Genomic DNA, 57,143 nt, shown 5'->3' with positions numbered 1-57,143 from the left:
CCGTCACCATACGGAGGTTCGCTCGATGCCGAGTCCGTCCGCGCAGCCCGCCGCCTCACCCGGCACACTCCGCTTCACCGTCCTCGGCCCGCTCACGGTCACCCGGGGCGAACAGGCTCTGCATCTGGGCCCGTTGAAACAGCGCATGGTGCTGGCGACGCTCCTGGCATCCGTCAACTCCCCGGTATCGGTCGACGCGTTGACCGAGGCGGTGTGGCCTGAGGAACCCCCTCGCACCGCCCGCAAGAACATCCAGGTGTACGTGAGCGCCCTCCGCGCGCTGTTCGGGCCGGACGACCAGGAGCCCCGGGACCGGCCACGGCTCACCCACACCGGAGGCGGATACGTACTGCGCGCGGCGGAGGAGGAACTCGACCTCCTGGGGTTCCGCACCCTGGTGCGGGCCGCCGAGGGACAGCCGCCCCGGGCGGCCGCCCGGCTCCTGAGGCAGGCCCTCGACCTGTGGCAGGGACCGCCGCTGGGCGACGACCTCCGTCAGTCGCCCACGCTGGCCGAGGAGGCCGAGCGGCTGCGGCTGCGGCATGTGACGGCGTACGAGAGCTGGGCGGAGGCGGAGCTCGAGCTGGGCGGCGCGCCGGCCGTGGTCGAGGGGCTGCGCGACCTGGTGGAGCGGCACCCGCTGCGGGAGCGGCTCCGCTCCGCCTGGATGTGCGCGCTGAGCGCCTCGGGCCGGCAGCCGGAGGCGCTCGCGGTGTACGACGACTACCGACAGCTGCTGGCACGGGAGTTGGGCCTCGAACCGAGCGGCGCCATGGCCGCCCGATATCGGGCGATCCTCGCCGGGGACACCCGGGCGGCCGGGGCGGGCACGGCCGGGGCGGGCACGCCCGGGGCGGGCACGCCCGGCGGGACGCCGGCGAGGAGACTCGCCGCCCCGTCGAAGGCGACCGTGCTGTTGCCGCCCGACCTGGTCGACTTCACCGGACACGGCGAGGAACTCCACGACGTCCTCGACCTGTTGGAGGGCGGCGGGGCCGGTGCAGCCGGCGCGGGCGAGGCGGGAGAAGCGGGCGACGTCGTGCTGCTGTCCGGCCCCGCGGGATCGGGGAAGACCACGCTGGCGGTGAGAGCCGCCCACCTCCTCGCCGGCAGATTCCCCGAGGGGCGCCTCTGTATCTCCCTGCGGGACGCGGACGGCCGCCCCCGACCCGTCTCCGCCGTGCTCGCGGAACTCGGCGAACGGACGGGCCGGACCGGACTGTCGACTCCCGAGGCGTGGCGGGACTGGCTGGCGCGCCACCCGGTGCTGGTGATCCTGGACGACGTACCCGAGGAACGCGCCGTACGAGCGCTGCTCCCGTGCGGCGGACAGGGCAGGGTGCTGCTCACCGCGCGCGGTCAGCTGGGCGGTCTCGCACCGGTGCACCGGATCACCGTCCCGCCGCTCGAAGCGGCCGAGGCCGTACAGCTCCTCGCCGGGCTCGTCGGCCCGCGGCGGGTGCGCGCCGACCGGGAGGCCGCGCTGCGGATCGTACGGGCCTGCGGCGGGTCCCCGCTCGCGGTCCGGGTGAGCGGGATGCGGCTCGCGGTGCTCCGCCACGTACCGCTGCGGGAGTTCGCCGACCGGCTGACGGACCCCAGCGGCGCCCTGGACGAACTGACCGCCGGGGACGTGTCCGTACGGCAGCGGCTGGCCCACGGCTGGGAGACGCTCCCGGAGGAGCGGGGCAGGGACGCGGGCCGGCTCGCCGCGGGCACGGGGGACGGCCCGTTCGGCCTGACGGAGGCGGCGGAGGCGCTCGGTTGCGACGAGCGGCACGCGGTGAGGGTGGTGGAGGCGCTCATCGACGCCGGAATGGTCACGTCACCGGGCGGCGAGGTCACCGCGCACGCGGCGCAGTACGACATGCCGCACCTGATACGGCTGTACGCGCGGGGCGCGGGGTACGGGACTCCGGTGCCGACGTAGCCGACGGAGGGGCGGCGGGCGGGACGGCGCCCGTCGGGGGCGCGCACCGGGTGAGTGCGGCGCCGACGCGTCGAGGCCGTGACGCGTCGGCGCCTGACGTCACCGAGGCGGCGCACCTGCGGTGGAGCCCGGGGCCGGGAGTCCCACGTGGGACGCCAGGAAGGCCAGGCACTCCGCCTGGAGTGCCGCCGCGCGGGACGCGGCCCGGTCCCCGTGGCCGACGCCGTGTTCGAGACGCAGCAGGATCGGGCCGGCCCCCGACGTGGCGTGCTGGAGCGCGGCGCACATCTTGCGGGCGTGCAGGGGGTCGGTGCGCGTGTCGCCGTCCGCGGCGGTGAGCAGCACCGCCGGGTACGCGGTCCCGGGCGTGACCCGGTGGTAGGGCGAGTAGCCGAAGAGCACCGGCAGCCGTGCCGGGTCCTGCGCGCTGCCGTACTCCGGCGTCCAACTGGGGCCGAGACCGGACAGTTCGTAGCGGACCATGTCCAGGAGCGGGGACGAGCACACCACGGCGGCGTACTTGCCCGGCTCCTGGGTGAGGGCGGCACCGACGAGCAGACCGCCGTTGGAGCCGCCCATGATCGCGATCCGGCCGGGCTCGGTCCAGCCCGCCTCGATCAGCCGGTCGGCCGCCGCGGCGAAGTCGTCGAAGGTGTTCTGCTTGTGCTCACCGCTCCCGGCCCGGTGCCACGCCTCGCCCTCCTCGCCGCCGCCGCGCAGCCCCGCCCAGGCGAACACCCCACCCGCCCTGACCCAGGCCAGGACCTGAGCACGGTAGCGGGGCGACATCGTGCGGCCGAAGCCGCCGTACCCCGTGAGCAGTGCGGGGCGCGGCCGGTCCGGCTGCCCGCCGGGGGAGATCACGAACATCCGTACCGTCGTCCCGTCGCGCGACGGGAACGCGACCTGACGGGTCACGGCGCCGCCCGCCGCCGGCCGCCCGACCGCCGGACCGTCCGCCGCCGGACCCCCCGCCGGCCGCCCGACCGCCGGACCGCTCGTCGTCGGACCGTCGGCCGCCGCGGCGGCCGCGTCCCGTTCCCAGCGCGTCAGGCGGCGCGTACGCGCGTCGAAGTGGAGTACGCGTACCGGCGTGACGAAGTCCGTGTACGCGAACCACGCCTCGTGACCACCCGACGCCGCCGCCGAGAAGTCGCCGACGGCGCCGGTGCCCGGCAGCGGCACCGTGGCCACCCGCCGGCCCTCGACCAGGTCGTGCAAGGTGACCTCGGCGACGGTGTCGCGGGTCCAGGCGGCCAGACCGAGCGGGTTCTTCAGCTCGGGACCGGAGAGCACGACCAGGTGGGTCAGCACCGCGTCCGGCCGCTCGGGGACGACCTCGTGCCAGGCGTCGGGGCCCAGGTGGAGCTCGTCCGGCCGACACGCGACGATACGACCGCGCGCCGCGTGGCGGTCGGTGCGGAGCCACACCGGGTCCGCCGGGCCCGTGCCGGGCACGGCGTGCAGCCGGGTGGCGGCCTCCCTGCCCTCCTGGACCGGCCGCAGCACCGGACGGTCGAGCGGAGCGGCCGTCAGATCGGCCAGGTACAGGTCCGTCCCGCGGCCGGTGCCGAGCGTGGCCGTGATGCCGAGCCAGCGGCCGTCCCCGGTCACCGAGACGCTGTAGAACTGGGTCCTGTCCCGCCCCTCGCCGAAGACCACGGCGTCCGCGTCCGGTGACGTGCCGACCCGGTGCAGACAGACCCTGCGGTGGTAGCGCTCCTCGCCCGGGTTCAGCCGGGGGTCCAGCCGCCGCACGTAGTAGAACGCCCCGCCACCGGGAAGCCACCCGACCGACGACTTCCGCACCCGGTCCAACGGCCCGTCCACGACCTCGCCGGTGGCCACGTCGATCACCCGGAGCAGCGAGTCCTCCGTGCCGTCCCGGGAGACCTGGTAGGCCAGCAGATCACCCTCCGCGGAGGGCTCCCAGGCGTCGAGGACGGTACGACCGGACGGGTCGAGGGCGCTGGGATCGAGCAGGACGCGCTCCGAGGACGAGGACAAGGTCGAGCCCGAGGTCGAGCCCGAGGTCGAGCCCGAGGTCGAGGCCGAAGCCGAGGTCGAAGCCGTCGTCCCCGTTCCGGCGTCCGCCACCACGAGGACCGGATGCTCCTGGCCGGCCTCCTGCCGCAGCCAGAACACCCTGCCGCCGCGGACCTTGGGCGACCGGACACGGGTGCCGGCGCCGAGCGCCGCCACCGCCGCCTCCCACTGCTCACGGCCGGGCAGGGCCGCCCGCTCGGCCGCGTACAGGGCCTCCTGCTCGGCGCTCCAGCGGCGCGTCTCGGCGGTCTCGGCGTTCTCGAGCCAGCGGTACGGGTCCGCGACGCGCACCCCGTGGAGCTCCTGGACGACGTCCTGCCGCTCGGCGTGCGGGTACGGGCGCCGTGTCCGTCGGGCGTCGGTGGTCACTCCGGTCTCCCTCGTTCGTGATCGGGCGGACGGTGGCCGCGGGACCCGGCGGCCGAGGACGTGACGTCGACGGTGAGCGCGGAAACAATCTCCACGGGCTTCTCCACGGGCTTCTCCGCGGCCGTCTCGGAGATCTCGGAGACCTTCTCGGACCCCGATCGGGCATGTGACCCGGCATCCGTCCTGGCCCCGGCCCCCGACCCGCCATCCGTCCCGGTACCCGGGCCGGTACCCGTCCCCGCGGTCTCTCCGGCGCGGTCCCCCTCGGGCTCGCTCGCGCTCTCCAAAGCCGCCTCCCCGGGGCCCACGGCGACGTCCTTCCCCTTCCCCCTCACCTTCCGCGCGTCCTCCGTGCCCGGCAGCGCCAGCCACGCGAAGACGCCCGACAGGACGACGATCAACCCGGACACCGCGAAGATCGTGTCGATGGGTCCGAACCGGACACCCCCGACCGAGCCCGCGACGTCCGTCAGGACCGAGCCGGCGAGCCAGCCGGACAGAACCGCGGCGAGCATCGACGCCAGCTTCGTCACCGGATAGAACACGGCCATCACCCGCCCCCGGAGGTCCGGGGGCGCCGCCGCGAGCAGCAGCGGCGCCATCGCGGTGTTGAGGACGGTCAGCGGAACCGTGAAGACGAAGAGCAGCGCGATGCCGCCGAGGAAGGTGGTCTGCCGGGAGTAGGCGATCAGCAGGACACCGCTCACCAGGAGGCTGATCCAGGTGCTCCGGCGTGCACCGAGCCACTGCACGACCCGGCCCCCGCTCAACGCCCCCGTGATGCCGCCGACTCCCATCGCCATGCCGATGTACCCGTAGAGGTGGGCGTCGGCGCTGAGGTTGTCGGTGGTGAAGAAGACGTTGAGGGTGCTGAGCGCGCCGATCCCGAACTGTCCGATCACGGCGAGCAGAAGCAGCACGACCAGGAACCTGCTGCGGGCGAAGAACCGCACACCGTCCGCGAACTCCCGCCCGAGGCTGGGCTTCCGCCCCGCCGGTCCCGAGCCCTTCGGAAGGGGCCGGGGAGCGGGCTTCCCGCTGTCCGCCGCCACCGCCGACGCGGGTACGTCGATGGACCGGATCGCCACGTACGACACCGCGTAGGACAACGCGTTGAAGAGGAGGGCCCATTGGATGCCGGCGGCGAACAGCAGCGGCGCCGCGAGCGGAGGGCCGATGATCCAGGCGGTCTCGCCGGTCGCCTGACCGATGCCGGCGGCGCGGGCGCGGTTGGCGTCCCCCTTCACGAGGTCCGCCAGGATCGCGAAGCGCGCCGGCGAGAAGAACTGGCCGGCCGCGTGGAGCAGGAGCACGGTCACGTAGACCAGGGCCAGCCAGACGCCTGCCGGGAGCGCGTCGGTCGGCAGGAAGGAGACGACGGTCAGGACCACCACGAGCGCCCCGCGCACCACCTCGGTGCGGAGCAGGGTGGCGAGCTTGTCCCAGCGGTCGACGAACACGCCCGCGAGGGGGCCGATCACCAGGACGGCGACGCTGGACGCCATCAGGACGCCGCTGACCGCCATCGGCGCCCATGACTCGTCCTTGGCCAGTACGGTCGCCACCCAGAGCACCAGCGTCGTGCTGAAGACGGCGTCCCCGACGGAGGAGACGGCCTGGCCGAACCAGAGGCGGGTGTAGTCGCGGTTGATCAGCGTGAGGCGTGGTGTCATGAGGCCCACCTCGGTGAGGAGACGATCGACGCCATGAGGGCCGTCACGAGCGTCGTGTGGTACGCCTTCCGGAAGAACTCGCCGGCGGTGACCCGCGGCGCGGCCTTCAGCTCCGCCGACCTTCCGGGGATCGCCCCGTCGGGCCGCTGGGCCCGCGCCAGGCACTCCACGGCCGCGGCTCCCGAGGGCGTACGGAGGGGATCCTCGCCCAGGACGAACTGGGTGAGGACGAGTTCCGCCGCCAGGTCCCAGAGATCGCGGGTGACGCAGTGGAGCAGCATCCGGTGGGTGAGGTCCCGTGCGTGGGCCAGGTCGGCTCCGGTGATGCGGGGGTCGGTGCGGCCGAAGTCGCCGAGGTAGAAGGCGGTGTGGGTCAGCGCGTACGCCTGCGGGACGGTGAGCGGCTCCACCGTGCTCCGCGCGTTCCCGGCAGCGAGCCCGGGGCCGGCGGCGCGGAGGGCGACGAGCGGGCTCTGCGGGAGGAGTTCGGCGTACGGCTCGACGCCGTGGCGGACACCCGCCTTGTCCGCGTAGTAGCGGATCTCGATGCGCAGGTACGGCGACTTCCCGTCCGGTGACAGGAAGCCGGGGTCCAGCCGCGCGAGCGCCTCCCGGCGCGGTGTGTCGTCGATTCCGTCGGGGGCGAGCGCGGCGTAGACCAGCCGGTACGTGGAGGCGTACGCGGGACTGTCGTCGAAGAGCCGAGGGAAGTCCGGATCCTGCCAGAGCCTCCGTACGAGTGCGGTCGCCCCGCTCAAGGGGTCCGGGGCGGCGCCGGCCGGCCGGGCCGCGCGGTGACAGAGCAGCCCCAACTCCAGTGCGGCCTTGGCCTTTCCGCGGGGCGCCGGTCGGTCCGACGACGGGGGTGCCGACCCGGTCGCCGTCGTGGCCCCGGTGGTCGCGGAGAACGGGTCGAAGTGGTCGAGGTTCCCGCCCAGCCAGTCCAGCGCGCCGGCGGAGAGCTGTTCCAGGAGTGAGGGGGGCATGGTCAGAGCCGCCCGGTCTCGTGCAGGTGGTCGAGCAGGGCCGTGTCGACGGTGTCGCGGAACCTGGCGAGCGTACGGGCGTCCTCGTCGTAGCTGTAGAGGTCCTGGCAGGCGATCCACCGGTCACCGGTCTCCGCGCTGGGCAGGTAGCCGTCGCCGACCGTGCCGACCTCCCAGTCGGGTTTGCCCGCGGTCTCCCAGCAGCTGGCCAGGGTCCCGTCCGCGCTCACGACCGCGCCGTACCGGCCGTCGGTGTGACCGCAGGTGACGCAGGTCTTCCGGCCGCCGGGGCGGTTCACGGTGAAGCCGAGGTCGAGGGCCCTGCGCTGCCACCGTGTGAAGGCGGAGGAGAGCTCACCGGTGTGCAGGAGGCTGTTGGCGTATCCGACGCCGACATCGCCGATCCGGGCGAAGTACAGCGTGCAGCGGGCGGGGTCGAGCGCGGCCGCCAGCCGGTCGATCAGCGTGTCGACGCCGTGGAACGTCTCCTGGGAGACGTTGACCCGCAGCGTCCACCGCAGCGGCGTGGCCTCGGATGCCTTGACGATGTTGCGGACGATCTTGTCGAAGGTGCCGCTGCCGTCCGCCCTGCCGACCCGGATCCGGTCGTGGTCGTCGCGGTCGCCGTCGAAGGTGACCTGGACGGAGGTCAGACCGCGGTCGTGGAGCCGACGGGCGAGGGACGGCGTGAGCAGGGTGGCGTTGGAGATCATCCAGGCCGAGGTGGGAGCCATGTCCGCGGCCCGCTCCAGGAGTTCGAGACATCCGCGCGGGTTGAGGAGGGGCTCGCCCCCGAACAGGAGGATCCTGAGCTTCTCCAGGCCCACGGCGGCCATCCGTCGCTCGGTGAATCCGAGGATCGAGGTGATCGTCTCCGAGGTGAGCCTGGTCCGGGCGATCCGCGGCGGCCGGCTCCCGCCCGCCAGGTCCTGCGCGGTGTTCTGGAAGCAGTAGCCGCAGCCCAGGTTGCAGTGGGTGCTGGTGAGGACGGTCAGGGCGTAGGAACGGACCGTGGCGGGCGTGAACAGGCCGCTCTCGCGCAGCCGTTGCTCGGCCTCGGGGCGCAGGCCCCCGTCAGGGGTGACATGGCGGTCGGCGAGTCGTGCGACGCCGCCAGGGCCGAGGAACCACCAGGTGCTGTCGCCCCGGAGGAGTCGGGCGCCGGAGTCGGCGAGGCCGGTGCCGGCCGGTGGGGCGGAGTGCGCCGGCTGCCGGTCGACACCCATCGCCTGGTCGATGCTCACCGTGTGGCCTCCTGTACGGCCGTTGTTCCTGCGGTTCCTGCGGTTCCTGTGGCTCCTGCTCCTGCGGCCCCTGCGGTGGAGCGACCGGGGGGCGCGCCGACCGCGACCGGGCGGCCGCGGCCGATGACCAGCGTCGTGAGCGCGGTGACGAGGGTCGCCTGGTACGACTTCCGGAAGTACTGGACGGGGGTGGCGTCCGCCGGGGCGCGCCTGACGACGGACTTCCCGGGGATCGCTCCGTCCGGCGCCTGGACCTCGGCGAGCATCCGGATGCCGGCCGCCCCGGAGGGCGTACCGAGGGGATCCGCACCGAGGCAGTACTGCGCGAGCACGAGCTTGCCGACGAGGTCCCATTCGCCGAGCCCCAGGCAGTGGTGGGTGAGTCGCTCCACCACCTGGAGGGCCTGCTCGCGGGCCTCGTCGGTCAGGCCGGGGTCACGGAGGCCGAAGTCGCTGAGGTAGAAGACGGTGTGGGTGACCACACAGGCGTCCAGGTCGGCCACGGGCAGGGTGCCGGCCCGGGCGGGCAGGCTGGCCGCGTACAGCTCGTCGTACGAGGCGAACGCGTGGTCGGCTCCCGCGAGATCGGCGTAGAACCTCGCCTCCAGGTGGAGGTACGGGGCCTTGGAACGCGGCGCGAGGTATCCGTCGTCCTTCAGCCGGGCGAGGACGGCGCGCGGGGCGTCGGTGACGCTCCCGGCGGATGCCAGGGCGGCGTACATCAGCTCGAACTGCCGGGCGTACCGGCCGTCGAGGGTGAGGAGATGCGGGAAGTCGGGCCGCTGCCAGGCCTGTTCCACGATCGAGGTGGCCTCGCGCAGGGCGGTCTCCGCCGGCGCGGACGCTCCCCAGTAGCGGCAGAGCAGCGCGAGCTGCAGAAGGGCCTTGACGCGGGGTGTCACCGGCAGTTCGGCGTGTCCGGCGGGGGAGTCGAGGTACCCCGCCCGTCGCGCGATCCAGTGCCGCGTACCCATGGACAGACTCGCCACGGCCTCATCGAGGCCGACTGATCGCGTACTCATGGTTCTCCTTCGGGGTTGCGGATGCCTGAGCCACCCGCTCGACGATGTCGGCCGCGCGGGCCGCGCCGTCCACCGCGGCCAGCCTGTCGCCGAGCGCGCGGGCTCGGGTCCGCAGTCCTTCGTCGCGCGCCACCGACTCCAGCAGCGCCGACAGGTCCACGGACGGGGTCTTCGGGTCACGCACGGCCACGCCGGCCCGTACGCAGGCACCGGTGAGCAGCGGCTGTTCGGACCCGTTGGGCGAGAGCACCAGGGGGCGGCCGCGCAGGAGGGCCGACAGGACCGGGGCCGAGGTGCCGTTCGCAAGCACCAGGTCGGCCGCGTCGACGAGCGGTCCCATCCAGGGCTTCCGTACGAGCAGGACGTCGGCCTCCGGAGCGGGCGCGGGGTCGGTGGACCTGCCCTGCTCGACCACCGCCCGGAACGGCCCGCCGGTGAAGGCCTCGTTGAGCCGCGGCCAGAGGGTCCGGCCGCCGAAGAAGCGGCCGAGGTGGACGTAGACGAGGGGCTTCCCCCGGCCCGTCCGCTCCAGGACCTCCTCGACCGCCTCCAACTCGCGCTGCTCGGGAGCTGGTTCCCAGGCCAGCGGTCCCACGTACCGCACCCGCTCGGGGAGTTCCGCGCCCGGGTACTCGAGCGCCGGATCCCCGCGGAGCAGCAGCGCGTCACCGAGCAGCGGATCGTCCTCCCAACGGGAGGCGCGCCCGGCCAGGCCGACCTCCTCCCGCGTTGCGGCATGGAGGTCGAGGCTGTCGCGGGTCCGGCTCTCCCGGGTCCTGCCCAGGTGCGGCTCCCCGCCGCCGCCGCTCCGGTAGTCCCAGAGGTGTACCGAGAGCCCGACCACCGCCACCGGAACGTCCAGGGCCTCGCCGGCGAGCAGGGCGCCGTTGCACAGCACCGAGGTGACGAGAAGATCGGCCCGTGCCGCCCGCGCGGCGCGCAGTATCGCCCGGTACTGCGCTGCGCCGGTCTTCCCCCACCACGTGGCGGAGAACGCCCGGTGACCGCCGAAGTCCTCGGCCACCGCGCACGGCAGCCCGGCCTCGGCGACGACGGGCCCGGCGGAGGACCTGGCGAGGACGCTGACGTGATGCCCGCGGCGACGCAGCTCGCGGCCGGCCGCGAGCACCGGGTAGAGGTAGCCGCCGTCGCTGAGCGGGCAGAGCAGGATCTTCACGACGTGCGCGCTCCCTCGGGGTCGGGCGGGTGGTGGAAGGCAAGACGAGAGGGGAAAGGCGAAGGCAAGGGATGAGAGGGGAAGGGCGAGAGGGGAAGGGCGAGAGGCGAAGGGCTGAACGGTGGGATGGCGAAGGGTGCCGGGGCGGAAGGCCGAGGACGGCGGTGATCGTGCCGAGAGTGGCCGCGGGCCCCCCGGTTCCTGGCGTGATGCGCCGAGAACCGGGTGGCCCGCGAGGTACTCAGGACGAGACGAGTCGCGTCAGGAGATGTCGCTGGAGTTGTTGATGATGCAGCCGGCCTCGTCCTCCTCGGCCTCCCCGTGCGCCACGACCTCGATGTCCTCGTCCTCGACCGGCTTCGGGTTCGTGTTCTCGGGCATGTTCGTCCTCCTCGTTTGGACGGCGTCGCTGCGCCGGCTGAGAAGAACGTACGAACGGCGGGTATGGGAACGCCTGGTCGTCGGTTCGACGCCGGTATGCGTCGAGGGCGCGGACGCGGTACGACCCCGTGACGTGGGCCGATGCCCCCGCGGGCCACCGCCGTCCGGCCGTCCGCAGGACGTCCGCACTCTCCTCCGGACCCTTCCGGGGCCTTCCGCACCCCGCCGGACCTGCGACTTAACCGTTCACCAGGCGTTCGTGAACCGGAAGCCTGCCGCCCGGGGGCACGATCCAGGAACGCTCCGCGCGCGGTACGAGTGCGGCCGACGGCGTCCTGACAGCGCGCCGGCAGCGATCTCCGGGAGAACTCTCCGGGGGCCGGGCGCGGAGCGAACTCGACGAGGAGGAGACGGACATGGAGCTGGCAGAGCTCGTCGGCCTGCGGCCGGTGCCCTGCGGTGGTCTCCTCGTGGCGCTCACCCGCCGCTGCCCCATGAGCTGCGCGCACTGCTCCACGGCCTCGTCCATGGCGGCGTCGGAGGAGCCGGACCTGCGACAACTCCTGGACTTCATCGGCTCGTTCGGTGCCGAGGACCGCCCCGAGGTGGTCATGCTGACCGGCGGCGAACCGCTGCTGCTCCCCGAGTCGGCCGCGCGCGTGGCCCGCCTGGCACAGGCCGCGGGATCCCGGGTGGCGCTGCTCAGCGGGATGTTCTTCGCCCGTGGGGGACGCGTCCCCGACCGGATCATGCGGACGATCACCGCCCTGGACCACTTCTCGGCGAGCCTGGACGTCCATCACGAGCGCGAGGTCCCGCGCGCGGACGTCCTGCGCGCCCTCCGCGCCGTACTCGACGCCGGGGTCCCCGCCAGCATCCACCTCACGGGCACCGGCACCGCCACTGGTCCCGGCACCGGCACCGGTACGGATCCCGGCACCGGCGCGGACGTCGGCGACCCGTACCTGGCGGAGGTCGTCGCGGACGTGCGCCGTGTCTTCGGTGCCAGCATGCCCATGCTGGTCAACGAGGTGCGGCCGCTGGGCCGCGCCGCCGGCCTCGTCCGGCCGACACCGCCGGGACCGGACGACGGCCTGGCGGCGCCCTGCACCCTCGCGGCCTGGCCGGTGGTCGCCTTCGACGGGACCGTGGCGGCCTGCTGCAACCAGTGGACCGTCGACCGGCGTCCCGTTCCCCCGCACCTGCGGCTCGGACACATCGCCGAGGACGACTGGCCGACCGTCCGCGAGCGTTCCCTCGGCTCGCCGGTGCTGCGGATGCTGCGCGCGGTCGGCCCGCGTCGGCTGCACGCCCGTTACGAGACCGGGCCCGCCCCGGCCGGCTACTGCCGCAGCTGTCACGCGCTCGCCGACCGCCCGAGCGTCCTGGAGGGCGCGGCCCGGGACGCCGGCGGTCGCGTCGGCGAACTCCTCGACCGGCTCACCGCGGCGCAGCAGCGCGCGGCGGGACCCGCCGCCCTGGTGCGGCGCATGGGCTGCGCGCGCTACGCGCACCTGGTCGACCCGCGGTCCGGAGAGGAAGGCGTGGTCACGAACGAGCCCCGACCCACCCAGGCGTCGCCAACCGCGCAGGCGAGGAGCAGCCGATGAACGCCACAGCCACAGCCACAGCCACAGCCACGGCCACAGCCACGGCCACAGCCACGGCCACAGCCACGACGACCGCAGCCGCAGCCACAACGACCGCAGCCGTAGCCGCGGACACGACGGCCGCAGCCACGGCCCCCGTGACAAGCACCCCCGCCGCCGAACCCACCGACGCGGTCACCGCGTCCCTGGCGCTCCGCACCAAGCTCATGCCCACCGCCCCCGTCCTGAGGGCCGCGACCGCCGCGCTCTGGCGACCGGACGGCCTGCGGGAGCGGTACGTGCGCTACCTGGCCGCCATGCATCCGCTCGTACGGGCCTCGGTGCCGCTTCTCGTACGGGCGGCCGAGCGGTGCGCGGCCGAGCCCGGCGACCCCGCCGCGCGGCGCCTCGCCGCGTACTACCTCCGCCATGCCGAGGAGGAGCGCGACCATGACGCCTGGCTGCTCGACGACCTGGCCGCCGCCGGTGCGGGTCCGGCGGCCGCGCCGCACCCGATCGTCGTGGAACTGGCCGGGGCGCAGTACTACCGGATCGAGCACGAGCACCCCGTGGCCCTGCTCGGCTACATCGCGGTCCTGGAGGGCAACGCCCCCGGGCCCCGGCTCGCGGGCCGCCTCGCCGAGGTCACCGGGCTGCCGGGCGGCGCGTTCCGCACGCTCAGGGAGCACGCGGAGCTCGACGGCGGGCATCTCGACGACCTGTACCGGGTGTTCGACGCGCTCGCGCCGACCCCGGCCCGGCAGACGGCCGTCTCCGTCAGCGCGCTGCACACGGCGAACCTGCTCACCCGCCTGTTCCTTTCCCTCGCCGAGGACAACGGAGGACACCCATGACCGCCGACGACGCCACCCCCCACGGCACGGAGCCCACCCTGGAGGCACTTGCGGCCGCCGGCTTCGACGTGGACGCGTTGAGTGAGGAACAGCAGGACGTCGTCAGGGCATTGACGCCGGACGAGCTGGCCCTGCTGGTCGACATCAGGGGTCGTCTCGACGCGGCGGCGCCCGAGGTCCAGGCCCACGCGGACGTGGCGGGCGGCGCGCTGTTCTGACGCGGGGGCGCACCGCCGCCCCTGGCGGTCGAGCGACCCCGTCGAACCCCTGTCCCACCGTCCCCCCGTTCACCGGAGGAATCCATGCCCTGCGCCTCGTGCGGGAGCGCCCTGCCGCCCGGAGCCCGGTTCTGCCCGTCCTGCGGCAGCCCGTGCGCTCCCGGGCCGGCCACGGCCAGGCCGACGGGCCGCAAGGTGGTGACCGTCCTCTTCTGCGACCTGGTGGGTTCCACGGCGCTCTCCGGGGCCCTGGACGCCGAGACGCTGCGGTCGGTGACGCTCCGCTGGTTCGACCTGATGCGGCTGAGGATCGAGGAGCAGGGCGGCACGGTGGAGAAGTTCATCGGGGACGCGGTGATGGCGGTGTTCGGCGTGCCCACGGTCCGGGAGGACGACGCACGGAGGGCGGCCTCCGCGGCGCTGGCGATGAGGGAGGCGCTCGCCGGGTTCAACGCGCGCCTCGAGGAGGCCGTGGGGGTACGGCTCCAGATGAGGATCGGCATCAACACCGGCCAGGCGGTGACGGGTTCGGCCACGCAGCGGCAGGCGATGGTCTCGGGCGAGGTGGTGAACGTGGCCGCCCGCCTGGAACAGAACGCGGCGGCCGGGGAGATCCTCCTTGGTCCCGACACCCTGGCGGCCGCCGGGCCGGGCATCCGGACGACGGAGACGGGCCCGCTGCTCCTCAAGGGCAAGAGCGACCGGGTGGCGGCGCACCGCCTGATGGCCCTGGACGAGGAGGACGGTCCGGAGGCCCTGCGCCGCTTCGACGTCGGCTTCGTCGGCCGTGCGCACGAACTGACAATGATGGACAAGGTGTTGACCCGGGTGACGCGAAGGGGAAGTGTCGACCGCCTGGTGGTGGTCGGAGAGGCGGGCCAGGGGAAGACCCGTCTGGTACGGGAGTGGGTCCGCCGCGCGACAGTCGCGGGCCGGATCGACGGACGGACGCCGGTGCTCCCCACGCCCCACGCGCCGGCGACGGGCCCGGCCCGCGCCTCAGACCCCGAGGCGCCCGCCACGCCGGCCCCGCTCCAGGCTCCCGCCCGGCTCCAGGCTCCGCCCGCCGCTCCCGCCCCCCTCCAGGCTCCGTCCGCCGCTTCCGCCCCGCTCCAGGCTCCGCCCGCCGCTTCCGCCCCGCTCCAGGCTCCGCCCGCCGCTCCCGCCCCGCTCCAGGCGCCCGCCCCCCGCTACGGCGTCGGGCGCTGCCGGGCTCGGGGCGAGCAGCCCAGTCTCGGGGCGCTCGCGGAAGCCGTCGCCGGGCTGCTGAAGAGCGTCGACGCGGTCGTGCCGTCGCCCGAACTGGACCTGCTCCATCAGGGCCTGCTCCTCGACGGGACTCCCAACCCGTCCCCTGCGGACACCTGCGCGGCCCTCGCCAGGGTTCTCGCCGAGCTGTCCCGGACCCGGCCCGTCGTGCTGGTGATCGACGACTGCCACTGGGCCGCGCAGCCGCTCTTCGACGCCCTCGACCGGCTCCTGCGCGCGCTCACCGACGCGGCCGTCCTGATCGTCCTGCTCACCCGGCCCCAGCTGTTCGACGTGCGGCCCGAACTCGCCCCGGGCGCCGTCCTGCTCGGCGGTCTGTCCGACACCGAAGCGCAGCTCCTCGCCGCCGAACTGACGGGGGAGGCGGCCGACGGCGCGCCGCTCGCCCCGCGGGTCCTGGCGCGGGTCGGCGGGAACCCGCTGCACCTGGAGCAACTGCTCGTCGCGGGGAACCCCGTCGGCCCGGACAGCGTCCCGCTGCCCCTCCAGGCCCTCATCGGCGCCCGGATCGACGCGCTCGAACCGCCCGAACAGCGGGCCCTCGGCCTGGCGTCCGTCCTCGGCGGAGACTTCACCGCGGACGAACTCACGGCGCTCGCCGGTCATCCCGCCGAGACGTGGACCGCGTCCGAGCTGCGCACCACCCTGCACCGGCTCGTCCGTCACCGTCTCATCAGGCCGGACGGCGGGGCCTTCCGCTTCGCCGGAGGGCTGATCCAGGAGGTCGTCCACACCAGCCAGTCCAAGCAGGACCGCGCCGACCGGCACGAACGCGCGGCACGCCTCGACTCGGTCCGCCGGCGCGGCAGCGCCGCGGTCGGGGCCCATCTGGAACAGGCGTACCGCTACCGCGTCGAGCTCGGCGCCCAGGACGCGCACACCGACGGGCTTCGGCGCCGCGCCGCCGACGCCCTCGCGGAGGGCGGTCGTCTCGCACTGGCCCACGCCGACCCCGTATGGGCCGCCGACCTGCTGGGCCGGGCCGCGGACCGGTACGCGGCGGGCGAGCCGGGGCGTGCGGCCACGCGCCGGCGCCTCGGCCAGACGCTGCTCGACCTCGGCCGCGTCACGGAAGGCCGGGCACTGCTCGAGGAAGTCCTGGCCGAGGTTCCGGCCGAGGGCGGCGACACCCATGTCGTGGCGGGCGGCGACACCCACGCCGTGGAGGGCGGCGCCCCCGATGCGGTGGAGGCCGCGCACGCCCGGCTGAGCCTCGCGTCTGTGGGCAGGTCGGTGGGCAGGGCGGCGGGCGGCGGGTCGGCAGACGGCCGGTCGGAGAGCCGCCGGGCCGGGACGGTGAGCCGCACGGAGGAGGAGCGCGGCGCCGGGGGCGCCCCCGCCACGCTCCGTATCGCCCCCGGCGGTGACTCACCGGCCGAGGCCGCCGCCGTCACCCTGCCCGTCTTCGCCGCCGCCGGTGACGAGTTCGGTCAGGCCCGGGCCTGTCTGCGGCTCGCCCAGCACGCTCAGGAGCAGGGGCGGCACCGGGAGGCCGAGCGGCTGCTCGACCGGGCCCTCGGCCATGCCGTACGGGCCGATGCCGAGCCCGAGCGGGCCGCCGCCCTCGGGGCCATGGGGGTGTCCCTCTGGCGCGGGCCGCTGCCCGTCGTGGACGCCGTGACCCGCTGCCGCGCCCTGCTCGCCGAGCAGGGGGCCGGCCGCCGGGCCGTGCGGCTGACGCTCAACTGCCCGCTGGCCGTCGTCCTCGCCCTCCACGACGACCGTGACGGCGCGCTCGCCTGCCTCGCGGAGGCCGAGCAACTCGCCCAGCGGCTCGGCTACGCCGAGACCGACGCCTTCCTGCCCCTCTTCACCGCCACCGTCGACGACCTGGCCGGCCGCCGCGAGGAGGCCCTCCTCGGCCTGGAGCGGGCCGCGGCCGCCGCGCGGGCGCTGGGCGCCACCGGGCTCCTGCGCAGCGCCCTCCTCGACGCCACCCGCATCCGGCTCGACCTCGGCGACTGGCGTACCGCGCACGACACCCTCGTCGCGCTCGAACCGCCGGGAGGACGGTCCGAAGCGGTCCGGCCGCGCGCCGAGTCGGCCGACCTCGACGGACTGCGTGCCCGGATCGCCGCGGTACGAGGGGAGGCCGCGACCGCCACCCGCCTGGCGGAGCGGGCGCTCGCCACGGCCGTCCGTACCGACTCGCCCATCGTCCAGGGTCTCGCCGCGCTCGACGCGGCCCGTACCGCCCTGGAGTTGGGACACACGAAGGACGCGGCCGAGGCGGCGGTGCGCGCCCGGTGGAGCTTCGCCGCCAAGGGCCACCTCCCCGCGGCGCGCGAGGCCGAGGCCGTCGCCCTGCGCTGCCAGGGCCGCCGGACCGACGGGACCGAATCCGTCGGCGCGGCGGCCGACGGAACCGGAAAGGACACCCAGCGATGACCCTTGGCCGGCGACCGGCCTCGGCCCCCGCCCCCGGACTCACCTGGGGCCTCCGAGGCCGCGGCCCCGACGACGTACCCGTGGAGGCCGACCATCCGCCGGAGCCGCCCGAGGGCGGTCTGCTCGGCGGGACCGGGCGCGGCGTGCGCGTCTGCGTGGTCGACTCCGGGGTCGAACGCGACCACCCCATGGTCGGCCCCGTCGCCCGCTCCTGGCGCGTGTTCAAGGACGACGACGGCGTCCACGTCGAGGAGACCGACGAGGGCGACGCCTGCGGTCACGGCACCGCCTGCGCGGGGATCATCCGCCGCACCGCCCCGGACTGCGAGCTGTCCAGCGTCCGGGTGCTCGGCGAGCGGTTCTCCGGCAGCGGCGACATCCTCCTCGAAGGGATCCGGTGGGCCGTCCGCCAGCGCTTCGACGTCGTGAACCTCAGCCTCTCCACCAGCCGCGACCGCTTCGTGGAGGAACTGCGGAAGCTGGCCGACGAGGCGTACTTCCAGCGGATCGTGATCGTCGCCTCCGCGCACAACACCCATGTGGAGAGCTTCCCCTGGCGCTTCTCCTCGGTGATCTCGGTCGGCAGCCACCAGGAGGACGACCCGGACCTCCACCTGTACAACCCCGAGCCTCCGGTGGAGTTCTTCGCCCCCGGCCAGCGGGTGCAGGTGGCCTGGCTCGGCGGTACGTCGATCCGTACCTCCGGCAACAGCTTCGCCACCCCGTTCGTCGCCGGGCTCTGCGCGCGGATCCTGTCGAGCCGGCCCCGGCTGACGCCGTTCCAGCTGAAGAACGCCCTGTACCTGTCCGCCGCCAACGTCCGTGTCCACGGCAGCCGGTAACGACCGGCGCCGGAAGGGAACCCCCATGGCTCAGACGATCGCCCCCGCCGTCCCCTCCGCACCCCGGCCCGATCCGGCCATGGCGGAACTTCTGCAGTCGGTCGTGGACACCGCGCGCGCCATCTTCGGCGCCGAGGCGAGTTCCATCCTGCTCCTGGAGGCGGCGGCGGACGAGCTCGTCTTCGAGGCCGTCTCCGGGCAGGGACAGGAGTTCCTGGTGGGCCGGCGCTTCCCGGCGGGCCGGGGGATCGCCGGCTGGGTCGCCGCCTCGGGCGAACCGATGGTCGTCGACGACCTGCACGACAGCACGTCCTTCGACCGGGACGTCGCCCGGTCCACCGGCTTCGTGCCGAACGCCCTGATGGCCGCGCCGCTCGTGCACGGAGACCGTGTCCTCGGCGTACTCGAGGTCCTCGACCCGTCTCCGCAGGCCCGGTCCAGCCTGTCCGAGCTCGACCTGCTGAGCCTCTTCGCCCGGCAGGCCGCCGTCGCCCTGCACGTCCTCACCACCCACGCACCCCGCGAGGCGGAGCCCGCCGCCCCCGAGGACCCCGCGCGGGCCGAACTCCTGCGCCTTCTCGGGGAGGCCCGTCGTCTCCTGGAGGAGTGAGGGGCCCAGGGGCGCAGGAGGCCCGCCCAGGCCTGCCCCGGCCGGTTGTCGGGCGGTCGGGGCAGGCCCGGGTACGGGTCAGGAGAGGTCGAACCGGTCCAGGTTCATCACCTTGTTCCACGCCGCCACGAAGTCGCGGACGAACTTCTCGCCCGCGTCCCGGGACCCGTAGACCTCCGACAGGGCACGGAGCTGGGAGTTCGAGCCGAAGACGAGATCGGCGGCGGTGGCCGTCCACCTGACCTCGCCGGTGCCGCGGTCCCGCCCCTCGTAGACGTTCTCGGTGGCCGCCGACGGCTTCCACTCCGTGCCCATGTCGAGCAGGTTCACGAAGAAGTCGTTGGTCAGGGACTCCGGCCGGTCGGTGAACACCCCGTGCCGGGACGTGCGGAAGCCGGTGTTCAGCGCCCGCATGCCGCCGACGAGGACCGTCATCTCGGGCGCCGTCAGCGTCAACAGGTTCGCGCGGTCGAGGAGGAGGGTCTCCGGCGACAGCTTCTCGCCCGCCCGGAGGTAGTTGCGGAACCCGTCGGCCCGCGGTTCGAGCACGGCGAACGACTCCACGTCGGTCTGCTCCTGCGAGGCGTCCGTGCGCCCGGGCGAGAACGGGACGGTGATGTCGTGCCCCGCGTTCTGCGCGGCCTGTTCGACGGCCGCGCAGCCGCCCAGGACGATCATGTCGGCGAGCGAGATCCGTACCCCGCCGGACTGGGCGCCGTTGAACTCCTGCCCGATCCGGTCGAGGGCCGCCACCGTCTCGGTCACCTCGGGAAGGGCGTTGGACTCCCAGTCCTTCTGCGGTGCGAGCCGGATCCGTGCGCCGTTGGCGCCGCCCCGCTTGTCCGTGCCGCGGAAGCTCGCCGCCGACGCCCACGCGGTGGTGGCCAGCTGGGAGACGGAGAGCCCCGAGTCGAGGATCCGGCGCTTCAGGCCGGCGACGTCCGCGTCCGTGACAAGGGCGTGCTCGACCGCGGGGACGGGGTCCTGCCACAACTGCTGCTCGGGGATCCACGGGCCGAGGTACCGCGAGACGGGCCCCATGTCGCGGTGCAGGAGCTTGTACCAGGCGCGGGCGAAGGCGTCCGCGAGCTGCTCCGGGTTCTCGTGGAAGCGCTTCGCGATCGGTCCGTAGACCGGGTCGAGCTTCAGCGAGAGGTCCGTGGTCAGCATGATCGGAGCGTGCCGCTTCGACGGATCGTGGGCGTCGGGCACGGTGCCCTGGGCCGCGGGGTCCGTGGGCGTCCACTGCCGGGCGCCCGCCGGGCTCGTCGTCAGCTCCCAGTCGTACCGGAACAGGTTGTCCAGGAAGCCGTTGTCCCACCTCGTCGGCGCGGTGGTCCAGGCCCCCTCCAGGCCGCTGGTGAGCGCGTCTGCGCCCTTGCCGCTGCCGCACGTGTTGCGCCAGCCGATGGCCTGCTGCTCGATGGGGGCGGCCTCCGGCTCCGGACCGATGCACGTGGGATCGACCGCGCCGTGACACTTGCCGAAGGTGTGACCGCCGATGATCAGCGCGGCCGTCTCCTCGTCGTTCATCGCCATCCGGCCGAACGTCTCGCGAATGTCGCGGGCCGCGGCGATCGGATCCGGATTTCCGTTGGGGCCTTCCGGATTGACGTAGATCAGGCCCATCTGCACGGCACCGAAAGGACCGCTGAGTTCACGGTCTCCGCTGTAGCGCTCATCGCCGAGCCAGGTGTCCTCGGAGCCCCAGAAGACCTCCTCGGGCTCCCAGATGTCCTCACGGCCGAAGCCGAATCCGAACGTCTTGAATCCCATGGAGTCCATGGCGCAGTTACCGGCGAAGACCAGAAGATCGGCCCAGGAGATCTTCCGGCCGTACTTCTGCTTGACCGGCCAGAGCAGCCGGCGTGCCTTGTCGAGGCTCGCGTTGTCCGGCCAGCTGTTCAGCGGCGCGAAACGCTGCGCGCCGGAACCGCCGCCGCCCCTGCCGTCCTCGATGCGGTACGTCCCCGCCGCGTGCCAGCTCATCCGGATGAAGAGCGGCCCGTAGTGGCCGTAGTCGGCCGGCCACCAGTCCTGCGAGGCCGTCATCACATCGAAGACGTCCTGCTTCAGCGCGTCGACGTCCAGGGTCGCGAACTCCGCCGCGTAGTCGAAGCCCTCGTCCATCGGGCTGGCCTGGGGCGAGTGCTGGTGGAGGACCGTGAGGTCCAGCTGGTTCGGCCACCAGTCCCGGTTCGTCCTGGGACGCGTCTCCTTCGGGGCCGGGGAGGGGATTGCCGGGTTCTCGCTTTCGCTGCCGGACACGTACGTCCTTCTTCCTGTCGCGATGTTTCCGTCTGCCGGCCGCATGCTCGTGACGTCGTCTGCTTTTCAGGTGTCGAGCACGGCGACTCGGCGTCCGTATGGTCGCGCACCGGGGACCGCACTGCTAAGAGAACACGCAGGGCGCCGCCGCGTAACAAGCGGGCGGAATCCGAAAAGGCGCCGGCGGACCTGTTCGGCGGCCGGCGACATTCCCGGACCCGGAATTCATACGAGAAAGGTGAAATCCTATGAGCGACCTGCTGGAGCGGCTGCGGGGGCGCGGCTGGAGGATGACCTCCCAGCGGCGTGTCGTCGCCGAGGTCCTCGACGGCGAGCACGTCCATCTCACGGCCGACGAGGTGCACGCCCGCGCGGCGGAGCGGCTGCCGGAGATCTCCCGGGCGACCGTCTACAACATCCTGGGTGAACTGGGCCGGCTCGGCGAGGTCGTGGAGGTCTCCGTCCACGGCCGTGCGAAGCGGTACGACCCGAACGCGCACCGCCCGCACCAGCACCTGGTGTGCTCCGGCTGCGGCACCGTCCGGGACGTCCACCCGACCGGCGACCCGGTGGCCGCGCTGGCCGCCCTCCCGGCCGAGGACCGGTTCGGCTTCACGGTGGCCGAGGCGGAGGTCACCTACTGGGGGCTGTGCCCGGAGTGCGCTCCGGGGAGGGCGGCGGGCGCACCGAACCCGCCACGGTGACCTCGGCCTCCGGCCCTCCGCCCTCGCCCTCGGCCTCCGGTCCTCCGCCCTCGCCCTCGGCCTCCGGTCCTCCGCCCTCGCCCTCGGCCTTCGGCGTGCTCCGCCCGCCCTCCGCCGTCGGCCCCCGGGTCAGAGCCCGGCGACCTTGGAACTCGCCGACAGTTCGTACACCAGCGTGACCGTGCGCCGGCCGCCCGGCGGCAGGGTGACGTCCCAGCGGGCGATGCCCTCGGCGTCGACCGCGTCGGGCGCCGGGGAGCAGGCCTCCTTGCGGAGCCGTACCTCCACCGCCGAGACCTCGGAGACCGGGATCCGCTCCCGGAGCGCGACCACCCGGTCGTCCGACTCCCCGGGCGCCGAGAACCGGGAGACGTGCAGCCGGACCGTGCGGGTGACCACCGTCCGCTGGGTGAGCCCGGTGGTGTCCCGGGTCTCCTCCGTCTCCCGGACCACCCGGTGGTCGTCGCGGCTGCCGAAGGCGAGTTCGACCGGGGCGCCGGGGGCGGCGAACTCGAGAGTGCCCCGGCCGGCGAAGCCACTGCCGCGGATCAGATCGACGGGTCCGGCGAGGAGCACGTACCCGGACGTGTTGTCGAACCGCACCACCTGGGTGACCAGCGGAGACACCTCGGGCGAGCAGGCGTACTCGCTGCCGGCCGGGGTGCTGAAGGCCGAGAGCGGCACCCGGTGCGCGCGGCCGTCCGAGGGCACGGAGACCGGCGCGGGGGAGTGCAGCACCCGCGTCTCGCCGCCGTCGTCCACACCGGGCAGCCCGAGGACCGGGACGGGCCCCAGGTCGCTGATGTCCTCCTCGCGCAGCTCGACGTCGACCGTGCGCCGCTCCGCCGCCGTACGGTCCTTGAGCGTCAGCCGGTCCTCGCCCAGCGACGGCGGTTCGGTGGCCAGCGCCGACCTTGCGGTCGACAGCGTCAGCCGGACACCGGTCCAGTCCTCGCCCGTGCGCTGCCAGACCATCGCGTCGGTCTCGAGGGTCACGGAGCCGCCGTCGAGCACGGCCCGGTAGGCGGGCCGCCACAGCGCGCACGGGACGAGGTGGCTCAGGCGCAGCCCGACCGGCCCGGCGGCCGTTGCGTCGACGGTCAGCTCGACATGGGCGACCAGCTCGGCGGGTTCCTCCTCGGTGGCGTCCACGGCCCGCCGCACCTCGCCGAGTTCGGCGGACAGCGCGGACAACCGGGCGTCAGCGGTACGGAGTCGCTCCGCGTACCTCTCGCGCTCGGCGTCGACCCGGTCCAGTTCGCGGATCCAGCGGGGCCCTTCGGACTCTCCGGAGCCGGCTCCCTCGCCGATGTCCCGCAGGACATCGGCGGCGAGCCGGCCGAGCACGTCGAGGCGGGTCCGGAGCCGGTCGCGCCCCTGCTCCAGGGCCCGTCGCTCCTCGTCGAGGGCGTGGGCGCGGTGGCGCAGCGCGGAGTCGTCGGCGGCAGGCCGCCGGGGCGCGCGCGGCTCCCAGCCGCGGACGACGCGTACGTCGAGCACGGTGGCCGGGTTGCCGGAGGTCAACTCGGCATGGAGCGTACGGTCGACGGCCAGCGTGCTGACGGGCCCGAGCCGCAGCCGCTGGACCCCGCCCGCCAGGTCCAGTTCGACGGCGCGTTCGACGTGGGCGCGGTCCTCCAGGCAGGTGACGGCGGTGACAGGCGCGGCGGTGACGGGGACGGGGGCCGCGGGCACGCGGGACGACGGCACGGCCGTGCCGGTGCTCGTCTTCGAGGCGGTGGACATGGTGTGTCTCAGCTCCTGCGGTTGCCGCCGACCAGGGCTTTGCCGGCCGGGATGCGAATCTCGTAACCGCCGTCGAGGGCGGTGGTGCCACCGGCGGGCAGGTCCACACGCCAGACGCGGGTGCCCGGAGCGTGCTGCTCGGACGTCCCGCCGTCCTCGGGTGCCGTCCAGCCGGCCCGCTCCTCGATGCGTACGTCCGCGTCGGATGCGACCGGCACCCGCTCGCGGATCTCGACCGTGGCGGGCCTCGCGAGTCCGTTGACCAGCTCGACGTGGACGCGGTGGTCGAGCACGGTGACGTTGTTGCGCAGACCGGCGGTCGACTCGTTCAGGTGGGTGCGGCGGGTGACCCGGATGCCCTCGGCCGGCCCGAGCCCCACCCGGCGCACGCCGCCGGGGGCGAGCGTGGGCAGTGCGGTGGTCAGCAGGAAGTCGTCGTCGACGGTGACCTCCACCGGGCCGGCGAGCAGTGCCTGGTCCGTGGCGTTGGAGAGGACCAGCGTCGCGTACACGGTCTGCTCCACGGACGGCACACAGAGGTACTCGGTGCGCAGACCGACCGGAATCTCCCCGACGGTGACGGTGTGCCAGGTGCCGTCCGACGGCACGTCGGCGCGGGCGGCGGCATCGAAGCGGTGGTCGAAGGAACCGGCCGACTCGCGCGGCCGCACGGCATGTCCGGGCAGTGCCAGGGAGGCCACGGCATCGGCGCGCCGGCGGTGCTCGGCCGCCGCCGCGTCGGAGGGCGAGCCGGGGAACAGCCGGCCCCTGCGGGCGCTCGGCTCGTCGGGGCCCGACAGCACCAGAGCGGCGTAGTCGAGCTCGTCGCCGCTCGGCCGCGGCGGCCCGGGCGGCGGGGGAGGGGGCGGTGGTGCCGGGGCGGCACCGAGCGGCGCGGGAGCGGCGGGAGCCATGGCAGCGGGGGCCGGGGCGCCCGCGAAGGACCGACCGCCGCCGCGCGGCATGCCCCCGGGCGGGGCCGGCGACCGCCGGGCGAAGTCGGGAGAGGCCCCGGGTCGGAAGGCCTCGGGGGCGGAACCGTACCCGCCGGCCGGCTCCGGCGGCGGTGCGCCGTAGGCCTGGGGTGCCGGCGGGGGAATCGGCGGCCCACCGGAGATCGGCGGCGCGGGCAGCGCCACGGGGTCGGGTACGAAGCCCGCCCCGGCCGCGACGGGCAGGGGAGCGCCCCCTGCCGTCCCCCCTGCCGCCCCGGGTGTGCGGGGCGCGGGAGGGCGCGGGCCCGCTGCCGCGTACCCGGCGAACAGGTCGGCGAGCCCCGCCGGGGGCTCGCGCCAGCCGGAGGGAGCCGGGGCCGCCTGACGGCGTCCGATCCGGATCGAGCGGAGCTTCGGCAGGTCGGTGCGGCGCCGCAGATCGGCGGTGGCCAGGGCGATCCGCACCCCGGTCCAGTCCTCGCCGGTGCGCTGGGCGACCGAGGCGCGCAGCACCAGGCGGCCGGTGCCGTCGCCCTGACGGTGGGTGAGGCGGTAGGCCGGCACCCAGACGGCGCCGGGCACCCCGTACTCCAGCTCCAGTTCGAGATCCGGTTCCCCCGCGGCCCGCGGCCCGCCCTCCCCCTCGGCGTCACCGTCCGCTCCCACGAGGGTCAGAACCGCGGACACCGTGGTCTCCACGTGCGTGGACGGAGTGGCACTGGAAGCGCGGGCGAGCCGGTCCGCGGCGACGGACAACTCGTGCTCGGCCAGGAGCAGTGCCTCCTCCAGCTCGGCGAGCCGGGCGTGCAGTCCGGTGAGCCGGTCGTCGACGAAGTCGGCGAGCTCCAGCCACGCGTCGACGGGGGTGCGGCGGTGCGGGTCGTCGCGCTTGCGCGGCGGAGGCACCGGGCGCAGCGCACCGACCTCCGCGATCAGTCCCTGCTGCCGGCCCCGGCGCGCCTCGGCCGCCGCGTGCGCGTCGCGCAGCCGCTCGACCTCGCGTCGCAGTCCCTGCGGTGCGCCGGCGGCGGTGCCCAGCGGCTCGGCACCGACCTCCACCCGGGCCTCGGTGACCCGTATCCCGCCGGCGCCCAGGACCCGGGCCCGGAGCGAGCCGGGGTCCAGCGAGCGCGGCAGCCCGGTGACGCGCACCCGGCCGTCCGGGGGCAGCGGCCCCCGGGCCAGGCGGCGGCAGAGCGCCCCCTGCGCGTACACGACGACCGAGTCGAGGTCCGATCCCCACGTCGACGCCGTCCCGCTCGGCCCGGCCGCCCCCGTCGTCCCGGCCTCCCCGGTCGACCCGCCCGTCCCGGTGGTCGTTCCAGCTGCATCAGCCGTCATCCCGCCCCCGCCCCGTCCTGTCGCGCCGTCCCGCTTCGCCGGCGGCGTGACGAAGCCTACGCCCGGACACCGACACCCACCGAGGGCTTTCCGGAGTACCGCCCGCCGGGTGCGCACGCGTGCTCCGGGGGTGCTCCGATCCGCTTCGGTGGTTGGCCGGCCCCGGGAGTGGGACGCTGGGTGGTGGAGGTCCGTGCCGACAAGACTCGGGAGGGCCCGATGGGACGTGACGTTCCGGCGCTGGAGTTCACTCGTGAAGACCGTCGCCGGTTCCGGAACAAGATGCACGGGTGCCTCGACGTGTTCGCGCGGATGCTGCGCGAGTCGCGGTTCGACTTCGAGCGGCCGCAGGTCGGTCTGGAGATCGAGCTGAACGTCGTGGACGGAGCCGGCGAGCCGGCCATGCGCAGCACCGACGTCCTGGAGGCGATCGCGGATCCCGCCTGGTCGACCGAGCTGGGCCGGTTCAACCTGGAGATCAACCTCGAACCGCGGCGGCTCAGCGCGGGCGGCGGCCCCGACTCCTGGGAGCAGGAGATCCGTGACGCGCTCAACCACGCCGAGCAGCAGGCCGCGGGGATCGGTGCGCATCTGGTCATGATCGGGATCCTGCCGACCCTCGAACTCAAGGACGCGGGCCCCACGTCGCTCTCCGAGAACCCCCGCTACCACCTTCTGAACGAGCAGATCTTCGCCGCCCGCGGCGAGGACCTGCTGATCTCCGTGGACGGCGTGGAGCGGCTGCGCACCCACGCGGAGACGATCACGCCGGAGGCGGCCTGCACCAGCACCCAGTTCCACCTCCAGGTGTCGCCGGACGAGTTCGCGGACTACTGGAACGCCGCGCAGGCCGTGGCGGGCGTGCAGGTGGCCCTGGCGGCGAACTCGCCGTTCCTGTTCTCCAAGGAGCTGTGGCGCGAGACGCGCATCCCCCTGTTCGAGCAGGCCACCGACACCCGGCCCGACGAGTTGAAGGTGCAGGGCGTGCGGCCGCGGGTGTGGTTCGGCGAGCGCTGGATCACCTCCGTCTTCGACCTCTTCGAGGAGAACGCCCGCTACTTCCCGGCCCTGCTGCCCCTCTGCGACGACGAGGACCCGGAAGAGACGCTCGACCGCGGCGGAACCCCTGGACTGTCCGAGCTCACCCTCCACAACGGCACGGTCTACCGCTGGAACCGCCCCGTCTACGACGTGGTCGACGGCGTCCCGCACCTCCGCGTCGAGAACAGGGTGCTGCCCGCGGGTCCCACCGTCGCCGACACGCTCGCGAACGGCGCGTTCTACTACGGGCTGATCCGGGCCCTGGTCGACGAGGACCGGCCCGTCTGGTCGCGGATGTCCTTCGCGGCCGCGGAGGACAACCTGCACACGGCCGCCCGCCACGGCATCGACGCGCAGGTGTACTGGCCCGGGATGGGCGAGGTCCCGGTGACCGAGCTGGTCCTGCGGCGCCTGCTGCCGCTCGCGGACCGCGGGCTCGAACGGATGGGCCTGGAGGCGTCCCGGCGGGAGCCGCTCCTCGGGGTCATCGAGCAGCGGTGCGTCAGCGGCCGCAACGGCGCGCAGTGGCAGTCCGACATGTTCCACCACATCCATGACATCGACCACGCGGACCGGCATCAGGCGCTGCGGCGGATGACCCAGCAGTACATCGAGTACATGCATCTGAACGCGCCGGCGCACACCTGGCCGGTCGACTGAAGCGTACGGCGGGGTGGGCCGGGGCAGAGGCGTGATCATGACCGACACGCCTCCCGGGCACCACGACGCCACGTCCCGCGCCCTCACGACCACCTCCCCCGATCCCGAGGCCGCGCCGCGACCACCCGCCTCCCGGCGGCCGTTACGTCAGCTCCTCGCGGCCTCCGTCGGCAACGCGGTGGAGTGGTACGACTGGTACGCGTACACCTTCCTGGCCGCCTACATCGCGAACCAGGTCTTCCCCAAGGGCTCGGGGAACTCCCTCGTTCCCCTCCTGTCGACCTTCGCCGTCTTCGCCGTCGGCTTCTTCATGCGCCCCGTCGGCGGACTCCTCATGGGCGCGCTCGCCGACCGGCGCGGCCGGCGCACCGCCCTCACCGCGACGATCCTGCTCATGGGCGGCAGCAGCCTGCTGGTCGGACTCACCCCGACGTACGCCGCGGCCGGCGTCCTCGCTCCCGTCGTGCTCGTGATCGCCCGGCTCCTTCAAGGCCTCTCCGTGGGCGGGGAGTTCGCGGCCTCGACGACCTTCCTCGTCGAGTCGGCCGGACCGGGCAGGCGCGGTCTGTTCTCCTCCTTCCAGTACGTCTCCACCTCCGCCGGACAGCTCGCCGCCTCCGGCATCGCCGCGCTGCTGGTCAGCCGGCTCGGTGAGGACGGGATGAACAGCTGGGGCTGGCGCATCCCCTTCCTGCTCGGCGCGGTGTTCAGCCTCGCCGGCTTCTGGATCCGCCGGGGCGCCGAGGAGACCCGGAGCGCGGGCCGCCACGAGGCTCCCCGCCCGGGCCTCTTCGAGGCCCTGCGGCACCATCCCCGCGCCTCGCTGCTGATCGGCGGCATCACGGCGGGCGGCACCCTCGCGTACTACACGTGGACGTCCTACCTGCCGACGTACGCGGAGCTCAACACCGGCATCGACAAGGCGGACGCGCTGCTGGCAGGAACCCTCTCCCTGGCCTTCTTCGCGCTGCTGCAACCGGTCGGCGGACTGCTCTCCGACCGCTTCGGCCGGAAGCCGTCCCTGCTGTTCTTCGGGATCGGGTTCGCGGTCCTCGCCGTGCCGCTGCTGCGCGCGCTCGACGGTTCGTTCCTCTCCCTCCTCCTGGTGCAGTGCGCGGGCATGGTGCTGCTGACCGGCTTCACCTCGATCTCGGCCGCGGTGAACGCGGAGATGTTCCCCGCGCGCGTGCGGGCGGCCGGGATCGGCTTTCCGTACTCGCTGACGGTGGCGCTCTTCGGCGGCACGGCACCGTATGTCGGCACGCTCTTCAAGGAGTGGGACGTGCCCGGTCTCTTCCCCTGGTACGTGGCCGCCCTGTGCCTCGTCTCCTCGGCGGTGTACTTCCGGCTGCCCGAGACCGCCCGCAAGGATCTGGATCGCTGACGCGGGGAGATGCCGACGGCCGACGGCCCCGAGGGGGCCGCCGGCCTGTGTGCGCGGGCGGAGAGCTCAGAAGACGCTCGCCGTGCTGCTAGAAGACGCTCACGCCGTACGCGCTCAGCGCCTCCGTCACCGGCTGGAAGAACGTCGTGCCGCCGCTGGAGCAGTTGCCGCTGCCGCCGGAGGTGAGGCCGAGCGCCGTCGTGCCGGAGAAGAGCGCGCCGCCGCTGTCGCCGGGCTCGGCGCAGACGTTGGTCTGGATCAGGCCGTAGACGATGTCGCCACCGCCGTAGTTGACGGTCGCGTTGAGGCCGGTGACCGTTCCGCCGTGCAGTCCGGTCGTGCTGCCGCTGCGCTGTACCGACTGGCCGACGGAGGCGTTGCCCGCGCCGGTGATGTCGCGGTAGGTGCCGTTGTAGAGGTAGACGCGGCCGTCCGCAGCCGAGGCGTTGGAGTGCCGGATGATGCCGTAGTCGTTGGTCGGGAAGCTGGTGCCGGCCCGGGTGCCGAGCACCGTGGTGCTGGACGAGTTGGTGTACCAGGTGCTGCCGATGTTGGTGCAGTGACCGGCGGTCAGGGCGTAGTAGGTGGAGCCGCTGCGGACGTTGAAGCCGAGCGAGCAGCGGCCGCCGCCCGCGTAGATGGCCTGGCCGCCCGCGATGAGCTTGTTGAACGTGCCGGGCGTCCGCTTGATCTCCAGGCTGGAGGCGCGGTCGCCCGCCGCCTTCTTGATCTCGGCGATCTCGGCGGCGGAGACGGTGGAGTCGGCGGTGAGGACGATCTTCCCGGTCGCCTGGTCGGTGTACCACGCGGTGCCGGGGACGTCGGCTCCGCGCACGGCCTGGTCGGCCACGGCGAGCTGGGCGGCGGTGGCCCGGCCTTCCACGGTCGTGGCGGCGGACGAGGCGGGGACGGCAAGCGCCGATGCGGCGAGCAGGGCGGAGGCCACGGCGATCAGCCGTGCACCCTTGGCCGCGCCGCCGAGGGGGGACAGACGCTTGAGGTTCACTGGATCCTCCGGTGGGGGAGTGGGGGGAACCGCTGGGTGGGCGATCCCTTCGGTGCCGAGCGGGCGGGTCCCCGACGAGGGAGTCTGGCTCGCCATGGACCTGTCAATCTCGACAGGGGAATCCTCGAATCCGGGCGGCCTGGCGGCAAGGACGCCTTTCGGCCCATCTACGCGCGTTCATGTGGTTCGAGCGCGGGAGAGGTGTCCCTCGGGTCGGAGTGGACGGCGTGACGGGAGCGGTGGGTGAGGGTGTGCAAGTGCTTACGGAAAATTGCCGATTCCGTTTCAGCGACCCTTGGCCGAGGAGGGGTCGGGCCTGATCGGATCGGCACGGGAAGCGGAAGATTCGGTACCGATTCCCCAGCTCAGCCCCTTCGGCGCCTCCCGGTCCGGCGCGTCCCGCACCGCGTCCGACGTGGCCCGGCGGGTGGAGCGCCGGACGCTCACCCGGGGAGTAGCACCCGCACAGATCCGGCCGCGCTCCGCCTCGCTCCCGGCCGGTCGGCGGGGGCGCCGGCGGACTCCAGGGTGGCGGCGGGAAGGGCGTCCAGGCGTGTGTGGTCCAGCCGTGGGCGCCCCTCAATGCCGGAATCGTGCCCTCCGTCCAGGCCGACCGAATGGCCGGTTCCCGTCGTGGCCCGCCGTCAGCGATGGCACACCAGGCAGGCGGCGCCGGCGCGTCGGCCCGCTGGGGCGGGCGACGGGTCCGCGAGGGTGACCCAACGGCTCCGGGTCGAGGCTGCTCGCTCCGTGACGGGTGACGGGTGACGGGTGCCGGGTGCCGGAGCCGGGCCTCTCGTGCGGTGGTGGCACAGGCGGCGGACCCGGGGGCATACCGACCAGTCGGGCAGCTACGGGGGAGTACGCGCAGAGGAGTCCGCGGAGCCGGCGGAGTTCGCCCGGTCGGTCCCTCCGCCTTGCCGGGACGCCCCGCTACCGGTTGCGTGGACCCGAGGAGCGGCACCGAGCAGTGGCGCCGAGGTGTCGCCGAGCAATGGCGCCGAGGTGCCCCCCGACGGCTGCCCGGAGCCGCGGGAGAGAACGAGGTCGCTCGTGCCCGAGTACCCCCCGATCGCCAACCACGGTCTGATCGGCGACCTGCAGACCGCCGCCCTGATCTCCGCCGACGGCGCCGTCGACTGGTTCTGCGCGCCCCGATTCGACTCCCCGAGCATCTTCGCCTCGCTGATCGACCAGGAGCGCGGCGGCCACTTCACGATCGCCCCCGCGCACGACGAGGTCACCGTCCGCCAGCTCTACCTGCCCGACACGGCCGTCCTGATCACCCGCTTCCTCACCCCGGAGGGGGTGGGCGAGGTCGTCGACTTCATGCCGGTGAGCCACCGCCCGGACGTACCCACCGACCGGCACCGTCTCGTGCGGGCCCTGCGGGTCGTGCGCGGCACCCTCACCTTCGACGTCACGTGCCGGCCGAGGTTCGACTACGCGCGCGCCCCGCACACCCTCACGCTCGACGGCTCCGCCGCGACCTTCCACGGCCCCGACCTCGACGTCCACCTGCGGAGCAGCGTCCCCCTGGAGGCCGACGGGCAGGACGTGCGCGCCACCGTCACCCTCCGGCACGGCCAGACCGCCGGAATCGTCCTGGAGACCTCCGCCCCGGGAGCCGCCGCCCCCGAACCGGTCACCGAGGAAGCCGTGCAGGCGGCACTGGAGGAGACCCGCGTCTTCTGGCACGGATGGATGCGCCGGTGCCGCTACCGGGGCCGCTGGCAGAGCATGGTCAACCGCTCGGCCATCACGCTCAAGCTGCTCATCTACGCCCCGTCCGGCGCCCCGATCGCCGCCCCCACCATGGGGCTCCCCGAGCAGATCGGCGGCGAGCGGAACTGGGACTACCGCTACACCTGGATCCGCGACGCGTCGTTCTCGGTGCGGGTCCTGCTCGACCTCGGATACATCGAGGAGGCCGACGCCTTCCGCCGCTGGCTCGGTGGCCGCGGCCGCGCCGCGCGCCCGCCGGGCGGCGAGCCGATGCAGATCATGTACCGCGTCGACGGCGACCCCCGGCTGTCCGAGGAGATCCTGCCGCACCTGTCCGGCTACCGTGACTCCTTCCCCGTCCGGGCCGGGAACGGCGCCGCCGACCAGCTCCAGCTCGACATCTACGGCGAGTTCGCCTACGCGATGACCCATTCTGCGGATCTGGCCGAACTGGCCGGCTACGAGGGGTGGAAGGGGTTCTCGGCGCTCCTCGACTGGCTCTGCGACAACTGGGACCGCCCCGACGAGGGCATCTGGGAGACGCGCGGCGGACGCAAGGACTTCACGTACAGCAGGATGATGTGCTGGGTGGCCCTGGACCGCGGCATCCGCCTCGCCCACGAGTACGCCCGCCCCGCCGACCTCACGCGCTGGACCGCGCAGCGCGACGCGATCCTGGTCCAGGTCATGGAGCGCGGCTGGAATCCGGAGCGCAAGGCCTTCGTCCAGCACTACGACAGCGAGGTGCTCGACGCGTCCCTGCTGCTCATGCCGCTCGTCGGCTTCATCTCGCCGAGGGCCCCCTCGTGGCTCTCCACCCTCGACGCCATGGACCGCGAGCTCGTCACCGACAGCCTCGTCTACCGCTACAACCCCGAGGCGTCCCCCGACGGCCTGCGCGGCTCCGAGGGCACCTTCTCGCTCTGCAGCTTCCTCTACGTGGAGGCGCTCGCCCGGGCCGGCCGCCTCGACCAGGCCCGCTTCGCGATGGACAAGATGCTCACGTACGCCAACCACGTCGGTCTCTTCGCGGAGGAGATCGGCCGTACCGGCGAACAACTCGGCAACTTCCCGCAGGCGTTCACGCATCTCGCCCTCATCACCGCCGCGATGGCCCTCGACGAGGAACTCGACAGGGCCGCCGACCTGAGGTGAGCCCGACGGCGGTGCGTTCGGGCCCGCCGCCCGGGTGAGCCGCGTCTCACCCGGGCGGTCGCGCTTGCCTATGCAACGAGTTGCATAGAAGGATTCCGGGTGTGGCGATCGAACACGCGATTCTCGTGTCCCTCCTGGAGAAGCCCGGATCCGGCTACGAGCTGGCCCGGCGCTTCGAGCGGTCCATCGGGTACTTCTGGACCGCCAGCCATCAGCAGATCTACCGCGTGCTCAAGCGGATGGAGGGCGACGGCTGGGTCGACGTCCGGGACGTGCCGCAGCAGGGCCGTCCGGACAAGAAGGAGTACACCGTCGCGGACCTCGGGCAGGCCGTGCTGTCCAGCTGGATCCACGAACCCATCGAGCCCGAGAGCATCCGGCACGACCTCGCGGTGAAGATCCGGGGCGCGGCCTTCGACGACCCGGCCGCGCTGATCCACGAGGTCGAGCGGCACCGGCGCGCGCACACCGAGCGCCTCGCCCACTACCTCGCCGGCGAGGAACGCGACTTCCCGGGAGCGGGAGCGGGAGCGGGAGCGGGATCGGGACCGGGATCGGGGCCGGAGCCGGGAGCGGGACCAGGGCCCGGTTCGGGACCCGGTGCGGGTGCGGGTGCGGAATCAGGGCCCGACGAGAACGCGCCCACCGCCTCCGGACCGCTCGACGCCGGACGTGAGCTCCAGCACGTCGTCCTGCGCGGCGGCATCGCGTACGAACGGATGACGCTGGCCTGGCTCGACGACGTCCTCGCCACCCTCCACCGGCTCGCCGCCGCGCGCTGACACGCCCCCCCGCACCGCCGCGACCACCGCACGCCACCCCACGGCACCCCACCGCACTCCACGCCACTCCACCGCACCCCACCGGACCGAAAGACGGAGCCCATGGCCGACTCGCTGCTCTTCAACCCGCGCACCTACGACCCGGCGCACTTCGACCCCGAGACGCGGCGGCTGCTCCGCGCCACCGTCGACTGGTTCGAGGCGCGCGGCAAGCGCCGGATCATCGAGGACTACCGCACGCGCGCCTGGCTGGGCGACTTCCTCGCCTTCTCCGCCAAGGAGGGCCTGTTCGAGACCTTCCTGACGCCGTCCGCCGAGGCGGGGGCCGACGCCTCCGAGGGCGGGCGGGACAAGCGCTGGGACACCGCCCGCATCGCCGCCCTCAACGAGATCCTCGGCTTCTACGGACTCGACTACTGGTACGCCTGGCAGGTCACCATCCTCGGCCTCGGCCCGGTCTGGCAGAGCGACAACGCCGCCGCCCGCGCCCGCGCCGCCGAACTCCTCGCCCAGGGAGAGGTGTTCGCCTTCGGCCTCTCCGAGAAGACCCACGGCGCCGACATCTACTCCACCGACATGCTCCTGGAGCCGCAGGCGGACGGCGGCTTCCGCGCCACCGGATCCAAGTACTACATCGGCAACGGAAACGCCGCCGGACTCGTCTCCGTCTTCGGCCGCCGCACCGACGTCGAGGGCCCCGACGGCTACGTCTTCTTCGCCGCCGACAGCCGCCACCCGGCGTACCACCTCGTCAAGAACGTCGTCGACTCCTCCAAGTTCGTCAGCGAGTTCCGCCTGGAGGACTACCCGGTCGCCGCCGAGGACGTCCTGCACACCGGCCGCGCCGCCTTCGACGCCGCCCTCAACACCGTCAACGTCGGCAAGTTCAACCTGTGCACCGCCTCGATCGGCATCTGCGAGCACGCGATGTACGAGGCCGTCACCCACGCCCAGAACCGCATCCTCTACGGCCGCCCCGTCACCGCCTTCCCGCACGTGCGGCGCGAGCTGGCCGACGCGTACGTCCGACTCGTGGGCATGAAGCTGTTCAGCGACCGCGCCGTCGACTACTTCCGCTCCGCCGGTCCCGACGACCGCCGCTACCTCCTCTTCAACCCGATGACGAAGATGAAGGTGACCACGGAGGGCGAGAAGGTCATCGACCTGATGTGGGACGTCATCGCCGCCAAGGGCTTCGAGAAGGACAACTACTTCGCCCAGGCGGCCGTCGAGATCCGCGGCCTGCCGAAGCTGGAGGGCACGGTCCACGTCAACCTGGCGCTGATCCTGAAGTTCATGCGCAACCACCTCCTCGCGCCGGCCGACTACGAGCCCGTACCGACCCGGCTGGACGCGGCCGACGACACCTTCCTCTTCCGGCAGGGGCCTGCCCGCGGCCTGGGCTCCGTCCGCTTCCACGACTGGCGCCCGGCGTACGACACGTACGCCGACGTGCCGAACGTCGCCCGCCTCCGCGAACAGGCCGACGCCCTCTGCGAGTTCGTCCGCACCGCCGCGCCGGACGAGGAGCAGAGCCGCGACCTCGACCTCCTCCTCGCCGTCGGCCAGCTCTTCGCGCTCGTCGTGCACGGCCAGCTGGTCCTGGAGCAGGCACGCCTGACGGAACTCGACGAGGACGTCCTCGACGAGCTGTTCGCCGTGCTCGTACGGGACTTCTCCGCCCACGCGGTCGAACTGCACGGCAAGGACTCCGCCACCGAGCAGCAGCAGGCCTGGGCCCTGGGGGCCGTCCGGCGTCCGGTCGTCGACGAGGCCCGCTCGGGGCGGGTCTGGCAGCGCGTCGAGGCGCTGTCCGGCACGTACGAGATGGCGCCGTAAGGTCCGTCGAACGGGCCTGCGGGGCCTACGGGGCCTACGGGGCCGGGGCGTCGCTCGCCCCGGCCCCGTTCCGTGCGCGACCGGCCGTCGTCAGGCGACCGGGTGTCCCGCGCCGTCCGTCCGCGCCGCCTGGCTGGAGAACTTGTTCAGGAAGACGTCGTACCGGCCGTCCGGCCGCCGGGTGAGCGTCGCGCCGTCCTGCCAGATGCCGTTCTCCGGCCACCACTGGGAGCCGAACGGGTCCCCCTGGTTCTGATGGATGTTGTGCATGCCGAGGCGTCCCTCGGAGTCGTCGACGAAGGGTTCGCCGAAGACGAGCGTGTGCCGCCCCGCCACGAGCATGGGCTCCAGCGCGTCGGCGGCGTCCTCGTTGGAGCCCGCGTGCCAAGGACGCGAGCCCAGCAGGTCGAGGAGCTCCTGGAGCCAGGACGGCGGACGGCGCTCGAAGAGGACCCCGGTGCGGTCCACCAGCTCCGGATGGCGCAGGTAGTCCAGGGCGCCGGATTCGGGGGTGGGCGCGAGATCGAGGTAGCCGGGGGAGAGGGCGGCTGCGGGCCCGACGAGGGATGCCTTCAGGGTGAAGGTCTTCCACTGCACCCCCACGTTGGACTTGTGACTGTCGACGTCGATGGCGCAGTGGTACTGCCCGGCGGGCGCGTCCACCTTCAGATTGACGTGGAACCAGCGCCCCTGGTCGTCCTCGTCGTCCCGGAAGTGGTCGTTGAGGGTTCCCACGAGCACGCCGTAGTTCTGGAATGGCATGCCGGCAGCGAATCACCTCGGTTCACGCTCCGTAAAGAGCCCATTGCGGTACGTGTGGCGGGGTGATGGGGGGAAATGGAGGTGAAGTGCAGGTCAGAGCCCTGATATATTCATCTTGTCGCCGCGGGTGATCATCACTCACCGCGACGCACACCTTGTCCGGGTGGCGGAATGGCAGACGCGCTAGCTTGAGGTGCTAGTGCCCTTTATCGGGCGTGGGGGTTCAAGTCCCCCCTCGGACACGACGACTCGTCGTGCGAAGTGGTGGTCGAGAGCGATCTCGGCCACCACTTCGTCGTTTCCGGGCGAAGGGCCCGCGCCGGCGTCACATCAGCAGTGAGCCCGGGTCCCTCACCAGTGGCGCCGTCCCCACCGAGTTGCTCACGTTGAAGGTCACGCTGCCCGCGCGGTAGCGGTCCTCGGTCCATTCGATCGGGCGGCCGTCCGGGTTGCTGGTCAGATGCCGCTGGCGCAGCAGCGGGCTTCCCCGGCGGACCCGGAGCAGCCGTGCGTCGTCACTGCCCGCGGGGACGGCGTCGATGAGGTGCTCGCCGTAGTGCGCGACGATTCCGGCCTCCTCCGCCATGCTGTCCATGATCGAGGCGCAGTCGACGGGCAGCGCCTCGACCGTCGGGGCGACCCAGCCCGCGTACGCCGTACGTTCGACCATGACGGGTTCGCCGTCCAGGAGCCGCAGGCGCAGCACGTCCAGGACCCCCGCCCCCTCCGGCAGTACGAGCCGGCGTGCCTCCTCGGAGGTGGCCGTACGGCGTTCCCGGTGCAGGAAGCGGCTGGTCGCCTGGTAGCCCATGGCCCGCGCCCACTGGGCGAAGCTGTGGAGCTCGGCGAAGCTGTGCCGGCGCTCCCTGCGGAGGACGATGCGGCGGGCGCCCTGGCGTGAGCCGATGAGTCCTTCGGAGGTGAGGAGGGCGACGGCCTGGCGCACCGTGCCGCGTGACGCCGTCCAGCGGGTGGCGAGGTCGCTCTCGGAGGGCAGCCGGGCACCGATGGCGTACTCGCCGCTGAGGATCGAGCGGCGGAGTCCCTCCGCGATCTCCACGTAGAGCGCCGTCACGGCATCCCCCTTCTTGCTCGCGTGTGGCGGTGGGTCGCTGCGGACCGCCGCGTACGGCTGTGCACAGCTGGTCACCGTGTGTGTGGTGCGGGGGTCAGCCTAACCCGAGCGGACGGCCCCGCGTTGAGTCCCCCGGTAGGTCCAAGTCCACGGCATTCACCTGGCGTTCACCGCACCCGGCTCTTCCGGGAGGCGTCTGGTACCGGTCATGTTCCGTTCATTCTGCGGACAGGATGTAAGGGCGAACTAAGGGCGGCTTGTTCAGACAAGTTCCTTCACTCGCCTCTGGGAGAACCCGTGCGCAGAACCCCCCTCCGCGGTGCCGCCGTGCTGCTCGGCGCCGCCGTCCTGACCACCGTCACCGCCTGTGGCGCCGCACCCGAGGGTGAGGCCGGGGCCAACGGCGACGGTGCCAAGGCGGCCACCGCGGCGTCGGCCAAGGACTTCGGCGGCATGGACGCCCTCGTCAAGGCGGCCAAGCAGGAAGGCGCCCTCCACGTCATCGCGCTCCCGCCGGACTGGGCCAACTACGGCGAACTGATCAAGAGCTTCGAGACCAAGTACGGCATCAAGATCGAGAGCGAGAACCCGGACGCCGCGAGCGCCGACGAGATCGCCGCCGTCAAGTCCCGCAAGGGCCAGAAGCGCGCCCCCGACGTCCTCGACCTCGGCATCGCCTTCGCCCGCAGCGGCGCCGAGGAGGGCCTGTTCGCCCCGTACAAGGTCGAGGCCTGGGACAAGATCCCCGCCGCCCAGAAGGACGAGGCCGGCCGCTGGTACAACGACTACGGCGGCTACGTCTCCATCGGCTGCGACGCCAAGCGCATCCCCAACTGCCCGAAGACCTTCGCCGACCTGCTCAAGCCGGAGTACAAGGGCAAGGTCGCCCTCAACGGCAACCCGACCAAGTCCGGCTCCGCCTTCGGCGGCGTGTACGCGGCCGCCCTCGCCAACAAGGGCTCCTTCGCCGACATCCAGCCCGGCATCGACTTCTTCGGCAAGCTGAAGGAGAGCGGCAACTTCATCCCCGTCGAGTCCACCCCGGCCACGGTCGAGAAGGGCGAGACGCCCATCAGCATCGACTGGGACTACCTGAACGCCGGCTACGCCGACCAGTTCAAGGACAAGGGCGTCGACTGGCAGGTCGCCGTGCCCACCGACGGCGTCTACGCCCAGTTCTACTCGCAGGCGGTCAACAAGGACGCCCCGCACCCCGCGGCCGCCCGCCTGTGGATGGAGTACCTCTACAGCGCCGAGGGCCAGAACCTCTGGCTCAAGGGCTACGCCCGCCCGGTGCTGCTCCCGGCCATGACCGCCGACGGCACCGCCGACAAGACCTTCGTCGCCAAGCTGCCCGCCGTCACCGGCACCCCCGCCTTCCCGGCCTCCGCCGAGCTCGACAAGGCCAAGGCCACCCTCGCCGAGAAGTGGGACAAGGCCGTCTCCTGATGTCCTCCGCCTCCTCCACCCCCACCGGGGGAACCGCCGGCGGCACCCGCCGCCGGCGGCGCGGCCCGCGCACCTGGCTCGCCGCCCTCCCCCTCATCGCCTTCACCGGGCTGTGCTTCGGCCTGCCGCTCGGAGCCCTCCTGTACGGCGCCGTGACCCGCACCGACCCCGGCACCGGCGCCACCGCCCTGACCGGCGAGCACCTCAGCCGCTCCCTCCAGGGCCCCTACCTGGGCTCCCTCGTGGGCAGCGTCCAGCTCTCCGCCCTCACGGCGCTCATCGCCTCGGTCCTCGGCGTCCTCATCGCCCAGGCCGTCGTCACCTCCCGCTCCCAGGCGCTGCGCAACGCCGTGCTGACCGCCTCCGGAGTCCTCGCCAACTTCGGCGGCGTCCCCCTCGCGTTCGCGTTCATCGCGACCGTCGGCATCTCCGGCGTCGTCACCCAGCTCGCCGACCTCGGCAGCCTCGGCTGGAACCTGTACTCGTTCACCGGCCTCGCCGTGGTCTACCTGTACTTCCTCATCCCGCTCATGGTCCTGGTGATCCTCCCCGCGCTCGACGGGCTGCGCCCCCAGTGGCGCGAGGCCGCGCAGAACGCGGGCGCGGGCGGTTGGCAGTACTGGCGCCACGTCGGCATCCCCGTCCTCGCGCCGTCCCTGCTCGGCGGGTTCGTGCTGCTCTTCGGCAGCGCCTTCGCCGCGCACGCCACCGCGGCGGCGCTCGTCGGCGGCTCCGTCCCCCTGGTCACCCTCAAGATCGCGGACGCCCTCTCCGGGAACGTCCTCGTCGGCCAGGAGAACGTCGCCCTCGCCCTCGGCCTCGACATGATCCTCATCGCCGGACTCGTCATGGCCGTCTACCTCCCCCTCCAGCGCAGGAGCGCCCGATGGCTGCGATGACCCCCACCGCCCGGGAGGCCGCACCGGGACCCGGCACGGACGACGCGGACACGAGCCCGCCGGCAGCGTCCGCGCGGACCCGTGACCGGCGCAGGCCCCGCGTCTGGCGCGGAGTCGTCCTCGGACTCGGCGGGGCGTACTTCCTCATCCCGCTGATCGCCTCGTTCGTCTTCACCGTGCACACGCCCGGCCAGGGCATCTCCTTCGAGGCGTACACCGCGTTGCTCGCCGCCGACGGCTTCACCGAGAGCCTGCTGCTCTCCCTGGGCCTGGCGGCCGCGACGATCGTCCTCGCGCTACTGCTCGCCGTACCCGCCCTGGTGGCCGTACGGATCGGGGCGCCCCGGCTGCGGCCGGTCGTCGAGGTGATGTGCATGCTGCCGCTGGTGGTACCGCCCATCGCGCTCGTCACCGGCATCAGCACCGTGCTGCGCTGGGGCCCCGACCACCTCTCGCGGACCCCGCTCTACCAGACCTTCCTCGCGGTGCAGAACGAGAGCTTCCCGTTCGTCCTGGTCCTCGCGTACACGGTGATGGCCCTGCCGTTCGTGTACCGGTCCCTCGACGCCGGACTGCGCGCCGTCGACGTCCCCACGCTGGTCGAGGCCGCCCGCAACTGCGGGGCGAGCTGGCCGTACGTGATGTTCCGCGTCATCCTGCCCAACCTGCGTTCCTCCCTCGCGGGCTCCGCGTTCCTCACCCTGGCCCTGGTCCTCGGCGAGTTCACCATCGCCTCGCTGCTCGGCTTCCGGCCCTTCGCGGTGTGGATCGTGTCCATCTCCGGAGCCCACGCCCGGATGTCGGTGGCCGTCTCCCTGCTCAGCCTCGTCATCACCTGGGGCCTGCTGCTCGCCCTCTCCCGGGCCGGAACGGCGCAGGCCGGCACACCCGGCGCCCCGGACTCCGCCCGCAAGGCCCGCAGTTCCCGTACGCCGTCCCGCACTTCGCCCAAGGAGTCCTGACCCATGTCCTCGTCCACAGCAACAGCGGAGCGGACCGAGCCGGTCGCGGTCGGCGGGGCGCGCGTCGAATTCCGGGGCCTGCGCCGCACGTTCGGCAGCACCACCGCCCTCGACGGGCTCGACCTGACCGTCGAGCCCGGCGAACTCCTCGCCCTGCTCGGCCCGTCGGGCTGCGGCAAGACCACCGCGCTCCGCGTCCTCGCCGGCTTCGAGCGGCCCGACGCCGGCGAAGTCCTCGTCGACGGCTCCGACATCACCCAGGTCCCGGCCAACCGCCGCGACGCGGGCATGGTGTTCCAGTCGTACAGCCTCTTCCCCAACCTCACGGCCGCCGACAACGTCGCCTTCGGCCTGCGCGTACGGAAGGTCAAGGCGGCCGAACGGCGCGCCCGGGCCGCCGAACTCCTCGACCTCGTCGGCCTGCCCGAACACGGCGACCGCTACCCGCACCAGATGTCGGGCGGCCAGCAGCAGCGCGTCGCACTCGCCCGGGCCCTCGCCCTGCGGCCCCGCGTCCTGCTCCTCGACGAGCCGCTGTCCGCGCTCGACGCCAAGGTCCGGCTCAGCCTGCGGGAGGAGATCCGCCGCCTCCAGCTCTCCCTCGGCATCACCACGGTCTTCGTCACCCACGACCAGGAGGAGGCGCTGTCCATGGCGGACCGCGTCGCCGTCCTCAACGCGGGAAGGCTGGAGCAGTGCGCCGCCCCGGCCGAGCTCTACCGCCGCCCGGCGACCCCCTTCGTCGCCGAGTTCGTCGGCACCATGAACCGGCTCCCGGGCGTCCTCACCGACTCCGGCGAGGTCCAGGTGGCGGGCACCCGCCTCCCCGTCGACGGCGAGGCCCCGAAGCTCCGCGAGGTCGACGTCCTGGTCCGCCCCGAGAACGTCACCGTGACCGAGGCCGCCGACGGCGACACGACCGTCGTCTCCACCTCCTTCCTCGGCTCCGTGACCCGCGTCCACCTCGACCACGCCGGTACGCGCGTCAAGGCGGACCTCTCCTCCCGGGACGCGACCGGGCTCACCCCCGGCGCACGCGTCACCCTCGGCCTCGCCCCGCACCCCGCGTTCGTCGCGCCGAGGGCGGAGCGGTGACCGAACTCGCCGCCGTCCTCTTCGACATGGACGGCACCCTGGTCGACACCGAGGTCCTCTGGTGGGAGGCCACGGCGGAGATCGCCGCACGGATCGGCCACCGGCTGACGGACGCGGACGCCCCCGAGGTCGTCGGACGCGCCGTCGAGGACACCGCCGCCCACCTCGTACGCGTGACGGGAGACCCGGACGCGGACGGCGTGGCGACGGCACTCACCGCCGCCTTCCAGGAACGGGTCGACCGGGGCGCGCCGCTGCGCCCCGGCGCGGGCCGGCTCCTGGCCGAACTCACCGCGGAGGGCGTGCCGTTCGCCCTGGTGAGCGCGTCGCCGCGGTCGGTGGTCGACTCGGTGATCGGGGGAGCGCTCGCACATGTCCCCTTCGCGTTCACCCTCTCGGCCGACGACACCGTACGGACGAAGCCGCACCCCGACCCGTACCGCGCGGCCGCCCGCCGGTTCGGCGTACCGGACGCGGCGTGCGTCGCCGTCGAGGACTCCCCGGACGGCGCGGCCTCGGCCGACGCGGCGGGCTGCACGGTCCTCGTCGTCCCGTCCATGCTGCCCGTACCGGCGGGGCCGGGGCGGATCTTCGCGGAGAGCCTGGAGGAGGTGTCGGTCGCGGGGCTGAGGCGGTACGTGGCGGGCGGCGCCGAGGGGCATCCGCGGTAGGGGTCTCAGCCGCGCTCGCGCTCGCGCAGGTACGCCTCCAGCGCGGCGGCCCCGGCCAGCATCGCCCGGCCCCGCGCGGACAGCCGGGCGCGCCAGTCGCCGAGCGCGGCCTCCAGCGGCTCGAGACCACCGGCCGCCCGCACCTGGGTGATCAGCGGCGCGATCTGCTCCAACAGATAGCCACCACGCCGCAGTTGGTGGACCAGGCGGGCGTCACGTACGTCGGCCTCGCCGTAGACGCGGTACCCCGTGAGCGGATCGCGACGCGGGCGCACCAGCCCGGCGCGTTCCCAGGCGCGCAGCGTCGCGGGCCGGATGCCGAGCCTCTCCGCGAGGGGGCCGATGAACGTGCCGGCGTGGACCACGGGCGTGCCGCCGGGCGCGACGGCCGTGCCGCCGGGCCCGCTCGCGGTGGCGGCGCCGGGCTCCAGGTCGCGGAGGGCGTTCTCCACGGCCCGGAGGGTCCGGCGGTCGTCGAGGAGCTGGGCATGGCTCTCGTCGACGAGACGGAACGCCTCCTCGGCCGCGCCCTCGTTCACCGCCCGCATGATCGCCGTCGCCGTCCGGTGGCCGTGGCCGGGCAGCAGGGCGAGGAAGGCGCGAAGCGCCCCCGCGTGCAGCGAGGTGTAGCAGCGGTATCCGGAGGGCGTGCGTGCGGCGGCCGGAAGGGCGCCGGCCTCCTCGTAGTTCCGGATCGCCTGCATGGACAGACCGTGCTCGCGCGCCAGGTCGACAGGCCGGAGCTGTACGGCGCTTTGAAGGTTTCGTCCCATGGTCCCGCCATTATCGCGCAGAAGTCTCAACCGGGTGTTCAACGATACCGTTGAAGGCATGGCTACCGACATCAAGGACGCCCCCCATGCCGTCGAGGCCGCCGCTGTCATGGGCCTGCTCCGCGGCAGGCCGAGGCTGCTCGCCCTGGGCGAGCCCACGCACGGCGAGGACGCGCTGCTCGACGTACGCAACCAACTGTTCCGGCAGCTGGTCGAGGAGGAGGGCTACCGGACCATCACGATCGAGAGCGACTGCATACGGGGTCTGCTCGTGGACGACTACGTCACCACGGGCGCCGGCACCCTCCACGAGGTCATGGAGCGCGGATTCAGCCACGGCTGGGGCGCGTCGGCCGCCAACCGCGAGCTCGTCCGCTGGATGCGCGCCTTCAACGAACGCCGCCCGGCGGCCGACCGGCTCCGCTTCGCGGGCTTCGACGGCCCGCTGGAGATCACCGGCGCCGAGAGTCCCCGGGAGGCCCTCACCGCACTCCACGGCTACCTCTCCACCCGGGTGGACACGGAACTCCTCGACGCCATCTGCGCCGTGGAGACGCTCGACCGGCTGCTCGGCCCTGACGACCGGTGGACGAATCCCGACGCGATGACGGACCCGTCCCACTCCGTGGGGCAGTCGGCCGAAGCCACGGAGCTGCGTCTGATCGCCGACGACCTGGTGGCGCTCCTCGACGCGCAGGGACCGCATCTGATCGCGACGAGTTCGCGGGACGACCGGGACCGGGCACGCCTGTACGGCCGCACGGCCACCGGCCTGCTCCGCTACCACTTCTGGATGGCCGACACCTCGCCGAACCGCATGACACGGCTGGTGAGCCTGCGGGACCGGATGATGGCCGACAACCTCCTCGCCGTCGCGGGTGTCGACACCGGCGACGCCGCCGTCGGCGGCGCCGGCACGGCGGCCCCCGTCGGCCGGGCCCCGGTGCTGGTCCACGCCCACAACGGCCATCTCCAGCGGAACAAGAGCACGATGCGGATGGGCGGCCTGCCGGTCGAGTGGTGGAGCGCGGGCGCGATCGTCAGCGCCCAACTGGGCGAGGAGTACGCCTTCCTGGCGACGGCACTGGGCACGATCCGGCACCGGGGAGTGGACAGCCCGCCGCAGGACACGGTCGAAGGACTCCTGTACGCGGGCCGGGAGGAGTGTGCGGTCATCGACGCCCGACGTCTGGCCGCCACCCTGGGCGACCCCTTGCCCGCGCAGCGCGTCTCCCCGTGGTTCGGATACGCACCGCTCGACCCGGGGCACCTGGCCGACATCGACGGCGTCGTGTTCGTGAAGGACGTGAAGGAGGTGGAGGAGGTGGCGGCGGAGGTGGAGGAGACCGGGGTGTAAATCAGTGGTGCGCAGCCGGTCGGCGCGCATACCGTGGTCCCGCGACCGCGCCTCCGATGCGCTCGGCTGCGGCTACTTCTTCCGAAAACCAAGTGACGCCGCCGCCACCTCTGATCTCGGTGGGCGCGTTCGCCCCGGCCCCGGTGGACCCTTCCCGGGGCCGTCCGTTCCTTTCCTTTGGATCCGGGGGGATTCACTGCCTCGCTACACCCGACGCCTCTCGAAGGTCTGGTCCGAGATGCTCGTGGCCCCGCACGTCTCGGCGGCCGCCCGCGCGATGCCTCAGTCACCGCGGGTCCGCCACGCGCCCACCCCGCAGCAGTTCCACACCTACGAGGGCGGCCCGGCCTACGCCAGGGAACCGCGTGACGAGCTCTTCCTGCTGGCCGTCGGCAACTTCGTCGCGCAGCGGACCTTCTACGAGAGCGGTACCGAGCGCGACGAACGGTACGTCCGGCTCGTCCGCCGACTCGCTGTCGAAGACCCCGCATGGACGGCGGGCCTGCTGCGCTGGCTGCGTGGCGAGGGCAACATGCGTACGGCGTCCCTGGTGGGCGCCGCCGCATACGTACGCGCCCGGCTCGAGGCAGGTGCGTCCGACGGCCCGTCCAACCGTTCCGTGATCGACGCGGTGCTCCAACGGGCTGACGAACCAGGGGAGTTGCTCGCCCACTGGACCTCGGTGCACGGACGGAACGTGCCACAACCCGTGAAGCGGGGCATCGCCGACGCCGTACGCAGGCTGTACACGTCGCGCTCCCTGCTGAAGTACGACACCGCGTCCCACGCGTTCCGTTTCGGCGACGTGCTGAACCTGGTGCACGCCTCCCCCGACCCGGACAAGCCGTGGCAGGGCGCGCTCTTCCGGTACGCCCTGGACCGCCGCCACCACCCGGAGACGGCGCTTCCGCCGGCGTCCGACACCGTGCTGACGGCGCACCGTGCCCTCATGGCACTGCCGGTGGCCGAGCGACGGGCCGTGGTGACCGGGCCGGACGGCAGCGAGCGCCTGGCCGCGGCCGGCATGACGTGGGAGGCCCTGGCGGGCTGGCTCCACGGCCCCCTGGACGCGGCGGTGTGGGAGGCCGTGATCCCCGCGATGGGACCGATGGCCCTGCTGCGGAACCTGCGGAACTTCGACGCCGCGAAGATCTCGGACGAGGTCGCGGGCGGCGTCGCGGCCAGGATCTCGGACGCCGACGAGGTCGCCAGGTCACGGCAGTTCCCCATGCGCTATCTGTCCGCGCGCAAGCACGCGCCGGAGCGGCGCTGGGCGGCCGCGCTGGAGCGGGCACTGGGCCACTCCCTGGCGAACGTACCGGCGCTGCCCGGCCGGACGCTGATCCTGGTGGACCGGTCGGACTCCATGTTCTGGGACACCGTCTCGGAACGCTCCGCCCTGACCCGGGCGGCCGCGGCCGCCGTCTTCGGCAGCGCGCTGGCCCTGCGGGCCGAACAGGCGGACCTGGTGGAGTTCGGCTGGTCCACCAAGGAGGTCCCGTTCACACCGGGGGAACCGGTGCTCGACGTGCAGAAACGCTTCCACCGCCTCGGCGGCACCCACACCACGAAGGCCCTCCGGGACCGCTACCGGGACCACGACCGCGTGGTGATCGTCACCGACGAACAGGCCGCCCCCTACCACCCCGGCGGCCCGACCGAACCGGTCCCACCGGAGATCCCGGTCTACACCTGGAACCTCGCGGGCTACCACCCCGCCCACGCCCCCACGGGCCCCCACCGCCACACCTTCGGCGGCCTGACGGACGCGGCCTTCCGCATGATCCCCCTCATCGAATCGGGCCTCCGGGCGAAGTGGCCCTGGACGCCCCACGACGAGACGGGAACGACTGCCGAGACGGGAACGACGGACGGGACGGGAACGACGGACGGGACGGGGACGACTGCCGACTCCCAGGACGTCCCGGGTGGAGGGAGGCCTAGCCCACCAGACGGCGGCGCCAGTCCAGCGGGGTGAGGGTGATGGCTCGGTCCGGGGTCCCGTCCCACTCGGTGGGGAGGCCGGTCGCTTCCAGGGCTGCGACCACCTCGCGGCCGATGGCCGTCGTCGTCTCGGGTGAGCCGTCGAAGCCGCCGTACAGGAGCATCAGCCCCTGGCCCGCCGCGGCCGAGTCCGTGCACTGGGTGTGGAAGTAGACGAAGCCGCGGGCGTCGGGTCCGCCCTCGGCGCCGATCTCCGACTGGCCGCAGGTGCGGCAGCAGGTGAAGTTCTCACGGGCCGTGATGCCGGACTCGCGCAGGGCCTCGAACGCGCGGGTCAGGCGCTCGGGATCCGTCTCGCCCCGCCAGCTCGACTGCTCCTCGACCCGCTCCAGCCACATCCGGTCGACCAGCGCCTCGGCCTGCTCGCGTGAGACGGGGCGGCGGTCCTCGGTGACCAGGTGGTACTCCGCGATCTCCGTGAGCTGGGCGCGGGAGGCGTAGCCGCCCGTCAGCACCTCGCGTACGCGCCGCTCCAGCTCCTCGCCCTCGCGCGCGTCGAGGTCGAGCGGCGGCACCTCACGGACCGGGCCCATGTCCAGCGGCGACCAGTCGAGCCCCGCGTCCCAGTCGGCATCCCGGCGCGCCCAGCCGGCCAGCGCCGCGATCACGGCCTCAGGTCCGTCGGCCGTCACCTGGAAGTGGCGGGTGACAGCACCGTCCCGGTGCTCGAGGGTGTAGTCACCACCCGTCTTGTGCCAGACCTGGGCGAAGACGTCGGGCAGGTCCGGAATCCGCTGGACCACCAGGAACCGGTCCCCTTCGTCACCGATGCGCCGGACCAGCCCGGCCAGCTCCTCCGCGGACACACGGACGTGCCGCTCCCAGTTCTCCGTCTCCACCACGATCTCCAGCATGTGCAGACTCTGACACACGCCTCTGACAGGCGTTCCTGGGCCCCGGGCGCGCCAACGCCGCACCCCCTAGCCTGGAGGCATGGCAGTGGTGCGGGTCGGTGGCGTCGACGTGGCCTACACGCGGGTGGGGCGCGGGCCCGTCGTGGTGCTCGCTCACGGGGCCGGGAGCGACGGGCGGATGTGGCAGCCGCAGGTCGAGGCGCTCGCGGACGAGTTCACGGTCGTGGCCTGGGACGAGCCGGGGGCCGGGAGGTCCGGCGCGCTGCCGGAGGGCTACGGGCTCGAGGACTTCGCGCGCGCCCTCGCCGCCGTGATCGAGGACGTGGGGCCGGGGCCCGCGCACGTCGCGGGGCTGTCCTGGGGCGGGACGGTGGTCCTCGAGCTGTACCGGTGGCGGCCGGACCTGGTGCGTTCGCTGCTGATGGTGGACACGTACGCGGGCTGGAAGGGCTCGCTGCCGCCGGAGGAGGTCGCGGCGCGGGTCGAAGGGGCCCGGCGGATGTTCGCGGCACCCCGGGAGGAGTTCGACCCGACGCTGCCGGGGCTCTTCGCCGCCGGCCCGCCGGAACGCTTCACGGTGATGCTCGACGCCATGAGCCGGGACGTCCGGCCGGAGTCCATGGCCGCGCAGTTGACCCTGATGGCCGAGGCCGACGAGACGGACCTGCTGCCCCGGATCTCGGCGCCGACCCTGCTGCTGTGGGGCGAGGAGGACGCCCGCTCCCCGCTGGACGTCGCGTACGCCTTCCAGGACGCCATCCCGCATGCCGAGCTGGTGGTGATCCCCGCCGTGGGCCACATGAGCAACCTGGAGGCGCCGGAGGCCTTCACGGCGGCGGTTCGCACCTTCTGCCGCGCGCACGCCTAGGAATCCTCCTGCCGCTCCGGCACCGTGCCTCAAGGGCCCGACGGTTCTGGCGGTCCTGACGATCCGGGCGGTCCAGACGGTCCCGGCGACACGGACGGTTCCCGGCGCGTCTGCCGCAGCGTCAGGATGTACGTCGCCGTCAGCGCCACCGCTCGGTCCTCGTCGTGCGACAGCGCCTCAAGGGCACGTGACGCCTTGTCCCCGGGAATGTCCGCCAGCGCCTGTGTCAGCCGGCGCCGCGCCGACGAGTCGACCGTGTCGTACGCCAGGCGGGCGACGAGGCCGGCGGCGATCCGCTCCGCCCACTCGGGGCGACCCGCCAGCGCGCTCAGCGCGTCCGCCGCGTCGACGTCGTTCGTCTCCTCCACGACCATGTCGAGGAGCGTCGGGATCGCCTCGGCCGCGCCGCGCGCCCCCAGCGCGAGCGCCGCGGGCCTGCGGACCGCGGCGTCGGTGTCCGCGAGCGCCTCGCGCAGGAGCGCCGTCGACGCGTCGCCCGTGATCTCGGCGACGGCCTGCACGGCGCGTTCCCGTACCTCGGCCGCCGGTGAGCGCAGGCCCTCCTCCAGGAGGGCGATCGGGCCGCCGTCGCCCGACCGCGCCACGGCCCACCGCAGGGCCCCGGCGACGATCGGGTCCGTCTCGCTCAAGGCCGCCTCGACCAGCGCCTCCACCGGTACGGGGACCTCCTCGACCGAGGACAGTGCCGCGCGCTGCCGCCTGCCCGCGCTCTCCGACCCCAGCGCGTGCAGGAGTGCCACGATCTGAAGGACCTCCTCCCAGCCCGCGGGTTCCGCGGCGCCGATCCGGCGGAGGCGGGTGAGGAGCGCCGTCTCGGCCGCGATGCGCTCCCGTGTCCCGCGGATGAGCTCGTCGACGAGCTCCGCCGGCGCGAAGCCGGGATCGTCCAGTGCGCTCCCCACGTCACGCAGCGAAAGGCCCAGGGATCTCAGGCTCTCGATGTGGAAGATCCGCCGGATGTCCTCGTCGGAGTACTCCCGGTAGCCGGACCCGGTACGGCCCGTCGGCCGCACCAGGCCCAGCGACTCGTAGTGCCGGAGCATGCGGGCGCTGACCCCGGAGCGTCGCGCCACCTCGCCGATCAGCACGCGTCGCCCCCGGAGCGTCCCGACACCTCACCGATCAGCACGCGTCGCCCCCCGGAACGTCCCGGCACCTCACCGGTCAGCATGCGTCACCGCCCGTCCTGGCCGGTCGTTCCGAGGACGGCGACACGCTTCGCCTCCTCGATCGAGAACTCGAATCCGGCATCCGGGTCGTGCAGCAGCCGCTCCGTGGCGAGCGCATGCCGGCGCACGGCGGGAGCGCCCTGCGCCGTCGCGGCGCCGAGCGTCGGCAGGATCACCTCACCGAGCGCGATCAGCGCCCGGCTGAGGCTCAGCTGCGTCTCCCGCCCGCCACGCCCGAGTTGCGTCGCCAGCGCCTCCGCGAGCCCGGCCCGCTCCTCCTCGGGCGCCAGCACGACCGCCGCCCGCCACGCGCTCCGCGCCACCTCGTCGTCGGCGTCGGTCAGCAGCTCCCGCGTGATCGCCGGCCATGCCCGCCGGTCGCCGATCTTGGACAGGGTGTGCAACGCCTGGCTCCGTGCCTGCGCCCGCTCCGAGCGGACCTCGCCGAGCAGCCCCGGGAGCGTGTGGGACGGCGCGTGCCGGGTGAGGGCCCATGTGAGCATCTCGCGTACGGAGAAGTCGGGCTCGACCGCGCACCGCTCGACGAGCTTGTCGACGCACCGCGGGTCCGGGGCCGTACCGACCGCGAGCGCCGCCCGCAGCCGTACCGACGAGCTGTCGTCCTCCAGGCCCTGGAGAGCGCGCATCGTGTCCTTGCCGTCCTTGCTGTCCTCGTCGTGGGTCGCCATGGTCATCGGGACCACCTCCTTGCCCGGCAGTCAAGACCTTGTCACCGTGTCAAGGTCAAGCGCGACGCCACGCCGGTGGCGGTGACGTGGCCGTCCTACTGCCGCGCGACCGCCACCGCCGCCGCGTACGACGGCGCGACCCGGACGTCGGCGAGCGACCAGCCCGGTACGGCGGCCGGCTCGGCGCCCATGCCCATGTACGTACGGTCGAGACCCCCGGCCAGTCCTTCCCCCGTGCCCTTGAGGTACGCCTCCTTGCGCGCCCAGCACTGTGCGAACGCGGCCGGCCGCGCCTCCGCGGGCAGCCGCGTGAACTCCTCCCGCTCCCGCGGGTGGAGGCTGTCCGCCACGAGGGCCGACACCTCGGCCTCCGGATGGGCCTCGACGTCCACGCCCACGGGCGTCGCGGCGATGCCGACCAGCGCCAGGTCCCCGCTGTGGGAGAGCGAGAAGTGGAACCCTGCGTCCCGCACCGCCGGCCGGCCGTGCGGTCCTCCGCAGACGGGGCAGTCCTCTCGGAAGAACACCACCTCGGCCGCCCGTATCCCCAGGTAGTGCCCGAGGAGACGCCGGAGCCCCCCGTGCGCGGCGAGGTACCGCGCCCGGTGATCCGCCCGTATCAGGGCCTTCCACCGGCGGTGCTCCTCGGCGTCCAGGAGGGCGGGCGCACCGGGGTCCTCCGCCATGGGCAGCAGCCAGAGCGCCACCGTGCCGTCGGCGACGGGCAGCACGGCCGACTCCGGCGTCTCACCGGCGCGCAACACCCGTACGGGGGTGATCTCCATGGTCATGCCACCATTCTGCACCGACGTGGACGTGCGGGAGTTCGGACGCCCGGCCCGGCCGGGGCCGCGCCGGGCGCCGCCCCCCGCCACCGCCTCACGCGATCAGCGCGTGGCCGCGCCGAACCACCGCGGCAGGTGTGCGAGCAGCTCCTGCTGGTCCTCGCCGATCCAGGCCACGTGGCCGTCCGGTCGCAACAGGACGGCGGGCACGTCCAGTTCCTCGCTGACCTCGACGACGTGGTCGACCCGGTCCGCCCAGCCCTCGACCGAGAGCCGGCCGGTCTGGTCGAGGAGCAGTCCGCGGCCCTCGTGCATCCGCTCGTAGAGGCTGCCCTGCTTCAGCTCCAGGTCACGCATCCGCTTGCCGAGCGGCTCGTCGCCCTCGCCGAAGTCGTAGCGCACCGAGATCGCCGTGATCTTCTCGATGAGGTACCGGTTGACGTCGTCGAACTCCACGAGTTCCGCGAGCAGTCGGCGCACCGCCTGCGCGCCCGGCTCGGTCGACATCAGCTGGATCTGCGCGCGGGTGTTGTCCAGGACGTCCGTGGCCACCGGGTGCCGCTCGGCGTGGTAGCTGTCGAGAAGCCCCTCGGGCGCCCAGCCGGCGACCGCGGCGGCCAGCTTCCAGCCGAGGTTGAACGCGTCCTGGATGCCGAGGTTGAGCCCCTGGCCGCCGGTCGGCGGGTGGATGTGCGCCGCGTCGCCCGCGAGGAACACCCGGTCGACCCGGTACTGCTCGGCCTGCCGGGTCGCGTCTCCGAAGCGCGACAGCCAACGGGGCGAGTGCGCGCCGAAGTCGGTCCCGGCGATCGCCCGCAGCTGCTCCTTGAACTCGTCGAGCGTCGGGGCGGTCGAGCGGTCCTCGGCCACCCCCTCGGCGGGCACGATGACCCGGAACACCCCGTCGCCCAAGGGCATCGCGCCGAACCGCAGTTGGGTCTTGCGGACCTCGGTCATCACCGCGGTCAGCTCCTCCTGCTCGACGGTCAGCTCCATCTCGCCCAGCAGGGTCTCTACCCGGGAGGGCTCGCCGGGGAAGGCGACGCCGAGCAGCTTGCGCACGGCGCTGCGGCCGCCGTCGCAGCCGACGACGTACCGTGCGCGGAGCTCCTCGCCGTCGGCCAGTTCGACGGTGACGCCGTCCTCGTCCTGGCTCAGGCCGACCACTTCGCAGCCGCGGCGGATCTCGGTGCCGGCCTCGATCGCGTGCTCGGTCAGCAGCCGCTCGGTGACCTGCTGCGGAATGGCGAGCACGTACGAGTGGGCCGTATCCAGCCGCTCGGGCCAGGTCTTGGCGAGTCCGGCGAAGAAGCCGCCGACGGCGATCTGCTGCCCGCGTTCGAGGAACCGCTCGAGGAGACCGCGCTGGGCCATGACCTCGATGCTGCGTACGTGCAGACCCTGGGCGCGCGACTGCCTGGTCGGCTCCGCCTCCTTGTCCAGCACGAGCACGTGGACGCCGTGCAGCCGCAGCTCGCCGGCCAGCATCAAGCCGGTGGGACCACTGCCCACAACGATCACGTCAAACATGAGAACCGCCCCGTTTCGATTGGTCGCGTCCAGCCGGCCGCGGGTCGCGGGATCGCTGTGCCCACGAGCGCGTTGATCTTGCGAACACTTCGTTTCCGCAGGTCACCGGCTACGGCTGGAGATTCTGCACCACGAAGGGGGCCTTGCCGCAAGGCCCCCTGTGCGCTATACATTGAGAGTGGCGAGGAGACGTTTCAGCTCCTTGCCCTTCTCTTTCTCCCACCTTCCCTCCTCCGTCGTCAGGCGGCGGGCAGCGGCTCGCCCGTCTCCAGGAGGGTCTTGAGGCTCGCCACGATGGCCGGCCAGCCCTCGCTGCACATGCCGTGCAGCGTGCCTGCGGGGTCGAAGTCATGGGTGACGGTCAGCTTGACCAGGTCCCCCTGCGGTTCGATGTCGAAGGTGACCGCCGAGCGGCGCTCGGCCGCGATCTCCGCACGGACGTCCTCGCCGATGCCGACGGCCTCGGCCCACTGCTCGGTGAACGTGTGCCAGGTGTACGACAGCCGGCGGTACGGGTCCGAGACGAGGACGACCTGCTCGGGGTCGGTGATGGTGGCCCCGCCCTGCTTCCAGACCAGGGCCGAGCCCTCGGTCCATTCGCTCTCGAAGGAGACCCCCCAGTAGCGCTCGGTGAAGACCGGGTCGGTCAGGGCGCGCCACAGCTGCTCGGGGGTGGTGCGGATGTACGTCGTGTAGAGGAACGTCCTGGTGTCCATGGGGGGTTGCTCCAGAGCTCTCTTGAGGTCCGCGAGGGCGTCGGCCCGCCCGCGGTCGAAGCGATTGATCCACCGCTCTGCGATGGCGTTGATCGGGGCGGCGTTCAGGTAGTGCAGCTTCTCCCGCCCCTGCCGCACCGTGGTGACCAGCTCGGCGGCCTCCAGTACGGCGAGGTGCTTGCTGACCGACTGCCGGGCCATGTCGAGGCCCGCGCACAGGTCCCGCAGGGTCATGCCGTTCTGGTCCCGGAGCCGGTCGAGCAGCCGGCGGCGGCTCGGATCGGCCAGGGCCTTGAACACGCTGTCCATCATTCGCCACCCCATGTCATGCAGCCCATCGGCTGCATTTCACGATAGGCAGCCGTTCGGCTGCACGTCAAACGGGAGGGGCCGGCCGAGTCCCCTCGAATGGCTCGAAGCGTCCGGCCCGTCAGGTGTCATCGGCCCGACCACTCGCGTGTTACCGGTTGGTAGGGCATGCTGGCGGCACCATCCACACGGCCGGGGGCTGAGGTAGCGGTGACGACTTTCGAGGAACAGGCCACGGTGCACGCCTTCCGGGACGACGCACTGGGCGAGCACGACGCCGTCGGACTCGCCGCGGCGCTCCGGCGGGGCGAGGTCGGCGCCGCCGAGGTCGCACGCGACGCGGCCGCGCGCGTACGGGACGTCGAGGACCGGCTCCACGCGGTCCAGGTCCACATCGACGCCCCCTCCCGCACCGCCGGGCCCGGCGGCGGCGCCTTCGCGGGGGTGCCGACCTTCGTCAAGGACAACACCGACTACCTCGGCCTGCCCACCGGGCACGGCAGCGCGGCCTTCACCCCGCGCCCCGCGCGGCGTCACGCGCCCTTCGCACGACAGCTCCTGAGCAGCGGCGTCACCGTCCTCGGCAAGACCCGGCTGCCCGAGTTCGGATTCAGTCCCACCACGGAGTACGAGGCCGCCGAACCGGTCCGCAACCCGTGGAACACCGGCTACTCGGCCGGCGGTTCGTCGGGCGGCAGTGCGGCGCTCGTCGCCGCCGGAGCGGTGCCGATCGCCCACGCCAACGACGGCGGCGGATCGATCCGCATACCCGCCGCCTGCTGCGGGCTCGTCGGTCTCAAGCCGACCCGCGGCCGGATCGTGACGAACGCCCAGAGCCGCCAACTGCCCCTGGACATCGTCTCCGACGGCATCGTGAGCCGTTCGGTACGGGACACCGCCGCGTTCCTCGCCGCCGCCGAGACCCACTGGCGCAACCCGAAACTGCCGCCCCTCGGTCTGGTCGAGGGACCCTCCGAACGGCGCCTGCGCATCGGGTTCCTGGTCGACTCGCCGAACGGCGTCCCCACCGACACGGCGACCCGGGCCGCCGTGACGGACACCGTCGCCACGCTCGAACGGCTCGGCCACACCGTGGAGCCGGTCGAGCTGTACCTCGACCCCCGCTTCACCGACGACTTCCTCACCTACTGGGGCATGCTGTCCTTCCTCCTCGGCGTCACGGGCCGGACCTTCGGTCCGGACTTCGACCGGCACCGGATGGACGGCCTCAGCCGGGGGCTGCGCGAGGAGTACCTGAAGAGCTGGCGACGCACCCCCGGCGTGCTGCGGAGGCTCAAGCGGACGCGCGAGGCGTACGCGGCGGCGTTCCGCGGACTCGATCTCGTCCTCACCCCCGTGCTCGCCCACACCACGCCGCGGATCGGTCACCTCAGCCCGACCGTGCCGTACGCGACGCTGGTCGAGCGGATCCTCGCGTACGTCGCCTTCACCCCGGTCAACAACGTCGTCGGGACACCGTCGATCTCGGTTCCCGCCACGAGCGCGACGGAGGACGGACTGCCGATCGGCGTCATGTTCTCCGGCCGCCCCGGCAGTGAGCGGACCCTGCTCGACGTGGCCTACACCCTGGAGGCGGACCGCCCGTTCCGGCGCATCCAGGACGCCTGACCGGCGGGCGGTCCGGAGGACGTCGGCGACCGGGAGGACATCGGTCGCCCGGCGACGCCGGCGGACGCCCGATCAGCCGCCGTCTCCGAGCGCGCGCCGCAGCTGCGCCTTGTTCATCTTCGAACGGCCGTCGATGTTCCGGCGCTTGGCCTCCTCGTAGAGCTGGTCGTACGTGCGCCCCTGGGCGCCGGTGTGGGAGCGGCGGCCGCCGCGCTCGCCGGACGACATGTCCTCCAGGGACAGCCGGCTCGACGTCCTGGACTCGCCGTGCCGTGCCCGCTCCTTGTTCACGGTGCGGGCGGCGATCTCCTCGGCGCGCTTCTCGCTCTCGCCGCGCCGCTCCGCGCTCTCCTTGATGTGCTCGTACTGCCGTTCCCGCTTCGGGCTGGATCCGCGAGGCATGGCGTGCTCCTCTCCTGGGGCGCTGAGCGGTTCTCCCGTGCGGCTACCCGCCGCCCCTCCCCTCACTCCCTCCTCTTCGCGGTGGAGCGGCTGCGGGCCCACAGCGGCAGGGCGAACCAGCACAGCAGGTACCAGGCAAGCACCCCGGCCACGAGCCACGGGACGATCGCGTCGTCGGTGGCCACCCGGAGGATGAGGACGAGGGCGCTCGTCAGGGTGGCGAGCAGGAGCAGGATCCCGATGAAGGTCAGCCGGGACGCCCACGTGACCGTCTCCGGTTTGATCCGCCGGCCCGCCACGATGCGGTGGAAGGAGACCGGGCCGATCAGCGCGCCGGTGGCCAGCGAGCCCAGGACCACCGTCAGGACGTAGATCCCCTTGTCGGCCGGGCTCAGGCTCTCGTACCGGGGGGTGAAGACGACCGTCAGGAGGAAGCCGAGGAGGATCTGGACGCCGGTCTGGACCACCCGGATCTCCTGCATGAGGTCCTGCCACTGCCGGTCGGCGCGCTCTTCCGCGGTCTCGTCGCGCCCACGCGCCGCTCGCCCGTCTCCCCGCCCGGTCTCGCGGTCGGTCATCCGGCTCACCTTCCCGGTTCGAGGGGCCCGCGCGGGGCGGAGGCCGTACGCCGCGTCTTCCCTGCCCCGCCCGGTCGCAGCCGTTCCGTCGCGGCAGTTCGTCGCATCACACGAGTACCCGGTCGAGAGCGGGTCCGGTCGCCCACGGCGAGCACTCCACGCGGCCGGAGGACTTCCGCTCGCCGTGCCGGGAACACCCGGCGTATCGTCGGCGTCAGCTCGGAATACTGCGCCGACGGGAACCGGAGTGCCGGATGCCAAGGGATGCGACAGGGTCGGGTGACGCCGGGCTCATCGGCCCCCGTCTGAGGGCCGCGGTCCGGTGGAGCGGCGCCACGGCGGTCGTCACGGTGGCGGGGGAGCTCGACCGCGACACCCAGGATCCGCTGCAGACGGCGCTGACCGAGGTCCTGGACCGGCGCCCCGAACGGATCGTCGTGGACTGCGAACGACTGACGTTCTGCGACTCGACCGGACTCAATCTGCTGCTCACGGCCAGACTGGACGCGCTGGAGGCCGGCAGCCGGCTGGAGCTGGCCGCGCTGCGCCCGCCCGTCGACCGGGTCTTCGACATCACCGGCGTCGTGGCGGTCTTCACGGTGTACGACGAGCTGCCCGCCGAACTCGCCGAGGGGGAGCACCCGTGAACGCGGCGCCGCACCGGGCACGGTGGAGGCAGGGATGAGCGAACCGGTCCGGTCAAGGGGCCAGATCAGGCGGCTCGTCCTGCGGAGCGGCGAGTCGGTGGTCGCACGATGCCGTGACTTCTGCCGGGTCGCGCTCTCCGACTGGGACTGGCCCGGCACGCCGGAGGACACCGGGCTCACCGAGGAGGAGCGGGACCTCGCGATCGAGGACGTGCTCCTGGTCGTGTCCGAAGCCGTGACCAACGCCTGTCTGCACGCCGGCGGCCCCACGGAACTGGTCGTCCGGCTCGCCCCCGCCGAGCCGCGGGGCGACGCCGCGGAGAGCGGCACGCCGGCCCGCGCGGCCACCGGCACGGCCGGGGACCTGCGGATCGAGGTGAGTGACCGGAGCGACCGCATTCCGGATTTCCGGCCGAGGGGAGCGCCGGGGCAACCGGGGGGCAACGGCCTGAGGGTGATCGACCGGCTCGTGCGCGCGTGGGGAGCCGTACCCGGGGAGACGGGCAAGTCCTTCTGGATGGAGGTGGCGGCCCCGGTCCCGGTGAACGGACCGCCGGCCGCCCCGCCGCCACCGCTCCCGCCCGCCGCCCCACCGCCGCCCGCTCCGGACGCACCGCCGACGGCGTCGGGACGGGGAGGCCCGCCACGGCCGGTTCCGGGGGACCCCTCGGGCACCCCTGGCGGGGCGGCACCGGGCAGCGGCCCGTGACGTGCC

General features: G+C 73.3%; 45 protein-coding genes and 1 tRNA gene. 25 read left to right on the top strand and 21 right to left on the bottom strand.

Translation table 11 applies throughout. From position 1 onward, the window contains the following. Positions 1-25 precede the first annotated feature (25 nt). Positions 26-1,930: a BTAD domain-containing putative transcriptional regulator gene (locus ACFQ79_RS04550; RefSeq protein WP_383579345.1), complete on the top strand. Its 1,905-nt coding sequence runs from the start codon at positions 26-28 to the stop codon at positions 1,928-1,930. 99 nt (positions 1,931-2,029) lie between these two features. On the opposite strand, the gene ACFQ79_RS04545 is transcribed toward ACFQ79_RS04550, so the two are convergent. From ACFQ79_RS04545 to ACFQ79_RS04520, 6 genes are read right to left on the bottom strand one after another with little or no spacing between them, the layout of a single operon-like run. Continuing rightward, positions 2,030-4,345 (bottom strand): prolyl oligopeptidase family protein, encoded by a 2,316-nt coding sequence (locus ACFQ79_RS04545; protein WP_383579344.1) that lies wholly within the window; start codon positions 4,343-4,345, stop codon positions 2,030-2,032. Next, positions 4,342-6,018, bottom strand: a complete 1,677-nt coding sequence (locus ACFQ79_RS04540) for an MFS transporter (protein WP_383579343.1) — start codon at positions 6,016-6,018, stop codon at positions 4,342-4,344. Before ACFQ79_RS04540 ends, ACFQ79_RS04545 begins: the two co-directional genes overlap by 4 nt. Then, positions 6,015-7,004: a DUF6895 family protein gene (locus ACFQ79_RS04535; protein WP_383579342.1), complete on the bottom strand. Its 990-nt coding sequence runs from the start codon at positions 7,002-7,004 to the stop codon at positions 6,015-6,017. Before ACFQ79_RS04535 ends, ACFQ79_RS04540 begins: the two co-directional genes overlap by 4 nt. A 2-nt stretch (positions 7,005-7,006) precedes the next feature. Beyond that, positions 7,007-8,248 (bottom strand): radical SAM protein, encoded by a 1,242-nt coding sequence (locus ACFQ79_RS04530; protein ID WP_383579341.1) that lies wholly within the window; start codon positions 8,246-8,248, stop codon positions 7,007-7,009. Next, positions 8,245-9,270, bottom strand: a complete 1,026-nt coding sequence (locus ACFQ79_RS04525) for a DUF6895 family protein (RefSeq protein ID WP_383579340.1) — start codon at positions 9,268-9,270, stop codon at positions 8,245-8,247. The genes ACFQ79_RS04530 and ACFQ79_RS04525 overlap by 4 nt, the downstream gene beginning before the upstream one ends. Beyond that, positions 9,242-10,447 (bottom strand): glycosyltransferase, encoded by a 1,206-nt coding sequence (locus ACFQ79_RS04520; RefSeq protein WP_383579339.1) that lies wholly within the window; start codon positions 10,445-10,447, stop codon positions 9,242-9,244. The genes ACFQ79_RS04525 and ACFQ79_RS04520 overlap by 29 nt, the downstream gene beginning before the upstream one ends. A 797-nt stretch (positions 10,448-11,244) precedes the next feature. Here ACFQ79_RS04520 and ACFQ79_RS04515 point away from each other — a divergent pair. The 6 genes from ACFQ79_RS04515 (at position 11,245) to ACFQ79_RS04490 (ending at position 18,598) form a co-directional block, all read left to right on the top strand. Continuing rightward, complete coding sequence (locus ACFQ79_RS04515) at positions 11,245-12,438, top strand: radical SAM protein (RefSeq protein WP_383579338.1); 1,194 nt, start codon at positions 11,245-11,247, stop codon at positions 12,436-12,438. A gap of 137 nt (positions 12,439-12,575) precedes the next feature. Then, entirely contained in the window at positions 12,576-13,271 is a 696-nt protein-coding gene (locus ACFQ79_RS04510) for an iron-containing redox enzyme family protein (RefSeq protein ID WP_383579337.1), read from the top strand. Then, complete coding sequence (locus ACFQ79_RS04505; RefSeq protein ID WP_383579336.1) at positions 13,268-13,489, top strand: aroma-sacti cluster domain-containing protein; 222 nt, start codon at positions 13,268-13,270, stop codon at positions 13,487-13,489. The genes ACFQ79_RS04510 and ACFQ79_RS04505 overlap by 4 nt, the downstream gene beginning before the upstream one ends. An 84-nt stretch (positions 13,490-13,573) precedes the next feature. Then, complete coding sequence (locus ACFQ79_RS04500) at positions 13,574-17,146, top strand: adenylate/guanylate cyclase domain-containing protein (RefSeq protein ID WP_383579335.1); 3,573 nt, start codon at positions 13,574-13,576, stop codon at positions 17,144-17,146. Beyond that, entirely contained in the window at positions 17,143-17,988 is an 846-nt protein-coding gene (locus tag ACFQ79_RS04495) for a S8 family serine peptidase (RefSeq protein ID WP_383579334.1), read from the top strand. Before ACFQ79_RS04500 ends, ACFQ79_RS04495 begins: the two co-directional genes overlap by 4 nt. 25 nt (positions 17,989-18,013) lie before the next feature. Then, positions 18,014-18,598: a GAF domain-containing protein gene (locus ACFQ79_RS04490; RefSeq protein ID WP_383579333.1), complete on the top strand. Its 585-nt coding sequence runs from the start codon at positions 18,014-18,016 to the stop codon at positions 18,596-18,598. 78 nt (positions 18,599-18,676) lie between these two features. On the opposite strand, the gene katG is transcribed toward ACFQ79_RS04490, so the two are convergent. Beyond that, entirely contained in the window at positions 18,677-20,866 is a 2,190-nt protein-coding gene (gene katG, locus ACFQ79_RS04485) for a catalase/peroxidase HPI (RefSeq protein ID WP_383579332.1), read from the bottom strand. Between the two features lie 248 nt (positions 20,867-21,114). Here katG and ACFQ79_RS04480 point away from each other — a divergent pair, with 248 nt between their 5' ends. After that, positions 21,115-21,570, top strand: a complete 456-nt coding sequence (locus ACFQ79_RS04480; RefSeq protein WP_383579331.1) for a Fur family transcriptional regulator — start codon at positions 21,115-21,117, stop codon at positions 21,568-21,570. Positions 21,571-21,699: 129 nt separating this feature from the next. Here the strand turns inward: ACFQ79_RS04480 and ACFQ79_RS04475 are convergent, their stop codons facing one another. Both ACFQ79_RS04475 and ACFQ79_RS04470 read right to left on the bottom strand, forming a co-directional pair. After that, entirely contained in the window at positions 21,700-23,316 is a 1,617-nt protein-coding gene (locus ACFQ79_RS04475) for a mucoidy inhibitor MuiA family protein (RefSeq protein ID WP_383579330.1), read from the bottom strand. Positions 23,317-23,324: 8 nt separating this feature from the next. Further along, positions 23,325-25,592: a DUF4139 domain-containing protein gene (locus tag ACFQ79_RS04470; protein ID WP_383579329.1), complete on the bottom strand. Its 2,268-nt coding sequence runs from the start codon at positions 25,590-25,592 to the stop codon at positions 23,325-23,327. 219 nt (positions 25,593-25,811) lie between these two features. Between ACFQ79_RS04470 and ACFQ79_RS04465 the strand changes: the two genes are divergently transcribed. Both ACFQ79_RS04465 and ACFQ79_RS04460 read left to right on the top strand, forming a co-directional pair. Continuing rightward, positions 25,812-27,293: a glutamate--cysteine ligase gene (locus ACFQ79_RS04465; RefSeq protein ID WP_383579328.1), complete on the top strand. Its 1,482-nt coding sequence runs from the start codon at positions 25,812-25,814 to the stop codon at positions 27,291-27,293. Positions 27,294-27,330: 37 nt separating this feature from the next. Further along, positions 27,331-28,677 (top strand): MFS transporter, encoded by a 1,347-nt coding sequence (locus ACFQ79_RS04460; protein WP_383579327.1) that lies wholly within the window; start codon positions 27,331-27,333, stop codon positions 28,675-28,677. Between the two features lie 88 nt (positions 28,678-28,765). On the opposite strand, the gene ACFQ79_RS04455 is transcribed toward ACFQ79_RS04460, so the two are convergent. Beyond that, complete coding sequence (locus ACFQ79_RS04455) at positions 28,766-29,683, bottom strand: S1 family peptidase (RefSeq protein WP_383579326.1); 918 nt, start codon at positions 29,681-29,683, stop codon at positions 28,766-28,768. Between the two features lie 1,053 nt (positions 29,684-30,736). Here ACFQ79_RS04455 and ACFQ79_RS04450 point away from each other — a divergent pair. The 3 genes from ACFQ79_RS04450 (at position 30,737) to ACFQ79_RS04440 (ending at position 35,184) form a co-directional block, all read left to right on the top strand. Beyond that, a complete protein-coding gene (locus ACFQ79_RS04450; protein ID WP_383579325.1) occupies positions 30,737-32,563 on the top strand; it encodes a glycoside hydrolase family 15 protein in 1,827 nt (608 codons plus the stop codon). A gap of 101 nt (positions 32,564-32,664) precedes the next feature. Beyond that, positions 32,665-33,345, top strand: coding sequence for a PadR family transcriptional regulator (locus ACFQ79_RS04445; protein ID WP_383579324.1), 681 nt, complete (start codon positions 32,665-32,667; stop codon positions 33,343-33,345). 102 nt (positions 33,346-33,447) lie between these two features. Further along, a complete protein-coding gene (locus tag ACFQ79_RS04440; protein ID WP_383579323.1) occupies positions 33,448-35,184 on the top strand; it encodes an acyl-CoA dehydrogenase family protein in 1,737 nt (578 codons plus the stop codon). Positions 35,185-35,274: 90 nt separating this feature from the next. Here ACFQ79_RS04440 and ACFQ79_RS04435 read toward each other — a convergent pair whose 3' ends face one another. Then, a complete protein-coding gene (locus ACFQ79_RS04435) occupies positions 35,275-35,946 on the bottom strand; it encodes a DUF2278 family protein (protein WP_383579322.1) in 672 nt (223 codons plus the stop codon). Positions 35,947-36,103: 157 nt separating this feature from the next. Between ACFQ79_RS04435 and ACFQ79_RS04430 the strand changes: the two genes are divergently transcribed. After that, a tRNA-Leu gene (locus ACFQ79_RS04430) sits at positions 36,104-36,188 on the top strand. An 83-nt stretch (positions 36,189-36,271) separates the two neighbouring features. On the opposite strand, the gene ACFQ79_RS04425 is transcribed toward ACFQ79_RS04430, so the two are convergent. Next, positions 36,272-37,021, bottom strand: coding sequence for a GntR family transcriptional regulator (locus ACFQ79_RS04425; protein ID WP_383579321.1), 750 nt, complete (start codon positions 37,019-37,021; stop codon positions 36,272-36,274). 330 nt (positions 37,022-37,351) lie between these two features. Between ACFQ79_RS04425 and ACFQ79_RS04420 the strand changes: the two genes are divergently transcribed. The 5 genes from ACFQ79_RS04420 to ACFQ79_RS04400 are packed head-to-tail and all read left to right on the top strand — an operon-like array spanning position 37,352 to position 42,097. Next, complete coding sequence (locus ACFQ79_RS04420; protein WP_383579395.1) at positions 37,352-38,470, top strand: ABC transporter substrate-binding protein; 1,119 nt, start codon at positions 37,352-37,354, stop codon at positions 38,468-38,470. Beyond that, on the top strand, positions 38,470-39,369 hold the full coding sequence (locus tag ACFQ79_RS04415) for an ABC transporter permease (protein WP_383579320.1): 900 nt from the start codon (positions 38,470-38,472) through the stop codon (positions 39,367-39,369). The genes ACFQ79_RS04420 and ACFQ79_RS04415 overlap by 1 nt, the downstream gene beginning before the upstream one ends. Further along, positions 39,357-40,331: an ABC transporter permease gene (locus ACFQ79_RS04410; RefSeq protein WP_383579319.1), complete on the top strand. Its 975-nt coding sequence runs from the start codon at positions 39,357-39,359 to the stop codon at positions 40,329-40,331. Before ACFQ79_RS04415 ends, ACFQ79_RS04410 begins: the two co-directional genes overlap by 13 nt. Positions 40,332-40,334: 3 nt before the next feature. Further along, entirely contained in the window at positions 40,335-41,426 is a 1,092-nt protein-coding gene (locus tag ACFQ79_RS04405) for an ABC transporter ATP-binding protein (RefSeq protein ID WP_383579318.1), read from the top strand. Beyond that, positions 41,423-42,097: an HAD family hydrolase gene (locus tag ACFQ79_RS04400; RefSeq protein ID WP_383579317.1), complete on the top strand. Its 675-nt coding sequence runs from the start codon at positions 41,423-41,425 to the stop codon at positions 42,095-42,097. Before ACFQ79_RS04405 ends, ACFQ79_RS04400 begins: the two co-directional genes overlap by 4 nt. Before the next feature lie 5 nt (positions 42,098-42,102). On the opposite strand, the gene ACFQ79_RS04395 is transcribed toward ACFQ79_RS04400, so the two are convergent. Then, positions 42,103-42,870 carry a TioE family transcriptional regulator gene (locus ACFQ79_RS04395; protein ID WP_383579316.1) on the bottom strand — a complete coding sequence of 256 codons (768 nt, stop codon included), beginning with the start codon at positions 42,868-42,870 and terminating at the stop codon, positions 42,103-42,105. Positions 42,871-42,928: 58 nt separating this feature from the next. Between ACFQ79_RS04395 and ACFQ79_RS04390 the strand changes: the two genes are divergently transcribed. Both ACFQ79_RS04390 and ACFQ79_RS04385 read left to right on the top strand, forming a co-directional pair. Further along, positions 42,929-44,227 carry an erythromycin esterase family protein gene (locus ACFQ79_RS04390; RefSeq protein ID WP_383579315.1) on the top strand — a complete coding sequence of 433 codons (1,299 nt, stop codon included), beginning with the start codon at positions 42,929-42,931 and terminating at the stop codon, positions 44,225-44,227. Positions 44,228-44,465: 238 nt separating this feature from the next. After that, positions 44,466-46,205, top strand: coding sequence for a TROVE domain-containing protein (locus tag ACFQ79_RS04385; RefSeq protein ID WP_383579314.1), 1,740 nt, complete (start codon positions 44,466-44,468; stop codon positions 46,203-46,205). Here ACFQ79_RS04385 and ACFQ79_RS04380 read toward each other — a convergent pair. Then, positions 46,168-47,085 (bottom strand): DUF6891 domain-containing protein, encoded by a 918-nt coding sequence (locus tag ACFQ79_RS04380; RefSeq protein WP_383579313.1) that lies wholly within the window; start codon positions 47,083-47,085, stop codon positions 46,168-46,170. The two genes, ACFQ79_RS04385 and ACFQ79_RS04380, sit on opposite strands and share 38 nt — an antisense overlap. 79 nt (positions 47,086-47,164) lie before the next feature. Between ACFQ79_RS04380 and ACFQ79_RS04375 the strand changes: the two genes are divergently transcribed. Then, positions 47,165-47,953 carry an alpha/beta fold hydrolase gene (locus tag ACFQ79_RS04375; RefSeq protein ID WP_383579312.1) on the top strand — a complete coding sequence of 263 codons (789 nt, stop codon included), beginning with the start codon at positions 47,165-47,167 and terminating at the stop codon, positions 47,951-47,953. Positions 47,954-47,982: 29 nt separating this feature from the next. On the opposite strand, the gene ACFQ79_RS04370 is transcribed toward ACFQ79_RS04375, so the two are convergent. The 5 genes from ACFQ79_RS04370 to ACFQ79_RS04350 form a co-directional block, all read right to left on the bottom strand. Next, positions 47,983-49,062 carry a MerR family transcriptional regulator gene (locus ACFQ79_RS04370; protein ID WP_383579311.1) on the bottom strand — a complete coding sequence of 360 codons (1,080 nt, stop codon included), beginning with the start codon at positions 49,060-49,062 and terminating at the stop codon, positions 47,983-47,985. Positions 49,063-49,148: 86 nt separating this feature from the next. Continuing rightward, entirely contained in the window at positions 49,149-49,838 is a 690-nt protein-coding gene (locus ACFQ79_RS04365; RefSeq protein WP_383579310.1) for a HEAT repeat domain-containing protein, read from the bottom strand. A gap of 89 nt (positions 49,839-49,927) precedes the next feature. Then, a complete protein-coding gene (locus tag ACFQ79_RS04360; RefSeq protein WP_383579309.1) occupies positions 49,928-50,623 on the bottom strand; it encodes a 4'-phosphopantetheinyl transferase family protein in 696 nt (231 codons plus the stop codon). A 96-nt stretch (positions 50,624-50,719) separates the two neighbouring features. Further along, the gene (gene rox / locus ACFQ79_RS04355; protein ID WP_383579308.1) at positions 50,720-52,147 is read right to left on the bottom strand and encodes a rifampin monooxygenase; all 1,428 of its coding nucleotides are present in this window, start codon (positions 52,145-52,147) and stop codon (positions 50,720-50,722) included. Positions 52,148-52,386: 239 nt separating this feature from the next. After that, on the bottom strand, positions 52,387-53,172 hold the full coding sequence (locus ACFQ79_RS04350; RefSeq protein WP_383579394.1) for an ArsR/SmtB family transcription factor: 786 nt from the start codon (positions 53,170-53,172) through the stop codon (positions 52,387-52,389). Between the two features lie 210 nt (positions 53,173-53,382). On the opposite strand from ACFQ79_RS04350, the gene ACFQ79_RS04345 reads away from it, so the two are divergent. Further along, positions 53,383-54,801, top strand: coding sequence for an amidase (locus ACFQ79_RS04345; protein WP_383579307.1), 1,419 nt, complete (start codon positions 53,383-53,385; stop codon positions 54,799-54,801). A 72-nt stretch (positions 54,802-54,873) separates the two neighbouring features. Here the strand turns inward: ACFQ79_RS04345 and ACFQ79_RS04340 are convergent, their stop codons facing one another. After that, positions 54,874-55,203, bottom strand: coding sequence for a plasmid stabilization protein (locus tag ACFQ79_RS04340; protein ID WP_383579306.1), 330 nt, complete (start codon positions 55,201-55,203; stop codon positions 54,874-54,876). Positions 55,204-55,265: 62 nt separating this feature from the next. Next, a complete protein-coding gene (locus tag ACFQ79_RS04335) occupies positions 55,266-55,781 on the bottom strand; it encodes a DUF6328 family protein (protein ID WP_383579305.1) in 516 nt (171 codons plus the stop codon). 254 nt (positions 55,782-56,035) lie between these two features. Between ACFQ79_RS04335 and ACFQ79_RS04330 the strand changes: the two genes are divergently transcribed. After that, entirely contained in the window at positions 56,036-56,428 is a 393-nt protein-coding gene (locus tag ACFQ79_RS04330; RefSeq protein ID WP_383579304.1) for an STAS domain-containing protein, read from the top strand. Positions 56,429-56,462: 34 nt separating this feature from the next. Further along, positions 56,463-57,137 (top strand): ATP-binding protein, encoded by a 675-nt coding sequence (locus tag ACFQ79_RS04325; RefSeq protein WP_383579303.1) that lies wholly within the window; start codon positions 56,463-56,465, stop codon positions 57,135-57,137. The last annotated feature ends 6 nt before the right edge of the window (positions 57,138-57,143 follow it).

Source organism: Streptomyces sp. NPDC056480, assembly GCF_042795405.1.
Classification (GTDB): domain Bacteria; phylum Actinomycetota; class Actinomycetes; order Streptomycetales; family Streptomycetaceae; genus Streptomyces.
Note: the sequence above shows the minus strand (reverse complement) of the source record. Positions and strands in the feature narration are given on the sequence as shown.

What these genes read in the sequence shown, in the direction of transcription:
- ACFQ79_RS04325 (WP_383579303.1), top strand. Translation starts at nt 56,463, where the DNA reads ATGAGCGAACCGGTCCGGTCAAGGGGCCAGATCAGGCGGCTCGTCCTG.
- ACFQ79_RS04435 (WP_383579322.1), bottom strand. Translation starts at nt 35,946, where the DNA reads ATGCCATTCCAGAACTACGGCGTGCTCGTGGGAACCCTCAACGACCAC.
- ACFQ79_RS04365 (WP_383579310.1), bottom strand. Translation starts at nt 49,838, where the DNA reads ATGACCATGGCGACCCACGACGAGGACAGCAAGGACGGCAAGGACACG.
- ACFQ79_RS04390 (WP_383579315.1), top strand. Translation starts at nt 42,929, where the DNA reads ATGGCTACCGACATCAAGGACGCCCCCCATGCCGTCGAGGCCGCCGCT.
- ACFQ79_RS04375 (WP_383579312.1), top strand. Translation starts at nt 47,165, where the DNA reads ATGGCAGTGGTGCGGGTCGGTGGCGTCGACGTGGCCTACACGCGGGTG.
- ACFQ79_RS04515 (WP_383579338.1), top strand. Translation starts at nt 11,245, where the DNA reads ATGGAGCTGGCAGAGCTCGTCGGCCTGCGGCCGGTGCCCTGCGGTGGT.
- ACFQ79_RS04540 (WP_383579343.1), bottom strand. Translation starts at nt 6,018, where the DNA reads ATGACACCACGCCTCACGCTGATCAACCGCGACTACACCCGCCTCTGG.
- ACFQ79_RS04410 (WP_383579319.1), top strand. Translation starts at nt 39,357, where the DNA reads ATGGCTGCGATGACCCCCACCGCCCGGGAGGCCGCACCGGGACCCGGC.
- ACFQ79_RS04440 (WP_383579323.1), top strand. Translation starts at nt 33,448, where the DNA reads ATGGCCGACTCGCTGCTCTTCAACCCGCGCACCTACGACCCGGCGCAC.
- rox (WP_383579308.1), bottom strand. Translation starts at nt 52,147, where the DNA reads ATGTTTGACGTGATCGTTGTGGGCAGTGGTCCCACCGGCTTGATGCTG.
- ACFQ79_RS04405 (WP_383579318.1), top strand. Translation starts at nt 40,335, where the DNA reads ATGTCCTCGTCCACAGCAACAGCGGAGCGGACCGAGCCGGTCGCGGTC.
- ACFQ79_RS04475 (WP_383579330.1), bottom strand. Translation starts at nt 23,316, where the DNA reads ATGTCCACCGCCTCGAAGACGAGCACCGGCACGGCCGTGCCGTCGTCC.
- ACFQ79_RS04335 (WP_383579305.1), bottom strand. Translation starts at nt 55,781, where the DNA reads ATGACCGACCGCGAGACCGGGCGGGGAGACGGGCGAGCGGCGCGTGGG.
- ACFQ79_RS04330 (WP_383579304.1), top strand. Translation starts at nt 56,036, where the DNA reads ATGCCAAGGGATGCGACAGGGTCGGGTGACGCCGGGCTCATCGGCCCC.
- ACFQ79_RS04500 (WP_383579335.1), top strand. Translation starts at nt 13,574, where the DNA reads ATGCCCTGCGCCTCGTGCGGGAGCGCCCTGCCGCCCGGAGCCCGGTTC.
- ACFQ79_RS04505 (WP_383579336.1), top strand. Translation starts at nt 13,268, where the DNA reads ATGACCGCCGACGACGCCACCCCCCACGGCACGGAGCCCACCCTGGAG.
- ACFQ79_RS04535 (WP_383579342.1), bottom strand. Translation starts at nt 7,004, where the DNA reads ATGCCCCCCTCACTCCTGGAACAGCTCTCCGCCGGCGCGCTGGACTGG.
- ACFQ79_RS04550 (WP_383579345.1), top strand. Translation starts at nt 26, where the DNA reads ATGCCGAGTCCGTCCGCGCAGCCCGCCGCCTCACCCGGCACACTCCGC.
- ACFQ79_RS04495 (WP_383579334.1), top strand. Translation starts at nt 17,143, where the DNA reads ATGACCCTTGGCCGGCGACCGGCCTCGGCCCCCGCCCCCGGACTCACC.
- ACFQ79_RS04360 (WP_383579309.1), bottom strand. Translation starts at nt 50,623, where the DNA reads ATGACCATGGAGATCACCCCCGTACGGGTGTTGCGCGCCGGTGAGACG.
- ACFQ79_RS04465 (WP_383579328.1), top strand. Translation starts at nt 25,812, where the DNA reads ATGGGACGTGACGTTCCGGCGCTGGAGTTCACTCGTGAAGACCGTCGC.
- ACFQ79_RS04460 (WP_383579327.1), top strand. Translation starts at nt 27,331, where the DNA reads ATGACCGACACGCCTCCCGGGCACCACGACGCCACGTCCCGCGCCCTC.
- ACFQ79_RS04470 (WP_383579329.1), bottom strand. Translation starts at nt 25,592, where the DNA reads ATGACGGCTGATGCAGCTGGAACGACCACCGGGACGGGCGGGTCGACC.
- ACFQ79_RS04385 (WP_383579314.1), top strand. Translation starts at nt 44,466, where the DNA reads ATGCTCGTGGCCCCGCACGTCTCGGCGGCCGCCCGCGCGATGCCTCAG.
- ACFQ79_RS04380 (WP_383579313.1), bottom strand. Translation starts at nt 47,085, where the DNA reads ATGCTGGAGATCGTGGTGGAGACGGAGAACTGGGAGCGGCACGTCCGT.
- ACFQ79_RS04490 (WP_383579333.1), top strand. Translation starts at nt 18,014, where the DNA reads ATGGCTCAGACGATCGCCCCCGCCGTCCCCTCCGCACCCCGGCCCGAT.
- ACFQ79_RS04415 (WP_383579320.1), top strand. Translation starts at nt 38,470, where the DNA reads ATGTCCTCCGCCTCCTCCACCCCCACCGGGGGAACCGCCGGCGGCACC.
- ACFQ79_RS04525 (WP_383579340.1), bottom strand. Translation starts at nt 9,270, where the DNA reads ATGAGTACGCGATCAGTCGGCCTCGATGAGGCCGTGGCGAGTCTGTCC.
- ACFQ79_RS04480 (WP_383579331.1), top strand. Translation starts at nt 21,115, where the DNA reads ATGAGCGACCTGCTGGAGCGGCTGCGGGGGCGCGGCTGGAGGATGACC.
- ACFQ79_RS04395 (WP_383579316.1), bottom strand. Translation starts at nt 42,870, where the DNA reads ATGGGACGAAACCTTCAAAGCGCCGTACAGCTCCGGCCTGTCGACCTG.
- ACFQ79_RS04340 (WP_383579306.1), bottom strand. Translation starts at nt 55,203, where the DNA reads ATGCCTCGCGGATCCAGCCCGAAGCGGGAACGGCAGTACGAGCACATC.
- ACFQ79_RS04350 (WP_383579394.1), bottom strand. Translation starts at nt 53,172, where the DNA reads ATGGACAGCGTGTTCAAGGCCCTGGCCGATCCGAGCCGCCGCCGGCTG.